This window comes from Paenibacillus polymyxa M1 (genome assembly GCF_000237325.1).
In the GTDB taxonomy this organism is placed as follows: Bacteria; Bacillota; Bacilli; order Paenibacillales; family Paenibacillaceae; genus Paenibacillus; species Paenibacillus polymyxa_C.
In genome coordinates, this window is the sequence record NC_017542.1 from 4595343 (window position 1) to 4653013 (window position 57671).

General features: G+C 46.6%; 55 protein-coding genes and 1 pseudogene (2 of these 56 cut by a window edge). 22 read left to right on the forward strand and 34 right to left on the reverse strand.

The genetic code is table 11. From position 1 onward, the window contains the following. The 4 genes in view from PPM_RS20670 to PPM_RS20685 are tightly spaced (at most 19 nt apart) and all read right to left on the reverse strand, a layout consistent with a single transcriptional unit that may run on beyond the window. Positions 1-493, reverse strand: partial view of a class I SAM-dependent methyltransferase gene (locus tag PPM_RS20670; RefSeq protein WP_013372758.1) — the 5' portion only. It extends 371 nt beyond the left edge of the window; only the first 493 of its 864 coding nucleotides appear in the window; its start codon is at positions 491-493; the stop codon falls past the left edge of the window. Continuing rightward, entirely contained in the window at positions 486-1835 is a 1350-nt protein-coding gene (locus tag PPM_RS20675) for a nucleotide sugar dehydrogenase (protein ID WP_013372759.1), read from the reverse strand. Before PPM_RS20675 ends, PPM_RS20670 begins: the two co-directional genes overlap by 8 nt. Positions 1836-1837: 2 nt before the next feature. Continuing rightward, positions 1838-2818 (reverse strand): polysaccharide biosynthesis protein, encoded by a 981-nt coding sequence (locus tag PPM_RS20680; protein ID WP_013372760.1) that lies wholly within the window; start codon positions 2816-2818, stop codon positions 1838-1840. Between the two features lie 19 nt (positions 2819-2837). Then, complete coding sequence (locus tag PPM_RS20685) at positions 2838-3545, reverse strand: glycosyltransferase (protein WP_013372761.1); 708 nt, start codon at positions 3543-3545, stop codon at positions 2838-2840. 215 nt (positions 3546-3760) lie between these two features. Here PPM_RS20685 and PPM_RS20690 point away from each other — a divergent pair, with 215 nt between their 5' ends. Continuing rightward, positions 3761-4474, forward strand: a complete 714-nt coding sequence (locus PPM_RS20690; RefSeq protein WP_013372762.1) for a GT-D fold domain-containing glycosyltransferase — start codon at positions 3761-3763, stop codon at positions 4472-4474. A gap of 249 nt (positions 4475-4723) precedes the next feature. Then, positions 4724-5851 (forward strand): SGNH/GDSL hydrolase family protein, encoded by a 1128-nt coding sequence (locus PPM_RS20695; RefSeq protein ID WP_013372764.1) that lies wholly within the window; start codon positions 4724-4726, stop codon positions 5849-5851. A 221-nt stretch (positions 5852-6072) separates the two neighbouring features. Here PPM_RS20695 and PPM_RS20700 read toward each other — a convergent pair whose 3' ends face one another. Next, a complete protein-coding gene (locus PPM_RS20700; protein WP_013372765.1) occupies positions 6073-6489 on the reverse strand; it encodes a hypothetical protein in 417 nt (138 codons plus the stop codon). Between the two features lie 164 nt (positions 6490-6653). Between PPM_RS20700 and PPM_RS20705 the strand changes: the two genes are divergently transcribed. From PPM_RS20705 to PPM_RS20715, 4 genes are all read left to right on the forward strand, one after another. Then, positions 6654-8633, forward strand: coding sequence for a methyl-accepting chemotaxis protein (locus tag PPM_RS20705; RefSeq protein WP_013372766.1), 1980 nt, complete (start codon positions 6654-6656; stop codon positions 8631-8633). 57 nt (positions 8634-8690) lie between these two features. After that, on the forward strand, positions 8691-8867 hold the full coding sequence (locus PPM_RS28215) for a YjfB family protein (protein WP_013372767.1): 177 nt from the start codon (positions 8691-8693) through the stop codon (positions 8865-8867). A gap of 188 nt (positions 8868-9055) precedes the next feature. Then, positions 9056-10411 carry a dipeptidase gene (locus PPM_RS20710; RefSeq protein ID WP_013372768.1) on the forward strand — a complete coding sequence of 452 codons (1356 nt, stop codon included), beginning with the start codon at positions 9056-9058 and terminating at the stop codon, positions 10409-10411. Positions 10412-10631: 220 nt separating this feature from the next. Continuing rightward, positions 10632-11519 (forward strand): putative RNA methyltransferase, encoded by an 888-nt coding sequence (locus PPM_RS20715; protein WP_013372769.1) that lies wholly within the window; start codon positions 10632-10634, stop codon positions 11517-11519. Between the two features lie 71 nt (positions 11520-11590). Here PPM_RS20715 and PPM_RS20720 read toward each other — a convergent pair whose 3' ends face one another. The 4 genes from PPM_RS20720 to PPM_RS20735 all read right to left on the reverse strand — a co-directional run bounded on the left by PPM_RS20720 (position 11591) and on the right by PPM_RS20735 (position 13892). Further along, positions 11591-12025, reverse strand: coding sequence for a hypothetical protein (locus tag PPM_RS20720; RefSeq protein WP_173364588.1), 435 nt, complete (start codon positions 12023-12025; stop codon positions 11591-11593). An 80-nt stretch (positions 12026-12105) separates the two neighbouring features. Next, complete coding sequence (locus PPM_RS20725; protein WP_013372771.1) at positions 12106-12597, reverse strand: hypothetical protein; 492 nt, start codon at positions 12595-12597, stop codon at positions 12106-12108. A 165-nt stretch (positions 12598-12762) separates the two neighbouring features. Further along, on the reverse strand, positions 12763-13245 hold the full coding sequence (locus PPM_RS20730; protein WP_013372772.1) for a hypothetical protein: 483 nt from the start codon (positions 13243-13245) through the stop codon (positions 12763-12765). Positions 13246-13664: 419 nt separating this feature from the next. After that, positions 13665-13892, reverse strand: coding sequence for a helix-turn-helix domain-containing protein (locus PPM_RS20735; protein ID WP_013372773.1), 228 nt, complete (start codon positions 13890-13892; stop codon positions 13665-13667). Between the two features lie 308 nt (positions 13893-14200). Here PPM_RS20735 and efeO point away from each other — a divergent pair, with 308 nt between their 5' ends. The 3 genes from efeO to PPM_RS20750 are packed head-to-tail and all read left to right on the forward strand — an operon-like array spanning position 14201 to position 18302. Then, positions 14201-15079, forward strand: a complete 879-nt coding sequence (efeO, locus tag PPM_RS20740) for an iron uptake system protein EfeO (RefSeq protein ID WP_013372774.1) — start codon at positions 14201-14203, stop codon at positions 15077-15079. 4 nt (positions 15080-15083) lie between these two features. Beyond that, positions 15084-16448 (forward strand): iron uptake transporter deferrochelatase/peroxidase subunit, encoded by a 1365-nt coding sequence (efeB, locus tag PPM_RS20745; RefSeq protein WP_013372775.1) that lies wholly within the window; start codon positions 15084-15086, stop codon positions 16446-16448. Between the two features lie 24 nt (positions 16449-16472). Next, a complete protein-coding gene (locus PPM_RS20750; protein WP_013372776.1) occupies positions 16473-18302 on the forward strand; it encodes an FTR1 family iron permease in 1830 nt (609 codons plus the stop codon). 87 nt (positions 18303-18389) lie between these two features. Here the strand turns inward: PPM_RS20750 and PPM_RS20755 are convergent, their stop codons facing one another. From PPM_RS20755 to PPM_RS20810, 12 genes are all read right to left on the reverse strand, one after another. Further along, positions 18390-19667 (reverse strand): type III PLP-dependent enzyme, encoded by a 1278-nt coding sequence (locus PPM_RS20755; RefSeq protein WP_013372777.1) that lies wholly within the window; start codon positions 19665-19667, stop codon positions 18390-18392. A gap of 82 nt (positions 19668-19749) precedes the next feature. Further along, positions 19750-20838 carry a Gfo/Idh/MocA family protein gene (locus PPM_RS20760; RefSeq protein WP_013372778.1) on the reverse strand — a complete coding sequence of 363 codons (1089 nt, stop codon included), beginning with the start codon at positions 20836-20838 and terminating at the stop codon, positions 19750-19752. Beyond that, positions 20835-21986: a hypothetical protein gene (locus tag PPM_RS20765; RefSeq protein ID WP_013372779.1), complete on the reverse strand. Its 1152-nt coding sequence runs from the start codon at positions 21984-21986 to the stop codon at positions 20835-20837. The genes PPM_RS20760 and PPM_RS20765 overlap by 4 nt, the downstream gene beginning before the upstream one ends. Positions 21987-22003: 17 nt before the next feature. Then, a complete protein-coding gene (locus PPM_RS20770; RefSeq protein ID WP_013372780.1) occupies positions 22004-23536 on the reverse strand; it encodes a hypothetical protein in 1533 nt (510 codons plus the stop codon). 49 nt (positions 23537-23585) lie between these two features. Further along, the gene (locus PPM_RS20775; protein WP_013372781.1) at positions 23586-24398 is read right to left on the reverse strand and encodes an ABC transporter permease; all 813 of its coding nucleotides are present in this window, start codon (positions 24396-24398) and stop codon (positions 23586-23588) included. 1 nt (position 24399) lies between these two features. Then, complete coding sequence (locus PPM_RS20780; RefSeq protein WP_013372782.1) at positions 24400-25206, reverse strand: ABC transporter permease; 807 nt, start codon at positions 25204-25206, stop codon at positions 24400-24402. Then, positions 25196-26188, reverse strand: a complete 993-nt coding sequence (locus PPM_RS20785; protein ID WP_013372783.1) for an ABC transporter ATP-binding protein — start codon at positions 26186-26188, stop codon at positions 25196-25198. The genes PPM_RS20780 and PPM_RS20785 overlap by 11 nt, the downstream gene beginning before the upstream one ends. Positions 26189-26258: 70 nt before the next feature. Then, on the reverse strand, positions 26259-27335 hold the full coding sequence (locus tag PPM_RS20790) for a hypothetical protein (RefSeq protein WP_173364589.1): 1077 nt from the start codon (positions 27333-27335) through the stop codon (positions 26259-26261). After that, positions 27328-27573: an acyl carrier protein gene (locus tag PPM_RS20795; protein ID WP_013372785.1), complete on the reverse strand. Its 246-nt coding sequence runs from the start codon at positions 27571-27573 to the stop codon at positions 27328-27330. Before PPM_RS20795 ends, PPM_RS20790 begins: the two co-directional genes overlap by 8 nt. Positions 27574-27590: 17 nt before the next feature. Beyond that, on the reverse strand, positions 27591-28967 hold the full coding sequence (locus tag PPM_RS20800) for a peptide ligase PGM1-related protein (RefSeq protein WP_013372786.1): 1377 nt from the start codon (positions 28965-28967) through the stop codon (positions 27591-27593). Between the two features lie 67 nt (positions 28968-29034). Next, a complete protein-coding gene (locus tag PPM_RS20805; RefSeq protein ID WP_013372787.1) occupies positions 29035-30228 on the reverse strand; it encodes a radical SAM/SPASM domain-containing protein in 1194 nt (397 codons plus the stop codon). 46 nt (positions 30229-30274) lie between these two features. Continuing rightward, complete coding sequence (locus PPM_RS20810) at positions 30275-30553, reverse strand: acyl carrier protein (protein WP_013372788.1); 279 nt, start codon at positions 30551-30553, stop codon at positions 30275-30277. 363 nt (positions 30554-30916) lie between these two features. Between PPM_RS20810 and PPM_RS20815 the strand changes: the two genes are divergently transcribed. The 3 genes from PPM_RS20815 to nagA are packed head-to-tail and all read left to right on the forward strand — an operon-like array spanning position 30917 to position 33737. Further along, positions 30917-31783, forward strand: coding sequence for a MurR/RpiR family transcriptional regulator (locus PPM_RS20815; RefSeq protein ID WP_013372789.1), 867 nt, complete (start codon positions 30917-30919; stop codon positions 31781-31783). Between the two features lie 2 nt (positions 31784-31785). Beyond that, complete coding sequence (nagB, locus tag PPM_RS20820) at positions 31786-32514, forward strand: glucosamine-6-phosphate deaminase (protein WP_013372790.1); 729 nt, start codon at positions 31786-31788, stop codon at positions 32512-32514. Next, positions 32511-33737 carry an N-acetylglucosamine-6-phosphate deacetylase gene (gene nagA, locus PPM_RS20825; RefSeq protein ID WP_013372791.1) on the forward strand — a complete coding sequence of 409 codons (1227 nt, stop codon included), beginning with the start codon at positions 32511-32513 and terminating at the stop codon, positions 33735-33737. Before nagB ends, nagA begins: the two co-directional genes overlap by 4 nt. Positions 33738-33832: 95 nt before the next feature. Here the strand turns inward: nagA and PPM_RS20830 are convergent, their stop codons facing one another. Beyond that, positions 33833-34816 (reverse strand): YhcN/YlaJ family sporulation lipoprotein, encoded by a 984-nt coding sequence (locus PPM_RS20830; protein WP_013372792.1) that lies wholly within the window; start codon positions 34814-34816, stop codon positions 33833-33835. A gap of 194 nt (positions 34817-35010) precedes the next feature. Between PPM_RS20830 and PPM_RS20835 the strand changes: the two genes are divergently transcribed. Next, entirely contained in the window at positions 35011-36591 is a 1581-nt protein-coding gene (locus PPM_RS20835) for an esterase/lipase family protein (RefSeq protein WP_013372793.1), read from the forward strand. A 117-nt stretch (positions 36592-36708) separates the two neighbouring features. Here the strand turns inward: PPM_RS20835 and PPM_RS20840 are convergent, their stop codons facing one another. From PPM_RS20840 to PPM_RS20845, 3 genes are all read right to left on the reverse strand, one after another. Continuing rightward, a complete protein-coding gene (locus PPM_RS20840) occupies positions 36709-37374 on the reverse strand; it encodes a hypothetical protein (protein ID WP_013372794.1) in 666 nt (221 codons plus the stop codon). A 71-nt stretch (positions 37375-37445) separates the two neighbouring features. Beyond that, positions 37446-37586 (reverse strand): hypothetical protein, encoded by a 141-nt coding sequence (locus tag PPM_RS30255; RefSeq protein ID WP_230493740.1) that lies wholly within the window; start codon positions 37584-37586, stop codon positions 37446-37448. 23 nt (positions 37587-37609) lie between these two features. After that, the gene (locus PPM_RS20845; RefSeq protein ID WP_016324672.1) at positions 37610-37972 is read right to left on the reverse strand and encodes a hypothetical protein; all 363 of its coding nucleotides are present in this window, start codon (positions 37970-37972) and stop codon (positions 37610-37612) included. Between the two features lie 187 nt (positions 37973-38159). Between PPM_RS20845 and PPM_RS20850 the strand changes: the two genes are divergently transcribed. After that, the gene (locus PPM_RS20850) at positions 38160-38363 is read left to right on the forward strand and encodes a hypothetical protein (RefSeq protein WP_013372797.1); all 204 of its coding nucleotides are present in this window, start codon (positions 38160-38162) and stop codon (positions 38361-38363) included. A 75-nt stretch (positions 38364-38438) separates the two neighbouring features. Here PPM_RS20850 and PPM_RS20855 read toward each other — a convergent pair whose 3' ends face one another. Genes PPM_RS20855 through PPM_RS20870 form a run of 4 tightly spaced genes read right to left on the reverse strand, consistent with a single transcriptional unit; the run spans position 38439 to position 42602 of the window. Then, complete coding sequence (locus PPM_RS20855) at positions 38439-39377, reverse strand: DUF4340 domain-containing protein (RefSeq protein ID WP_013372798.1); 939 nt, start codon at positions 39375-39377, stop codon at positions 38439-38441. Continuing rightward, complete coding sequence (locus tag PPM_RS20860; protein WP_013372799.1) at positions 39374-40765, reverse strand: GldG family protein; 1392 nt, start codon at positions 40763-40765, stop codon at positions 39374-39376. The genes PPM_RS20855 and PPM_RS20860 overlap by 4 nt, the downstream gene beginning before the upstream one ends. 5 nt (positions 40766-40770) lie before the next feature. Further along, positions 40771-41493, reverse strand: a complete 723-nt coding sequence (locus PPM_RS20865; protein WP_013372800.1) for an ABC transporter permease — start codon at positions 41491-41493, stop codon at positions 40771-40773. Then, positions 41490-42602: an ABC transporter ATP-binding protein gene (locus PPM_RS20870; RefSeq protein WP_016324674.1), complete on the reverse strand. Its 1113-nt coding sequence runs from the start codon at positions 42600-42602 to the stop codon at positions 41490-41492. The genes PPM_RS20865 and PPM_RS20870 overlap by 4 nt, the downstream gene beginning before the upstream one ends. 655 nt (positions 42603-43257) lie before the next feature. Between PPM_RS20870 and PPM_RS20880 the strand changes: the two genes are divergently transcribed. Further along, positions 43258-44352, forward strand: a complete 1095-nt coding sequence (locus tag PPM_RS20880) for a glycosyltransferase family 4 protein (protein WP_013372803.1) — start codon at positions 43258-43260, stop codon at positions 44350-44352. 123 nt (positions 44353-44475) lie between these two features. Here PPM_RS20880 and PPM_RS20885 read toward each other — a convergent pair. Further along, positions 44476-46328, reverse strand: a pseudogene (locus PPM_RS20885) (beta-glucoside-specific PTS transporter subunit IIABC). Between the two features lie 75 nt (positions 46329-46403). Then, entirely contained in the window at positions 46404-47684 is a 1281-nt protein-coding gene (locus PPM_RS20890) for a DUF4038 domain-containing protein (protein WP_013372807.1), read from the reverse strand. Positions 47685-47899: 215 nt separating this feature from the next. On the opposite strand from PPM_RS20890, the gene PPM_RS20895 reads away from it, so the two are divergent. Continuing rightward, on the forward strand, positions 47900-48931 hold the full coding sequence (locus tag PPM_RS20895; protein ID WP_016324680.1) for a LacI family DNA-binding transcriptional regulator: 1032 nt from the start codon (positions 47900-47902) through the stop codon (positions 48929-48931). A 74-nt stretch (positions 48932-49005) separates the two neighbouring features. Here the strand turns inward: PPM_RS20895 and PPM_RS20900 are convergent, their stop codons facing one another. Next, a complete protein-coding gene (locus PPM_RS20900) occupies positions 49006-49914 on the reverse strand; it encodes an NAD(P)/FAD-dependent oxidoreductase (RefSeq protein WP_013372809.1) in 909 nt (302 codons plus the stop codon). A gap of 110 nt (positions 49915-50024) precedes the next feature. Further along, complete coding sequence (locus PPM_RS20905; RefSeq protein ID WP_013372810.1) at positions 50025-50423, reverse strand: Rrf2 family transcriptional regulator; 399 nt, start codon at positions 50421-50423, stop codon at positions 50025-50027. A gap of 158 nt (positions 50424-50581) precedes the next feature. On the opposite strand from PPM_RS20905, the gene PPM_RS20910 reads away from it, so the two are divergent. From PPM_RS20910 to PPM_RS20930, 5 genes are all read left to right on the forward strand, one after another. Further along, on the forward strand, positions 50582-52507 hold the full coding sequence (locus PPM_RS20910) for a BglG family transcription antiterminator (RefSeq protein WP_013372811.1): 1926 nt from the start codon (positions 50582-50584) through the stop codon (positions 52505-52507). A 199-nt stretch (positions 52508-52706) separates the two neighbouring features. After that, positions 52707-53075, forward strand: a complete 369-nt coding sequence (locus PPM_RS20915; RefSeq protein ID WP_013372812.1) for a PTS lactose/cellobiose transporter subunit IIA — start codon at positions 52707-52709, stop codon at positions 53073-53075. A 16-nt stretch (positions 53076-53091) separates the two neighbouring features. Beyond that, positions 53092-54387, forward strand: coding sequence for a PTS sugar transporter subunit IIC (locus PPM_RS20920; protein ID WP_013372813.1), 1296 nt, complete (start codon positions 53092-53094; stop codon positions 54385-54387). A gap of 72 nt (positions 54388-54459) precedes the next feature. Beyond that, on the forward strand, positions 54460-55896 hold the full coding sequence (locus PPM_RS20925) for a glycoside hydrolase family 1 protein (RefSeq protein ID WP_013372814.1): 1437 nt from the start codon (positions 54460-54462) through the stop codon (positions 55894-55896). Positions 55897-55926: 30 nt separating this feature from the next. Next, positions 55927-56253, forward strand: coding sequence for a PTS sugar transporter subunit IIB (locus PPM_RS20930; protein WP_013372815.1), 327 nt, complete (start codon positions 55927-55929; stop codon positions 56251-56253). A gap of 70 nt (positions 56254-56323) precedes the next feature. Here the strand turns inward: PPM_RS20930 and PPM_RS20935 are convergent, their stop codons facing one another. After that, positions 56324-57253 carry an NAD-dependent epimerase/dehydratase family protein gene (locus tag PPM_RS20935; RefSeq protein WP_013372816.1) on the reverse strand — a complete coding sequence of 310 codons (930 nt, stop codon included), beginning with the start codon at positions 57251-57253 and terminating at the stop codon, positions 56324-56326. Between the two features lie 362 nt (positions 57254-57615). Between PPM_RS20935 and PPM_RS20940 the strand changes: the two genes are divergently transcribed. Continuing rightward, positions 57616-57671 carry the beginning of a glycosyltransferase family 4 protein gene (locus PPM_RS20940; RefSeq protein WP_016324682.1) on the forward strand. 1147 nt of this gene lie beyond the right edge of the window, so 56 of the gene's 1203 nt are visible here — the first part of the coding sequence; the start codon lies at positions 57616-57618; its stop codon lies off the right edge, out of view.

A 57671-nucleotide genomic window follows, 5' to 3' on the forward strand; every position in this document is an offset into this window, starting at 1 on the left:
GCACACGGGAGAGACTTCCGGCATAGTAAGTCCGTTTGTGATCGTGAAATGGATGATATCCATAAGGTACAGACAGGACGAGCGTCCCCTTTTTATTCAACAAGCGGTAAGCATGGGCCAGCAGGGTGTCGGGATGCGCAAAATGTTCCAAAATCTCTCCTAAAATAATAGTGTCAAAACCACCGGGAGGACGTTCAAATTGTGAAATGTCCTTTAACTGAAAGTGGACTCGTCCCCTGACGGGTGCAGATTCCTGACGAAGTTCTTTTTTTGCATAAGAAATACTGTCTTCTTCCAAATCAATGGCCGTTACCTCAAAGCCTTCCCGCGCAAGCAAAATGGACGTTATCCCCTGACTGCATCCAACATCCAGCACGGTACGCCCCTGTACATGGCGACAAATCCAGTGAATTCTATTGCGGGTGGCTTCATGGGATTCCTCTGAATTAATCTGCCCGTAATAACGTTCGTTTACCTGATCATGGTTAGCCAACAGCGGCGCCCCCTCCGTCACCAGGATGTCCCAAAATCACGACATGTCCACCTGTGCAATGTGCAGTCGCATTACGTGTATCGAAGACCAGCCGAGCATGGTCAACCAACTGTTGGTAGTTCACCACAGAATGGTCTGTCGTGATGACCACAATATCTGCACTTTCCCACAGCTGGGCATTTGCCGTCCGAGATGGGATTTCTTCACCGTTCAGCTTAAAACTCGATACATACGGGTCGGTGAAGCTAACCGAAGCACCCATTTTTGTTAGATGCTCGAACAGGACAAGAGCCGGGGATTCCCGAACATCATCAATGTCCTTTTTGTAGGCTACACCTGCCAGAATGATGTTGGCCTTGTTTATGGCTTTCCCTTCCTGAGCGAGCATGGATTCGATTCGCTCCGCGATATACAGTGGCATACGCCGATTCATGCGGTCTGCCAGATCCACGAATTCCAGCGGAAAACCGTGCTGCTCCGATTTCCACGACAGGTATAGCGGATCAACCGGGATACAGTGTCCTCCAATGCCTGGTCCCGGATAAAAAGGCATGTAGCCGAACGGCTTGGTTGCCGCTGCATCCAGTACCTCCCATATATTGATGCCAATTTTCTCACAGGCCGCTGTCAGCTCATTGACCATTCCAATGTTGACACTGCGAAACGTATTCTCAAACAGCTTGGCGGCTTCAGCCACGGTTGTTGAGCTAACCGGAACAATCTGATCCAAAAAAGACCCGTAAAAACCAGCTCCCGCTGCCAGACAATCCGGTGTGCAACCGCCGATCACCTTAGGGGTGTTGCGAATGTTAAAATGGACGCTGCCCGGATCGACACGTTCCGGTGAAAAGCACACATAAAAATCCTTACCCACTGTCCATCCCCTGCGCTGCTCTATCACTGGCCGAATCAGTTCTTCGGTCGTTCCAGGATAGGTGGTGCTTTCCAGGATCAACAGCGTTTGTCTACGCAAATGAGGTATGGCCTGATCAATAGCCGTCTCAATATAGGACGTATCCGGTTGATGTCCATCCGTCAGCGGCGTAGGCACACAAATCACGACGATATCCGCATGCTCTAGCACCTTGATATCCGTAACTGGATGCAATTGCTGTCCGATCAGACCTTCCAATGCATCATCGCCAATGTCTATGATGTACGACTTTCCTTGAAGCAGCTTGGCTACTTTGACAGGATCGGAATCCACACCATATACGTCATAACCAGCCTGTGCCATTTCCACTGCCATGGGCAGCCCTACATAACCGAGGCCGATCACAGCCACCTTTACAGTTCCTTTTGTGATTTTTCCCATAAGCTGCAAAATACCCACCTCTTTCATCGTTACTCCATACCTTGCAGTAACTCAGCAATTCCAGCGCGATCCATTAACTCATCGTCCGAGCGATATTGTTCGAAGCTCACCCGCTCCAATCCACCATATTGACTCAACAAACGCTTGTCTGCTTGCTGGGGAAGAATAACAAAATAACGATCATCATAGCGATACGTGTGCGGCACCTCATAGGGCGAGATCAGCACCTCATGCAGCTTTTCTCCACCACGTATACCAATTTCTTTCACTTTTAACTTAGTCTGTCCCGCCTGTTCTTTCATCACCTCTGCCAAATCCGCAATATTGCAACCCTTCATTTTCATGACTAGCGTCTCTCCACCAATCGCCGTAACAGAAGCCTTCAGCAGCAAGCCAATTGCCTCTCCGAGCGTGAGGAAGAAACGTGTCATATCTGGACTCGTCAGCGTTAAATCCTGACCTTCCGCGATCTGGCGTTTGAACAGGGGCACGACACTTCCACTTGTCCCTAGCACATTGCCGCCGCGAATACACACAAAGCGAGTACGCTCACTTAAGGCGTTGGCGCGGATCATCAATCTTTCGCCAATCGCCTTCGTCATCCCATATACATTCACCGGGTCCACCGCCTTGTCTGTAGAAACATCAATGACCTTGGCGACTCCCTGCTCTATGCTGGCCCGAATCACATTTTCCGTACCATGTACGTTCGTCTTGAAAGCCTCTTCCGGCTGTTTCTCACACACAGGGACATGCTTTAATGCCGCCAAATGGAACACATAATCTACCCCGTGACAAGCCTCCTGCAATGCCTGAAGGTCCCTGATATCTCCAATCATGAAATTCAATCGGGGATCAGACTGAAATTGCCGCTGCATGGCAATCTGTGCAAATTCGCCGCGTGAGAAAATACGAATTTCCGTCGGTCCCTCCTTCAGCAATTCAGCCGTTAGGCGTTGCCCCCAAGACCCCGTTCCTCCGGTCACCAGCAGTTTTTTTCCTTTGAACAATATAATCTCCTCCTGACCGTTACGAATTGGCAATGCCTGTGCCCAAAAATTCAGCCAGCACCGCGTTCATTTCATTTTCTGAGAGTCGATCCTTTGCCGGCACCTTTTTCACCGAAGTATTGGCGGCATGAATGACATTCACATAGTTGCGAAGTGGAATCACCTCATGTGGCAGCTCCGTTACATATCCGTGTGTGCCTTTCCCAGGAATAACGACACGGTAATCATTCAGAAATTCCTCTACTTGATAGCGAAACACATAAAAGGAAGGCGAGCGGTGAAACACCGGTGCCATCTGTCCCTCAACCGCATCCCATAAGTACCCCATTTGATTTACCAGTGCAACTGTATCCGGTTGAAACTTGTAATCATGCAACTGCTGTACAAATGACTGGTGGTACAAATCGTCGGAATCAATTCTAGCAATGAGCAGTTCGTCCGCGCCTTCGATATACGCATTGATACGACGTTTACTTTCAATGCTCGTACCAAAACGGATGTGCTCGGGAATGGGTTCACGTTGGGCCAGTTCCTCTTCCACAATGTCGCTGCATCCACCCGCCAACTTGACGACAGATAAAAAATCCGCATTCGTCTGATTGAGCAGACTCCGCAGTGTAAAGGTTCTGAATATATCCAATCGCTCGCTAATCCACTCACGTGTCAGGCGGTTGGGATTCATCCCATAGTTATTAAAGTTAATTTCAATCACAATCTTGCGATTCATTGAACTTCCTCCCTTTCATCCGTCTTCTCTCAAGTTATGAAGACGCTCCTGAAACGGCACGTACAGATGCAACAACTCTTGCAAAAATAGGTAGAATCGAAAAAGAATAGCCGTTCATACAAAAACCTTTTTACTTTCGACATATGATAGAATACGAAGTTTTTGGCTCTATTTGAAAAGTCGAACAAGCAGGACTGACAGGGAGGAAACAAGATATGACGGATCCAAAATATCTGGAGATTGACGAGGTATTGAAACGTTTGAAGCTAGCACTCGATCAGCACCAGCCCTTCTCACTCATACGTATTGGAGATGGCGAAAATTTGGTATTGGCTCAAGACACCGTCTGGCCGATGGAAAAGGTGTTACAGGAACGCTGGGCAGTCAAAGCCAATCTCGGCCAAAAGGGACTATTTCTGCCCAATACGGAACTACGAGACGCAGTGGCAGAGGCAGTGAGCAAAGCCAGCATAGCTGGCATTTTGCCTTATGATGACGAATCTATTAAAGCACCATCCTATATGAAGCGGGAGCTGACCGATCAGGTCTTTGCACACTATGATCTTTCTCCCGCGCTGACTTGCCATGCCTGCCTGAATCGATATTTGGCGGAGACACCTGCTTTCTGGAACATCCTGGAAAATCGACGCATTCTACTGGTAACCCGGACAGCCGCTGAAGTAAAGCCTGTTCTTGAAGCCGAGCCGTACGGGCTGCATATCGCGCACACGATCGCATTTCATCAATATGAACAGATGCCGGAAACACTCGGGTGGATCGCAGCACACAAAGATGACTTTGATATTGCGCTGTTCTCTTGTGGTGTCAACGCAGTGGTATTGGCGCAAAAAACAGCAGAATTAACTGGCAAAGTAGGTATAGACTTCGGCAAGGCGATTAATATCGTCATGTTCGGCAAAGCTAATTAAAGAATGAAAGTAATATCTGAAAAAAAAATCAAATTCGGTAACTGTGCTCTGAATATCAAAAAAGCATCAGCAAAATGAAACCTGCTGGTGCTTTTTGCTATCCATTGCTGCCATAAAGTTCGTATTTGCTCAAAATCATTCATATAAAGCCTTAGTGACTTCTTAAATAGAATTTGAGATTCCCTGTCACTTCTTTTACAATATTACAGAAACTAGCATTCATTCGAGATCATGAGGAGGATGTTGAGTATGTCGCATAACAAGAGATTAAAGACATATCCACTTGCAAAAGCAAAGTATGTAAAGGTTCATGGCCGAACTACGCCAACACTTACACCTCTCACTCTATTTTGGACAGGCAGCGGCATTGAATTGAATATGAAAGGCTCAGAGCTATGGATTGAAATCGAAGCCGATTATCAGATCTATGAGTCTTGGATCAGTATTGTCGTCAATGGTGTCCCGATGAGTCGGCTGATGGTGACTGCTGGTCGGCATTGGATCTGTCTTTTGAGAGGTTTGAACTCTGACACGGTCAAAAATGTTCGTATCGTCAAGGATGTCCAGCCTATGAGTTCGGACTCACGCTGCTTGTTGCAAATTCATGCCCTGAAGGTTGACGGAGAATTGCTGCCGGTCCCGGATAAACCTCTTAAGATAGAATTTATCGGTGACAGCATTACTTCAGGAGAAGGAACAATTGGAGCAAAGGAAGAGACAGACTGGGTTCCTATGCTGTTCACGGCCCTACGCAATTATACAGCCATAACAGCCGAGGCACTGAATGCGGATTACCGAGTGTTCTCACAAAGCGGATGGGGTGTGCTAACAAGCTGGGATAACAATCCACATGGGAATATACCGGCATATTATGAGCAGATATGTGGTGTACTCACCGGCGAGAGAAATGAAGCATTAGGGGCCTTTGCCGATCATGATTTTACCTCTTGGCAGCCGGACGTGGTCGTAGTGAATTTGGCGACTAATGACGGTGGGGCCTTTTATTCTCCAGCATGGACAGACCCGGTAAGTGGGAAAGTGTATAAGCAACGTTTGAATGAGGATGGCACGTTCAATGAAGAAGATTTACAAGCTTTTGAAAACGCTACCGAACATTTCCTTGTCAAGCTTCGGAGCTGCAATCCTACTGCCCATATTGTGTGGGCTTATGGAATGCTTGGTACTCCAATGATGCCAGCGATCTACCGGGCGGTAGACGCGTACAAGAAAAGAACGAAGGATCGGAAGGTGTCGGTATTCCAACTGCCTAACACGACAGAAGAAACGATAGGGTCTCGCAGCCATCCCGGACTTTCCGCCCATACTAAAGCAGCAGAAGAGTTGGCTGGGTATTTGCAAGAAATTTTAAAGAATTAAAAGCCGGGAAACACAATCAAACTTTATAGAATACACTTCGAGAGAAATCACAACAATCAGATCATTTGTGTTCTGAGTGTTGTGGTTAAAGATCATAGCCACAGCCTGCGGCAAATATCTGCCTCAGGCTGTGGCTGGTAGGCTTGAAGCGCAGCCCCCTAATCCAGGAAAACCATGAATAGGTAGCAAACCTGAACCAGGGAATACTTGTCTGATATATTTTACAAAAACGGAGTTGAAGCGATGCCCGTGAATACCTCAGGACCATTACGAACAGTGGTCGATACACCCGAAATATAAGAAGAATATACCGTCTGTATTGCCCAAGGAGCGGACAAATCCTGTGCATTAAAAGCTTGCGTTTCATTTGATCCTGTCACGCCCAGCACCCCCTCGGCGCGGTAGACTACCTCGCTCGGATCATAGTCGGCTCCACGCACGATTTCAACCGCATACGTATCACCAAGCTCACCGATCAGACCAATCGAACCACTAAAAGACACAATCGGATTCGGCACAAGAAAGGTTCGCAGCGTAATCATACCGAATCGCTCTGGTACAGGACCCAATTGAATATCGGGACCCTCCCCTGTTTTTGATGAATTGGTGAAGCTTCTCATATCTAGAAAAAAACCCATACCTTATCCCTCCAATTGCAAGATACTCCATGCTATGCAAGCAATTTCTTAGACGTATTGGACAAATTAGCAATAAATCTATCAATTCAGCTCGAAAAAACCGATAGTAAATACATATGGTGTAAGCTTTTGAAATGAATATATAGATAGAAAGCAGGGGTTTGATGAAACAACTGAAACGACTGAAAACATTAACACTACGCAAGAAATTGACAGCAGCATTCCTGCTGGTCATGCTTGTTCCTAGTATTATTGTGGGCTCTTTCTCTTATCAGGCAGCATATAACCAGACTGATCGCCAATTACAGGACAGTGCGACATCTAGCGTTACCGCATCTGATCGTGCAGTTACTCAAACGATTCAAGCCAAACTCGCCGATCTGGAATATTACTCTACAACGTTGACGGCTAGTGATGACAGCGCTGAGGCAGATGATGCCATTCTAAAAAGATTACAAGTGTATTTGAAAATGCATACGGAAGTTGTTGATATGTTTGTAGGAACTCCCGAAGGTAAACTTATCATTGGCAAAGCTGTAGGCTCCACAAACGATCCTCGAGAGCGTCCGTGGTATAAACAGGCCATGGAGAAACCCGGTCAAACCGTAATCAGCCCTGTCGGGCTCAATACGGCCAAGGTCCCCGTTGTGTACATTTCACGTACACTTCCCGACAACAGCGGCGTTCTCGGTCTTTCTCTGAATTTGAATAATTTAAAAGAAATCACAAAGCTAAGAATCGGACAAAATGGATATATTGTGATATTTGATAGTACCAAACGTATCGTTACCCACCCGACAGAAGTCAGTGGGAGTACCGAAATGGGAGAAAAAACGCCTGAATTGTTTGCCTCCAAGGAAGGCAGCTTCGATCACAATGATGCTGGCGTAGCTAAACATCTGATCTTCAAAACCAATGAGCTGACAGGCTGGAAAATTGCCGGAACGATGGACAAATCAGAAACCCGTGCCTCCGCCCAACCGATTCTTCTCACGACAATCGTAGTGTTGGTCATTGCAGCCATCATCATTGGTGTGCTCGCAATGTGGCTAATCAGCAGCATCCTTAAACCTATCCATAGATTGCGTAACTCTATGGATGCCATCAGCCAAGGTAATCTATCGATTAACGTGGCTACGAACAGCACAGATGAAATTGGTGAACTATCGAGATACTTCCAGCAAATGGTGGATAATCTGCGTAACATGATTAGAGAAATTCAGGCAATGACAGGCAATTTGTCAGCATCCTCGCAAGAGCTTGCCGCAGGTGCAGAACAAACGACCCGTGCCATCGAGCATGTGACCATAGCCATTCAGGATGTCGCTGCCGGCAGCGAACGTCAGGTGGACAGTGCTAAAGATAATCAGGAACGAGTTAGCGGCATGTCTGCTGACATTACAGCTATGACCGACACCATGGCAGAAATGACCACTTATTCCGCACAAGCTATTCAGGCGTCGGATGCAGGCAGTGAGCATATCGGCAATAGTGTCATCTCCATCGATGGTATTCGCACTACCGTGGAAGAGCTCGATACGATTATCAGCGCTTTGAGTGACCGGTCCGGGCGAATCGGAACGATTGTCACCGTCATTACGGAAATTGCTAGCCAGACTAATCTGCTCGCACTGAACGCTTCTATTGAAGCAGCACGCGCAGGGGAGCATGGCAAAGGTTTTGCTGTCGTAGCAACAGAGGTTCGCAAGCTGGCTGAAAACTCAGCTTATTCCGCACAGCAAATTCGTGAACAAATTCAAGGGATACAGAGCGGTGTATCTGAAGCTCTAATCGCTATGGAATCTGCCAAGGAACGTGTAACTGAAGGCATCAATTCCATTGATCTATCCGGTCGCTCCTTCTCGCGCATCCGTAGAGCGGTAGCCAAATCAGCGAAGCAGCTCGATAACGTGGCCGCTTCTACCGCCGGAGTTGCTAATGGAACGAATGCAGTCGTTAGCAGCATGGAGGAAATTACACGCATCGCTGAAGAAGCAGCCTCTCATACAGAGACTGTGTCCGCAGCCGCAGAGGAACAGCTCGCCTCCATGGAAGAGATCGGCTCGTCTGCCGCAGATTTGACCCGTCTGGCAGAGCAGCTTCAAGATTTGCTGACACAATTCCAATTGGATGAAACAAAATAACCATTCCTACCGATAAATACAGAGAAAGCGAATTATCAAAATGAAGGAGGATGGAACATGGATATCGCAGCATTATCCACAGGTATGAGTCAGGCCAGCTTGGCTCAAGCCGTAAGTGTGAAGGTATTGGGTATGGCTAAGGATCAGGCTAGTGAACAAGGACAGGCTTTGGTACAGATGATGGAAAAAAGCGTACAACCACATCTTGGGGGTCAACTGGACATCCGGGCATAAGTACATCCTATTCATGATGAAAGGCGATTCTACTCAGGTCTGTACAGACCCGGGCAGAATCGTTTTTTTATCTCCCTATTTTTCGTTCAGCATAAAACGTAGTAAACTAGACATATCGTCCACGACCTCGGTTCGGAGGATAGCGCAATATAAACACAATTTACATTTAAAAGGAGGATACATAGTTTATGAGGTATACTGAATATTTTGAAAAAGCCAGAGAACAACAACTGGGCGAACTACAGGAATGGCTATCCATTCCCAGTATCTCCGCATTATCGGAGCACAAAAAAGACATTAACCAAGCAGCCGAATGGCTAGCAGCCAAACTGACTGCTGCAGGCTTGGAAAACGTTGAAATTATTCCGACCAAAGGCCACCCGCTGGTGTACGCCGACCATTTGCATGCACCTGGCAAGCCAACCATCCTCGTGTATGGACACTATGATGTACAACCTGTAGACCCGCTTCACCTGTGGGAAACGCCACCGTTTGAGCCATCTATTCGCGATGGAAAATTGTATGCGCGCGGAGCGACAGACGATAAGGGGCAAGTTTTCTTGCACATTAAGGCGGTTGAGGCCATTTTGAAGCAGGAAGGCAAATTGCCGCTGAACATCAAATTCTGCATTGAAGGCGAGGAGGAAGTGTCCAGTCCGAACCTGCTTGAGTTTTTGCACACTGGCGCTGAACGTCTGGCAGCCGACGCTGTACTGGTGTCTGACACCTCTCTAATCGAAAAAGGGAAGCCTGCGATTTGCACTGGTTTGCGTGGACTGTGCTCACTGGAAGTCGCCATTCACACGGCGAACACGGATCTGCATTCCGGCTCCTTCGGTGGCGGTGTGCCGAATGCCCTGCATGCTCTGGTGTCCCTGCTGGCAACCCTGCATGACGATAAAGGCCGCGTTAGCGTCGAAGGATTCTACGACGATGTTGCTCCATTATCGGCAGACATGAAAGAAGAATTCGTGAAGCAAGGCTTCAATGAGAGCAAACTGCAACAAGATCTTGCACTTGATTCCCTCTATGGCGAAGAAGGATTCAGCTTCGTCGAGCGTGTTGGGGCTCGTCCTACACTGGAGCTGAACGGCGTATATGGCGGCTTCCAGGGTGAAGGTACGAAAACCGTCATTCCGAAGGAAGCTCATGCTAAGATCACCTGTCGCCTGGTAGCTAACCAGAATCCACAAGATATTCTGGACAAAATCGAGCGCCATTTACGCGCCCACGTTCAGGCAGGAGCTACTCTGGATATTCAACAAGGTGAGAAAGCGAACGCCTTTAACATCGACCCGTCACATGCGTTTTTACAAGCAGCAGCGGATGCCTTTGAGAAGGTATACGGTGTACGTGCCCTATTTACCAAGGATGGAGGCTCCATTCCGATCGTGGAAACCTTCTCCCGTGTACTGAGTGCTCCAGTTGTATTGATGGGCTTCGGCTTGCCAGATGAAAACCTGCATGCACCAAACGAGCATTTTAATTTGGAGAATTTCGATAAGGGTATGCTGACGATTGTGGAGTTTTTGAAATCTGTGTAAGCATATGACAACTTCTAATAGCTAAGTTACAATAGAGAGGGCGAAAGCCCTTTCTATTTTTTTAGAGGAGCGCTGCACAATATGATTATCCAGTTCATTCGTTTACGGTAATGTGAGGTACAGTTCATGAAAACTCAACCATTTTTTTCGAGGATGGGTTGGGTTTATTTGGCTGTGCCTTTTTTCATTCACCCAATACGAATGAACGAGGTGCTTTTCTATGTCCAAATGGAATAAACACGAGATGAAGGCCAGCCTGATCGGGAAGCATCAACATCTTTTTAGTTGTCCTGTATGCTCTCAACCCATGCGTATGGTGGAAGGCAAAAGCCTCCTATGTACGAATCAGCATTGCTATGATCTTTCAAAACACGGGTATTTACATTTATCCGCCCGATCCCATAAAACCAAGTATGATAAACAACTATTTAACTCCAGAAGAATGATGTGCAATAACGGATTTTTCGATCCTTTAAATGAAGCCATAAGCTGCACGATGATGAAGTTGATGAAGCCACTGTTCGATCAAAAATCACATCTGTACTTGCTGGATGCAGGTTGCGGGGAAGGCTCCCATTCAACCCACATTCAGGACAAGCTTACCGGGAAGGGAATCACCGAGCTTACAAGCGTAGGTATGGATTTGTCTAAAGAAGGTATTGTGGCCGCAGCCAAAGCATATCCTGATGCCCTCTGGTGTGTTGCTGATCTGGCTCATTGCCCATTTGCAAATCAACAATTTGACAGTATACTCAATATTCTGTCCCCTTCTAATTATGCTGAATTTAAAAGGATTCTTTCGGAGGATGGCTGCATCCTAAAGGTCATTCCCGAACAATATTACCTTCAGGAATTGAGATGCTTGTATGAACAGAAAAAGCCAGCTTATTCAAATGACAATATAGTAAGCCGATTTAAAGATCAATTTAATCTTCTATCCGCCGAACGAGTAACCTATCGCTTTATGCTAAATGCCGACCTCGTGGAGCCTTTGCTCCATATGACTCCCTTATCGTGGAGAGCTACGAAAGCAGACTGGCAGCGAATGCAGGCAATAGATTTACCGTATGTCACAGTAGATTTGCTCATCTTATGCGGTAAAAAATAACATACTAAAAAGCATTCACGGCATGTGATTATACATGCATCATGAATGCTTTTTTTCGTTAATGCTGTCGCTTAAGAAAAACGAGTGTAGCGCAACAGGTGAACCAGCCGATTCAGCCGTTCTATCTCCCGATCCAACTCATGCAGCGGCTGTCCGGCCAAAGCAGCGTTCGCTCTCTGATCACGTAGCGGGTTTATTTTCCGACCCATGAGTTTCAGCACCGTGGCCTTTCCCATGTTATTGACCACCACATATTGCGTTAGCGGATCAAGCTCAAGCCACAATACATGATGCTCTTGAAAAAATGACAGTAATTGCTTTTTTAACTTCTCCAGCTCAAGAGGCTCACCTACAATATGTGGATGATGATGAAAAGCCACATAGCCCATCACGCGCAGGTCACTTATGATTTGTTCCAAATGAAGCGTTTCGTTTATGTACACATTATTCGTGCTAACGCGATTTCTTGCACCATTCGTATGATTTTCCCGGATGACGTTCACCACCTGACTATCGTTTATTTTAAGGTTTATCTTTCCCCTTGTTCACTATAGCGCAATCGGCTTTGAACAAAAAAACAACCGGCTTATACGCCAGTTGTTTCCCGTTCCACAAAATACTTATTGGTCATATAATGAGCCTTGCCTCTGGAAGTATCAACCATTCCCTTTTTGTTGTCGAGAAAAACAATCTCCCGGCATTTGGTACAGTACCACTTGGTCCGCTTAAAGGGGGATTCTGTTACATACGATGTACCACATTTGCAATCTACTTTAATTAAGGTTTCTGTTGATTTGTAAGCTTGAGACAGCTCTCTTAAGCCAGTATCCGGCTGTTGAATCGGGATAATGACCTCCTGATAGCTTGAATACTGATTGTGCACTTTAAAGTCAGCCACCAGTTCCGCATGCAGTCCAAAGTACTCTTTGCCAATCTCGGTTACAAATTTCTTGCCGATTCTGTAACACTCAAGCCATTCCTGTATCTGTTGATTAGACAAAGGCACCGTGCCCTTGATACCACTATTTAATGTGTAAGTCATGATGTATAAAGTATCATCTTGTCTATGTCCGTACATGAGAAGCCTCCTTATAATACACTTGATAATGTACTACAAAGCGTACAAAACATCAATTTTATTATTTGGCAAAAGATATAGTAGCATTTCCAGGTATGGATTTAATATATCGTGAAATGCACCAAAGACACGTGCGAGTCTGTTAGAAAAGCAACTGACAATCCGTCAGTTGCTTTGTCTTTCTACATAGTATTTGTTGGTCATGTACCAGGCCTTGCCTGTATTCGTATCCACCATGCCCTTTTTACGATCCAGGAACACAATATTATTGCATTCCTTGCATGACCACTTGGTTCTCTTATGAGGTGATTCTTCTATATAGGAAGCACCACATTTACATTCTACCTGAATTAATGTTTTATACTGACTATACGCTTCTATCAGTGGGTCCAGATCTACAGCTTTGTGTTCCATTACAGGCTGTATCATGGATATGTGCTCTCTCTGCTCCGAGTATTCATTATGTACCTTGAAATCTGCTACCAACTCAGGGTTTAAACCAAAATATTGTTTGCCCACAACCGTTACAAATTTGCTGCCAATTCGATATGCTTTAATCCATTCCTGCACCTGTTTACTGGTCAGGTCGACAGTCCCCTTTATACCGCTGTTCAGCGTATAAGTCATCAAGTGTTGGTTGGGTGTCATGTGTCTTATTGTTCACCTCCGATCAAGAATATACCACAGGTAGGCTCTAGGCAAAAACCTGATTCATCTTCCATCCTGTCGCCATGCTGAGTACTGCTTTTGTAGGGATTTATATTCTTAGACTATCACTAGATGCATTTCTATCTAAACATAACTTTGTGGTACAGCTTTCCACCTCAATTATTCATATAATTTATTGGCAAACACATGGTATTTTCTTCCTTATCTATATAGTACACCACTTACACACAAATTCCCATATATTTCAGCGGTTTAATCGCTTTTTTCGTTATATATTCACCTTTGCTAGTTTAGATATATTGTGTCAGCTAACTTATCACAAAACAAAAGCCTTCCCGACCATCCTTCATTGTTGAAGGATCATTGAGAAGACTTTGTACCCCGCAAGGAACGAGAGGTCAGATTTTTAATTCGCCAAGCCTGATTAATTCTACGACCGCCTGTGAACGACCTTTTACGTTCAGTTTCTGCATTACGTTGGAAATATGGTTACGCACCGTCTTCTCACTAATAAATAGTTGTCCGGCGATGTCACGCGTCGTTTTGTCCTGCACGAGCAGTTCAAATACTTCACGTTCACGGTGAGTTAACAAAAACTTGTTTTTCTGGTCGTTACCCTTCGTCAATTTCACCCCTCCTTGCTCGGGTTTTGTGTGGTGTAACAAGGTTAAGGGATACAGTCAACACATTTTATGTCATGTGCTCAGGTATGGTTCAATGTGCGGATAAAAATGGGCATAGGCACCTTACTTGCAGCTTTAATGACGAGTTGGACTTTGTGTCTAAAATATGTATTGACAGGCATATAGGGCAGCCTTATGATAAGAAAAAATGCGACTGATAATCATTATCAAAAAAATGATAATTCGATATAGAGATCGCGCTATAGACTATGGTTCAGGGCCAGTTTGGCCAGAAAGGGTGTTCATTGATTATGAAACTACGTTATGCCGTGCCGGCCGGAGTGCTGGTCTCTTCTATTCTGTTTGCAGGTTGCGGACAAGCCGGAACTGCGGATCAGCAACCCGCTGCAACACCCAAAGATACAGGAGCAACAACACAGACCACGACTCCTGCGGCGACTGCTCCCAATTTTGATCAAGCGGTTGCGGCTTATCGTACCTATGCAACCGAGCAGTGCGATACGTTTGTGAAAAAGACAGAAGAATTCACGAACGCAGTCAAAGCTGGCGAGCTGGACAAAGCCAAGGCTTTGTATGCTCCAGCACGTATGTACTATGAACGAATTGAACCGATTGCGGAAGCACTAGGCGATCTGGATCCGAATATTGACGCTCGTGACGGTGATGTGGAGACAGCGGATTGGCGTGGCTTTCACCGTATTGAGAAAACATTATGGGAAGAAAACACCACCAAAGGGTTGGACGAGTTTTCCGACCGCCTGCTGAGTGATGCCAAGCTGCTGCGTGCCAAAGTAGAAACAGTTAATATTGATGCCAGCTTGATGGTAACAGGTGCAGTCGAGTTGCTGAATGAAGTATCTACCTCAAAGGTAACGGGTGAAGAGGAGCGTTATTCTCATACAGACTTGTACGACTTTGCGGCCAATGTAGAAGGTGCTCAAAAGATTTATGACATTTTGAAAACAGATCTGAACCAAAAAGACGCGGCGTTGGAAAAACAAATTGGTGAGCGCTTTACAGCCTTACAGCAGGAGCTGGCTCCTTTCAAAGACGGCGAAGGCTATGTATCGTATACCAAACTGAAACCGGAAGAAATTAAAAAACTGAGCCAGAACCTCGATGCTTTGGCAGAACCGTTGTCCCAAATGGGGAAATTGTTAGGAGTGTAATGATATGAAAGGCTTTAAGCGGCAAAAAGGACAAGAAAAGCCGCAGTATGCGGAATCCCGTAATGAAGAGTCTGATCTGACAGAAAAGGATGCTCAGTCCGCAGATGATGAGCGATCAGGAAAAAGTAAATCCGTATCCCGTCGTGATCTATTGAAGCTGGCCGGGGTAGGTGGATTAGGTCTACTGCTTGGCGGCGGTAGCGTGGGCGCTGTGCTGTCAGCCAGTCAACGCCTCGAAAGCATGATGACGGAGGCAGATACCAAGGATGTGGTTCCTTTTTACGGCAAACATCAGGCGGGCATTGTAACTCCAGCACAGGATTTTATCTGTTTCGCTGCTTTCGATCTAACGACCCGCGACAAGGAACAGGTGCGAAATCTCTTCAAGGCCTGGACGGAAGCAAGCGCTACAATGACTTCTGGTGTGCTGCTTGGCACTGATAATGAAAATCTCAACCTCCCTCCTTCCGATACGGGCGAGGCAGCAGGATTGTCTCCGTCCCGGACGACGATCACCTTTGGTGTGGGTCCATCCTTTTTTGATGGACGGTACGACCTGGCAAGTCTCAAGCCTGCCGGGTTCCGTGAGCTGCCTCGTTTTCAAGGAGACGCCTTGGATGAACAATGGTGCGGCGGTGATATCGGAGTGCAGGTATGTGCCAATGACTTGCAGGTAGCTTTCCATGCCCTGCGTAATTTGGCGCGTATCGCCAGAGGAACGGCGGTACTTCGTTGGACGCAGGAAGGCTTCCAGCGGACGGCACAAGCTGATCCTGCGGGAAGCACCCCGCGCAATTTGCTTGGCTTCAAGGACGGCACGGGAAACCCGGACACGTCCAAGGCAGACGAAATGAACCGGTTGGTGTGGACACAGACCAATGACGGACCGGCATGGATGGGCAACGGTAGCTATATGGCTGTACGCCGTATTCGTATGCGGGTAGAGGTATGGGATCGTTCAACATTAGGTGACCAGGAGGATACCTTTGGACGCCATCGCAGCAGCGGTGCCCCACTGGGCAAAAGCAAAGAGTTTGATAAGCTGGATCTGGCGGCTACAAGTCCGGAAGGCAAGCCGCTTACGCCCCCTACCTCTCATGTGGCATTGGCTCATGGGAACGGGAGTATTAATATTTTGCGGAGGTCTTATTCCTATTCAAGCGGATTAGACAAGCAAACAGGACAGCTCGATGCCGGACTGCTGTTCATCAGCTACCAGCGTGATCTGTTCAAGCAGTTCGTCCACATTCAGGAGAAGCTTGCACGCAATGACAAGCTGAACGAATATATTGTTCACAAAGGCAGTGCGGTGTTCGCCTGCTTCCCAGGTGTATCGCAAGGCGGATATATCGGGGATACGTTATTTTAGCAGCAGGCAAGGAAGGGGATTTATATGAATCGGCGCAATAAAAGCTTGGGGTGGATGTTTGTACTGGTAGCAGCTCTGCTGCTGACAGTAACTCCCTTCATATCCGGCTCCGGGTCGGCCGCTTTCGCACAGTCAAATGCTAAAGCTGTCTCTAATGATCAGCTAATGCCTGTGGTCGGCGGAGCACTGGTGGAGGCGGGACAAGACCAATGGACGGAAGCCTCCAAGGACCTAAAGGAATTCCGTGGTTTGTGGGAAGCCGCCAAAGCAAACGGCGGAGATTCAGCCCATATCGCGGCCGTAGATCAAGCTCTGACCGATGCGGAAGAGGCTCTTTCCCATGGCGGCGGGGATTCAGCGAAAGCTGCGTTATCCGTGCTGGCGCGCTCGGTCAATGAGTTCGTGACTGCTGCCGAAGGAGATAAACCGGCTCCAGCCGGAGCCAAAGCAGCGGAAAAGCTGCTTCCTATGGCGAAGGGCAGTCTGGCTGCCATGCAAAAAGGCGATTGGGCTGCTGCGCGGGTGGATTACGACCGAATCGTTAAAGCATGGTATCAGGTGGAGACACCGATTCGACTGGATCATTTTTCAGTATACAGTTCGCTTGAAACGAAAATCAGCCTCATCCGCATCTCTATGCAAGCAGAGCCCATACGTCAAGCACAGGCTCTCAAGGAAATGCAGGAGTTAACGACACTGCTGTCTGATTATAGTCAGGGCAAACTTGCGAACACAGATCAAGGAGCAGATGCAGGCAATGCCGCTGCCGGAGCGGCGAATGGTTCAACAGCTTCCCTGGGCGATGCAGTCACCCTGCTCGAATCCGCACGCCAAGATGTTGTAGCTAGTCAGCCAGAGCAGGCCGCAGACAAGGTAGGGCAGTTTATCGCTCTATGGCCTTCCGTCGAAGGACATGTACAAATTTCCGATCCGGTGTCTTACACTGCAATTGAAAATCAAATGACAGAGACTTCCGGATATCTGCTGTCTTCTCCACCGAATAGGGATAAAGCCCTGCAGACTCTTGATCAGATGCTGGACAGGCTCCATCCGTTGACCGAGGAACGTTCTTATACTGCATGGGATGCCACACTGATTTTGCTGCGCGAGGGCCTGGAGGCCATTCTCGTGCTCGCAGCTCTGCTGGCGTATGCCAAAAAAAGCGGCGAAGCCGTGGCTGGACGCTGGATATGGGCAGGAGCTGGTACAGGACTGGTGCTAAGCGGAATACTGGCGGTGCTGTTCACCTCGCTGGTGGCAGCTGCTGCATCGGGCAGCATGCGTGAGCTGCTGGAAGGTGTCACCGGGCTGGTGGCTGTTGTGCTGATGCTAACTGTCGGTAACTGGCTGCATAGCAAATCCAATGCTGCTGCGTGGAACCGCTTTGTGGAAAACAGCGTAGGCAATGCGCTGGCACGGGGTAGCCTATGGTCGCTCTTTGCGGTTTCTGCGCTCGCGATTCTACGTGAAGGGGCCGAGACAGCTATCTTTTATATCGGTATGGCTCCAGCCATCGAAACCTCGCAATTGCTGATCGGCATTGGCTCGGCAACGGTTATACTGGTCGTTCTTGCATTTGCAATCATCAAGTTCAGTGTACGGTTACCAATTCGCGCCTTTTTCCTGACCGCCACTGTACTGATTTACTATCTCGTATTTCGTTTTCTGGGTGAAAGTATTCATTCGCTTCAGGTGGCTGGCAAGCTTCCGGGACACACCGCGTCCTCGCTTCCATCCATTAGCTGGTTGGGAATGTATCCAACCTGGGAAACATTTACCCCACAAGCCCTTGTGCTGATCTTTATGGTATGGCAGCTTGTTCGTCAGGAGATACGCAGTTCCAAATCACGTTAAATCGATACTACAATACTGAAAATGAAAAAACGCCAAATCACAGGTCCGTTTGGTACCGGATCCCATGATTTTGGCGTTTTTTCATACTTACATTACATCCTCAGGCAACGCAATCATACGCTGATGATGCAGAAGGTCCGTGCGATCACCGTGTTCACGAATGATATGCACTTTCCCGCGATAATCGAGCAGTTCCGCCGGAGTAGCATGTCCCAAAAAATATAATGGGCTGTAGCTCAATCCATAGGCTCCTGCATTCGGAAAAGCAATATAATCGCCCTCTTGAATCGGGGGCAACTCCGCTTTTTTCACTATACAATCCTCGGGTGTACACAGCGGACCAACAATGCTTACCGTCTCCAGCTCCGTAGAAACCTCTGCTGATTGTCTGCGCATAATTCGCACAGGGTAATTGTCCCTTAAACGGCGTCCCCGAAAGGTAGCTGCGACATAGTGGTTCATGCCGCCATCAGCTACGACAAACTTCTCTCCCTTGGATTTCTTGGTATACAACGCCCGGCAGACATACATGCCTGATTGAGCGACCAGATACCTGCCGCTTTCGATGATCAGCCTAACCCCCGGCATGCGGGATCGGGTCTGCTCCGCGAGTGCATTAAGTCCATCAATGACGTGATCCATATCAAGCGGCTGCTCATGGGCAAAATAAGGTACACCAAACCCGCCGCCCAAATTGATCGTATGCATCGCCACACTATACTGAGCCTGCACCCGTTCTGCCAACTGCAAGGTATTCGCAAATGAAGCTAAAATCTGATCCGCTTTCAGCATTTGCGTACCTGTATATACTTGAATGCCTTGAAAATATACGTGCGGGCAATCTTCCAGCACCTTAAAAAAGTGATCCAGTTGCCCTTCATCGACTCCAAAAGGGCGCGGAACACCGCCCATTTTAATGGTTGCGCCCGACAGGTCATTATCGGGATTGATTCGAACCGCAGCCCTGACAAACACGCCCGTTTGGGCGGCAATGTCCTCCAGTAGACGCAGCTCTCTCACCGATTCGACATGAATGCAGCCGATCCCACAGGTTATCGCCTCACGCAGCTCAGCTATTGTTTTCCCCGGTCCAGCGTACAGTACGTCCTCCGCAGCATACCCGGCCTCCATGGCGACGAACATTTCTCCAGCCGAAGCAATCTCGACACCGCAACCTAACGAGCGCAGCAACCCAGCCAAGGGCACGTTACCATTAGCCTTGAGCGCGTAATGTACACGCACGGCCGGGTGTAGCCGGGCCAGCAACGAGCTGACGTGAGCATGCAGCGCGTCTCCATCATAATAATAAAAGGGTGTCGGATGCTCGCCGAATCGCTCCAGTAAAACTTCGTCCTTTTGATCCATCTGCTGAATCCCCTCCTCTCTTTGCTTGAATATTCCGTATTTTGCATTATTCGAATCTCACCGATTGAAAACCACGACCAACTTATACTGCATAGATCGCCTCGCCTGAGCGCGCTGCTTTATGAATAGCTGCCAGCAGTCTGACGCGTTCAGCAGCCTCATGAAATGGAATAGGCTCCGTTTCACCCCGGATGATGCTGCAGAAGGCATCCAACTGATTGACATAATAGTTCATAGGCTCAAAAACTGTTTTAGTAGGCAAAGATGACTGTGATAACGCGGACCGTGCTTCCACATCCGATATATTCACCGCGATATCCTTCTTTATTTCCGTCTTGAGTGTCATTTTATAGAAACCCAAATTCGCTCGAAAGCAATCCTTTAAGGTGACTACTGCCGAATCAAAGGTCAGTACATGAGCACAGCGATAAGGACGCTCAAATGAGAAGAGGGCAGATGCCTCTAGTCCGCTCGGGTAACGGGCTTGCGCGTGAAATGTCCAGTCACAGCCATGAGGGCCAGCGAAATCCGATTGACTGTGGAATTCCGCCTGCTCCAATCCAACAACGGCCTGAAGAAACTGGAGCCAGTACACACCCAAATCCCAAAAGCATCCCCCACCCTGCTCCGGACGGGATCGGTAATTGTCCGCATGCCCTTCTTTTGCCGGAATGCATAGACTCGTTTCTATGGAGCATAAGCGACCATAACGACCTGATTCTATGATTCTTCGCAGTTCACGCTGCCAAGGGTGATGCTGCACCATGACTCCCTCCAGCAGATAAGCGTTGCTCTGTTCGACGATAGCCGCCAAGGGAGCCAGATCAGCTGTATTCAGGCATAACGGTTTTTCCACCAGCACGTGCTTGTGAGCTTGTAAGGCTCTGCCGATCCACTCAGCATGTAAATCGTTGCTGAGCGCAATATATACAGCGTCGATGTCCGGGTCTTTAAGCATATCCTCAGCATGACCATAAACGACATTGACTTCATAACGCTCTGCCATTTCTTGGGCCTTGGTAACCGTACGATTCGCAAGCGCGGTCACGCGTGCTCCTGCAACATGTCGGATCGGTTCCAGCAACGCACGAGGGGCAATGGCAGAACAACCAATGATCCCGAAGCGAATATCTTGCATCGCAGGTTCTTGCGCAGCCGCGGCAGCGTTCATGATCCCTGCTCCATTCCTGATGGCACTTGAATGCTCTTCATATAGGATTCTATATAACGTGGCGTCCGACTGCGCAGCTCTACGATTCTCCGATGCATTTCCTCCAGGATCTGGGCACTGGCGCCATAGGTTTCTATCCATGTCTCGTAGCGCATGCCTAACCCCAGACGTTCCCATAGATCCGCATTATGCTTCTCATGCACGCCAAACGGCTCCAGCATAATCAGAGGAGTAGCTGTAGCGAACGAATCGGTCAGGCTGCCGCCACCGGGCTTGCTGACAATGGCCTGGGCATGACATGCTCGGTCCAGCATGCAATGGTAATCCGGTCCGACCTGATACACCGTTTCATCACCTATTTTCACCTCTCCGAAAGGTGGAAATGTATGCTCCCCGGCTTCATTTCGCTGCCATGTTCTCCACTGCGGGTCCATCCGAAAATAGCGTATACTGTCCCGCTCTTCATCTGGTTGATCCTGATCATACAACAACAGATCCAGTTCCCAGCCCGCTTCTTCTAACCGTCCAACCTTCTCACGGTAGGTGCCCATCCCCCAACCGCCGCCATGTACGAATAAACGGGCTTGCCGTGCTTCAAAAGGGATATGCTCCACTGCCGGGATGTCAATATAGTGGTTGACTCTATTTTTATCATTTTCAAACAGGGTCGTTTCTCCACAGCCATCAGCAAAATGCGGGTTATGCTTGGCTAGATTTTTCCAGGAAGGAGAAGGTGTCGAATCCATATACACAATGTCCACATGCACCGACTCCGACTCTCTGCGCTTGCGATACTCCTCCAGTACATACATCCAATGACCGGATAAGCATATAAAATACCGCCGATCCTCTTCTATCCATTGGTTCAGCAGTACTTCCATCGCTGCGGGGTCCAGTGAATTACGCATATCCTGCGGAACCTTCTGCGACATTAAGGCCACTGCAAAATTGTCATGGTAAGCTTTCCGGCTTTTGTCGACCTTGAGTCGGGCCGATTCCGGCAGTACATTTTCAAATACATGGATCGCCGTATCCATGCCCAGCCTGCGAAGACCCGCTTGCAGCAGCAAGCCAGGGGTATAAAAGCCCAATCCGAAACCGGAACACAAAATCGTTACCTTCATAAGCTTCTCCGTACTCTTACGCATGCTTATACGCCTCCCGTTTAATTCAGCACTGTAAAATGTCGCTCTGCCAAAAAACGCTCCAGCTTTGTAGTCAATCGCATTTTTTCCTCATCATTCGCAGCAACCAGTTCCAAATAAAGCCGTCCTTTGCCTCGTGCCCGTTCATTTCCATCAGCTTCTTTTGTACCACTCAAGTCAGGCTGACCCATGCCGTTCCCTTCTGATCCGCCATCGCCGGCTCCAATCCCACTTATACGAACCTGCTTGGCAGATGATCTGCCTCCGCGCCCGGTTGCATTTCTGCTTGGCACAGGGGTATGGCCTACAATCCTGTTCTCACCGTCACGTCCACCTGTGTTTACATATAACGTATTGGCTCCCAAAGGCATGACACCTTCTTCACATTCACCTGTAAACAGCAATCCCTCGCCTTCTAGCCCTAACAGCAGTTCTTCATAAGATAGACTGCCATCATGGGAAAGCGAATAATTCGTCAACGTGCCACGCATATTTTTCCCGGCCAGATAGGTATCGAGCTGATGCTTAATCAAACTCATCGACTTTCTGGCATTAATTTCGATAATGGGCTCCAGCTTTCCACCACGAAGTGTCATGGAGTCTATGCATACATCGCCGTAATATCCATCCCGATACAATTGCTGTCCCACATCCTGCATTAAGCTAAAATAGCCGTCACGCTCCAGACGCTCCATAAAAGCCCTGTCCGGCGATAGGGATTCCCGATAGGCGAATTGAGTATTGGCCAGCCATTGCACAGATACGATGTCGACACGCCCATCATCGCCAATCGTAAATTGGCATGAAAAATCCTGCTCTTTCTCCAGAAAAGGCTCCAGCAAGAACAGTACCCGTTTGCCTTTGCGCTCCTGTCCACGCAAATACGATACGACCCGGTCCAGCATTTGTGTCGAAGTGATGTGCAGATTACCTTTACCCGATACGCCAAAATCATCCTTGATTAAAAAGCTTCCATCCCGCAGCAGTTTACGCCCTGCTTCAGCGACATCCGCAAACGAAGTCACAATATGACCAGGGTTGCGCAGACCAAGACTGCGTTTCAGCTCAGAGGAATAGGTTTTGGCATTTACCTTGCGAATCGTTTCCAGCGGCGGCTGATGCAATGTAATTCCCCAAGCACGCGCGGCCTCTTCCACATGCGGCAACCCCGCAAACGGGCTAAGCACACAGCCTTCCAGTTGAGGAAAACCTTCTCCAGTATCACTCTTGCGACTACTCAGCAGCTCGAAAACGGAAGCGGCCGACACATTGCCCGCCTGTTCCATTCCGTCGGTCAAATCCCGTTCGTTTACAGCCGGATGAAAGCCCAGCTGCGCAATATACTGACGATGTACGGGCGAAATGGCAAAACGTGTCAATAAGGCATCTCCCGGCTGACAAAAGCTAAATAGCAATTCATCCATAGCCGCTACAATGGCAGAAGAAGCCCGGTCAGGCAGGGCGGGCAGGGAAGCTAGCTCGCTATCTCGCCAGTAAGCCTCCGCTTCGAACGTTCCCATATATAAATGACGCTGGTTAGGTATCGCATTCATATGATTCGCTTCCTTTCCTGCTTCATTATGAACCTAGTACACGGTAGCGCTACTGGCTCGCGCTCGTATAATCACGTAGAGCAAACTGCCATATCAAGCGAATAATCGCCAGCAGCCAGAGAGGTGCAAGAAATGCCCATAGCATCAAACCGGGTTCCATTTTGCCGAGAATGAACATGGGCGGAAAATTACAGATGACAAACACCGGGAGCACAAACAAGCCAATACGCTGAATCAGGTTACTGTACACGGCCATCGGCACATAGTTTGTCTCGAAAATGCTGTTGGATAGCTCTGTAACACCGTTCGTGCGAATAATCCAGAAGGCCAGCAGTTGGGGCAGCAAAAATACGGAGTATGCCGTAAGCACTCCGCATCCGAGCAGCACGGAGAACCCTCCTACGGTTTCCAAATTAAACGGCAATCCGAGTCGATGCCAGCCGACCCCCGTCATAATTCCGCCGCCAATTACATTCGGCAAGGTATAGCCCAGCTCAAATTGACGCAGTGTCACCATAAATTGCAGCGATACGGGTTTGGTCATGAGCACGTCCAGTGAGCCGGTACGAATTTTGTCAGGCAGGCTTGTAAAATTACTGTAGAACAATCCACTATAAAAGCCGCTCATCATCGTAAACACGCCGATATATAACAACATAGCGTCAGGAGACCAGCCGTTAATGTCTGTCCCAGCGCGGTATGGAAGCGATGCGTACAGCAGCTTGATAAACAAATAAGCTGTTTCAACCAGACATGCACTTATAAAGTTAGTGCGATATTCCATTTGCGACATGACGGAAAACTGGACAAATTTCCAGTACAGTCTGATGTAGCGCCTAATGTTTTGGAAAACATTTTTCATGTTAACCCCCCACTGAGACAAAGCGTTTGACCCCGGCTTGCCACACCCAGCGTGATACGGCCGCCAGCACTACAATCCAGAGCCATTGCACGCCAATGCCTTTAGCGGCTTCCAGCACAGTCAGCTTGCCCGTCAACGCATTCACCGGAAAAAATACAGTGTAGCTGAAAGGTAGCAGACTGAACAGACGGGCCAAAGCATCTCCAAAAATCGTCAGCGGAAACACGGTACCACTAGCTACATAAATAACAAGCGACAACGTATAAAAAAGTCCCGCCGATTCCGTCACCCAAAAGGCTATGCCGCTGAGCGCGTAATAGACCACAAAATTAAGCACAAGTGCTCCCGGCAACGCCAATATGTAAAGCAGGATGTACGATAGCTCGAAGCTGATTTGTCCTTCCAGGCTAAGACATAACAGCAAAATAGCAGCCGCCAGCAGCACAACTGCGGACTGTATGACTTTGCCTCCAATAAACCGGCAAAAACGGTAAGCAAAATAATGCACAGGCTGTACCATGAATTTTGCCAGTCCACCTTCCTTGATATCTGTAGCAATTTCATATTCAAAGCCCGTCGCAATCAGTTTTCCAGTTACTCCTGCCATGACCACATACACCAGCATTTCCGGCAGAGAATAGTCCACCACTCTTGCTTGTCCCGAAGAACCAAATACAGCTAGCCAGAGAAAAATTTGCGTCATGATGGGCAGCATAAATCCCGCCATTTGGAGCCAATAATTAGCCCGATACTCCATTTCGTTTTGCATGCCAAGCTGGAGTACTTTCACATATTTGTTATTTCGCATCAGCCAGCCTGCCCCCATCGTACAAATTGGCTATCCCCTCTTCCAGCGGGACGTCCTCAATCGTAAAATCAACGACAGGCAGTGCGTCCAAAATCTTTTTGGACCAAGCCAACGTATCTTCTGCATCCAGCTCAAATACCGCCTCCAGCTCCGAGTTGGAGCGAAGTTTGCCGAGGCTCGCCAATGTTAGGTTGGATACGGGGTTCTCCAGTCGAACCTTAAGTAATTTACGGGCACCGATGACCTCATTTACCTTGTGCAAGTCTCCGTCATACACCAGTCTGCCCCCACTGATAATGATGGACCTAGTGCATAGATCCTCAATGTCCTTCATGTAGTGGCTTGTCAGCAAAATGGTCGTCCGGTGGGTGCGGTTATAGGCTTTGAAAAACTCTCGAATTCGCCGCTGAGAAACAAGGTCCAGTCCGATGGTCGGCTCATCCAGTAAAATGACCCGTGGACGATGCAGCAGCGCGGCGATCAGTTCCATTTTCATACGCTCGCCGAGCGATAGCCGCCGAACCTGCACATGAAGCTGCTCCTCCACCCCAAGCAAAGTGACCAGTTCATCCAGCGCTTCTTTATAACGATTATCATCGATTTCGTAGATAAGCTTGTTCAGCTCGAACGACTCGCTTGCGGGCAAATCCCACCAAAGCTGGTTTTTCTGTCCCATCACGATGGAAAACTGACGTTTAAACTCTTTTTGTCGCTTCCAGGGAGTAAAGCCGAGTACCGATGCCTCCCCTTCCGTGGGATGGAGAATGCCGGACAGCATTTTGAGCGTTGTTGTTTTGCCCGCCCCGTTGGGACCAAGAAATCCGACAATTTCTCCTTCCTCAATGCTAAAGCTAACGTTTTGCACAGCCTTCTTGGTCAGCTGTTCACGCTTAAACAAATTTTGTAGTGATTTGCGCACGCCCGGCTCCTTTTTGTAGTACGTAAACGTTTTCGACAATTGGTTTAATGTAATGGACGGCAATGAATTCCCCTCCTCTTTCCTCTATGCGTGATACCTGGATGAACGCGCCTGATATTACCGAGTGCTTTGGCTACTCAGCTGCTTGCTCTGTCAAAATCATCAGTTCTTCCAGCATATGACGCTGTCTTTCAATCAAATGCAGAGCCCGTTCTGTAATCTCAGGCATCCGATGCTTACGCAATTGGAGTCCTGTTTTGTAAATATGCAGATTAAGCTTGTGCCAATCCGCGTACAACGCCTGTGCCAATTCAATGATATGCTGTGCTTGCGGCCCCAGCGTAGCTTGATGCAGCAGGCAATAATCAGCTGTATAATCCGCCAAATGAAGAGCGCTGCCCAAGCGCAGATTGTAATAAATTTCATGGCAGTACGTCCGAAACTCCTGATCCTCCATGTCTTCTAACAGATGGAAGTCACCGACAAATGCCCGGTAACCCGCATCTCCCCGCTTGACATGCTGGTCTGTTGTAACTTTTTCACCCGTCACATACTGACGAATATGGTAAGCACACGCAGCATGCATCTCCCTTGGCGAAAGCGGGACAGGCTGCTCCACCAGCCATGCATACTCAATAATGCCCTGCATGAGGTCGTCGAGCCGGGCTGAGCCTACATAAGTCATCGCATGTCCCGAGGAATCGAGCAGGAAGCTATCATTCACCTGTGCCATACGTTCTTGCAAGTCCAGTCCGTACAACTCAATCACATGACCCCTTGGGTAATTTTTCACATATACATCGTGATAGGTTAAAGCGGTGCTCGACGTATGCAGCATCGTACCATAGCCGGATGTGAGCACCTGCAACAGATCGGTTTCATTGCTGACTCCTTCGATCCACGGTTCTACCCGAATAACCGGTCCGCCACTGGCGGCCATTTCTTGAAGCTGCTCCGGATATTTCTCCGGCCCGAAGCGCTTCAAATCTCCACCGTACTCCGCGCACATACTCCCACACAGCATGAACAGCTCGGCTTCGGCCATGTTCACCCCATACCTCTGCAATGAAGTACGCAGGGAAGAATATACACAATGCTTTCCTGGGAGAGCATTTGCGATTTCTTCTGCACTATGATCAACCATGGAATTATGACGGGTCACCATATCGGACTGCAGCATAGGTCTTGTCTGTTCAGCGCCCTTATGCATATTTGTTCAGCAGACGCTCAATGCCTTGCAGTGTAGATAGATGCTCCAGCACCAAATCGTCGTCCTCCATCGTAATATCAAGCTCATTTTCCAATTCTACAATTAATTCAACAGCGGATAAGGAATTCAGGCCCAAGGTTCGCAGGTCCTGATCCGGAGTCAACTGTTCCAACTCGCCGGGAGCCAGCTTCAAAACCTTTTCCAGCAAAGGTACTACATGGTATACGTCTGTTTTCATTCTCAATTCCCTCCTATTTATGAGCATCCTAATCCAGCAATGATGCCTTCCAATTTGTGTGCATAAGCATCCGCTTCCTGCCAACTGTCTGCCAAAATAAGTGTGAAAATCCGGTTCACATAGCCCCGCTTTACAGGAATGCCAGACAAGGTACCCGCCGTATAAACAAACACCCCTTCAGGCCGTTCGGGTGTATAGAGCAAGCCTTCCTCCGCCAGCAACCCGCACAAACGGCTGTAGGTGAGAGGTGTAGCGGTCACGTTGCGGTAATAACGGGACAAGGTCTTATGCCGTTCTCCCAAGACAGAGGACAGGAACGAGATGTAAGTAGACAGGGTAAATCTGCCATTAATCTCGATCACCGGAATCAGCAAACCATCTTCGTCAACAAAACCGTCAATGGAAGCCATTCCCGTATACCCGATGGAATAGAGATACGTTCCCAACTGATAAGCACATCGTCTCACTTCTTCCTCCAGCGTCTCGCCAATATCAGCGGGAACCTGGGAGCCGATATAGACTGTACCGTCTACGTTTTGCCTTTTTAGCGAAAACATCGTCACCCCACCGCCCTCGTCAATGCAGAGCTGGTAGTTCAGATCCATTTGCTTATTGTGCCAGCGCTCCACCAGCCAGCCGCCAGAAGACGATGACGAGCCGCCGAAGCGTCTCATCACACTCAGCAGTGTGTCCAGCTTGGACAGCTCGTCCAGCATATACATGCCTTGTCCCGAGGCCCCGTGTGGCTGCTTGATAATCAGCTTCACAGGCTCGTCCGATAAGCCAGCCAGTCTCTCACATTCTCTGCGAATTGCCGCTTCGTCTACACATACAGCGCCTTCGCTGACAGCAAAACCAAGCTTTTGTGCGGTCAGACGGCTAAATATTTTATCATTCACCTGGGCGCATACCGCAGATGGAGCACCGATCAACTCCAGCCCACAACGCTCCGCAATCGCTTCCTCCTGCGGTGTGACCGCATAGGGTACGAGCCACGCTTTGGCTCCGCCGCTGCTATGGCCTGCATCCGCAACCGCACGTAGTCGTGCCAAAAGTGCGTCATCCGCCAGTACTAACTCTGAAATCGGCGTTAGCGGATCAGAAGGCTCTGGCACCTCAATACGCGGCAGGCTGAAACCTAACCGCTGAAGCATGTCCAGAAATGCCTCATCCGGCTGTTCACGGAGTACAATGACATCCTGACTTCGGCATAGCAGGAGATTCATTTCCTCCATCCGGTTTACGACCTGCTGTTCATCCCGGTCTACCATGCCCCCCTTCCGGGGGGATGGATGCCACACTTGCTCTGCGCCGATATTAAACAGCCAAATCAGGACCCCATGATCCCGTTCATGAGCAAGTGCTTCCACAAGGTTAATCGTTTTAGTCGTCACGTCTTGTCATCATCCCTCTCTCTTCCATCTAGTAGCAAACAATATTCCATAGGAGATTCATAGGAAACTAAATGTATTTCAGAGAGCCTGCCCCATGCAGATACAGCACACTGCATTTGGAGCACACCGGCGTCAATCCTTCATGATTAATCTTTTGACGGGTTTTTTCATACGCATCCGAATTCCATATTTCCTTCAGACTGTGCTCACGCAAACTTCCAATCGTGAACTCACTGAAAAATTTGCAAGGCATAACCTTTCCGTCTGGTAAAATATCTGTTCTGGAGGTGAGCGCCAAACAATGATTGGAACAACGGCTGACCATTTCCTCGCCATGTATAAATTTATCAATTTCCTCATAATCCAAGCCGGGCTGATAACGCACGCGAATGTTCCATACCCGCTCATTGATCCGCTGTAATTCCTGCATCAGAGGGTCGATGTTAGCCGGGTTGATTTTATATTTAAAAGCATGCCAGCTACTAATATTTTTTTCTTCAAGTTGTCGGAGCCAGGAGAAATTACGTGTAAAATATTCATCCATTTTAAAGGAGGTTTCTTTGGAAATGTACCAGGGGAACGTTAGCAGCACCAGATCCAGCCTCTTATCCTCCAGCATTTGCAGAAATTCGTACATCCGTCCGATCATGTTATCGTTAATGACCGCATGGACAGTTACCCGTCCCTTGTACAATCCCTGATCGCGAAGTTCAATCAGCTTATCCATCTGCCGCATTGTTTTCTGAAAGGTGCCTTTACCGCGTATTAAATCGTGTTCTTTTTCAAAACCCTCAATCGCTATTAACAACTCCAGATTTTCGGACAAATCCAAAATCCGGTCCAAATATTTATCAATGAGTAGTCCATTTGTACAAAAGGTCATCTCACGCCGATCTTCCGCCAGCACGTCCAAAATTTCATCAAAGCGCCGGTGAAACATCGGTTCACCACCCCACATGTACAGTCTGGACTTCACTTCCTTCGTTTCGCTCAAAATCTGCCGAAGCATATCCGGGGCAAGATCCATATTCTGTTCTTCTTTATCCATTTGGTGATGATAGCCTTCCTCGTTCCATTCAAAGCAGTGCGTACATCTTAAATTACAACGGTTGGTCAGCTTAATACCGATCGTCTGGGGCATGTCCGTTTTGAAAGCCGGATCCTGTGTTGCGTTACGATAAGACACGGAAGCGTTTTTCAGGTTACGCTTGATGAGCTTGAAAGCCTTCTCATCAATCAGCACATTGCTTTTGGGCTGCATGCTAACACCTCGTTTAATGGATTTTCAGGCAAAGTCTACCCTGCGTTCAGACTGTCTCCATACCTTCCGGGTGCGACACTTGCTCCGCATCGCTAATTCCTTGAATGTAACTGCAAAACGCATCTACTGAACGGAGATGTTCCAACTCAAAGGAATCAAAATCAATCTCCACATCAAATGCATCCTCCACTTGCAGCATGAAATGAACCAACTGCAATGAATCCAGTCCCGCATCATGAATAATGTCCGAATGTCCATTCAGCTTAGCGACCAATTCAGGATCTTCCTTGACCGCGCTGATCATTTCAATCACTTGGCTTTGCATAGCAAACTCCTCCTTGTGAATGAGATCCTACTCTTCCGTCCAACGATGCCCTTTGAAAAGCTCCTAGTAAAATTCCTTGATTGGAACTATATTCAATTATACTCCTCCATTGAAGAGACAAGTCAATAGGTTGTTTTGTAAGTAAAAGTCGCAAAATGTAAATTAATGTATGATAAATTCTACAAATTTTTCTGCATTTATTATTCATTTATAGAAGCTACACTTGAAAGTGATCAGCCTCTTCCCTCTTGTATGAAGTGCGTAATTATTTTACAATATAAACGAAAATATTTTTCTTAATTACATTTAATTAAATGATACTTTTTTTCACAAAAGCATTATATAGCTAAAGGAGCACAGCTCATGTCCCCCATTCTTCATACATTATCCCATCGACTGGAGCAGTTGCCTGTACAAGAGCGTAAGCTGGCGGAATCTATCCTGCAAGCCCCGGAGGATGTGCTACATCTGGGTATTCGGGAACTGTCAGAGCGTTGCGGTGTGAGTGCCGCAACCGTTACACGGTTTTGCAAATCACTACATTTTAAAGGGTATCCCGATTTCAAAATGAAGCTGGCCGCCGAGTTGTCCCATTCCAACCTTACAGGTGAAGAATCCTATCAGGACATTGTGGCTGGAAATTCACTTTCCCGTATCGTGCAGGCTATTCAGGCAAACCATACCGCCTCCATTGCAGACACGACCCGGTTGCTGGATTTGGGCAAGCTGGAGCAGGCCATTGCATGGCTGTCAGCCACAAGCCGTATTGATCTCTATGGGATGGCAACATCCTCGATTGTGGCACAGGATTTTTACCAGAAGCTGATCCGTATTGGCAAGAATAGCACTGCCTTCGCAGATTCTCACATGCAGATTACCTCTGCCTCCTCGCTCGGAGCGGAGGATGTGGCCTTTGCCGTCTCTTATTCAGGAGAAACCCAGGAGACCATTGCGGCTCTACGCTGTGCAAAGGAACAGGGTGCCAAAACTTTATCCCTGACCTCCTTCGGAAACAATACGCTGGCAAGCCTTGCGGATATTGCGCTATTTTCCTCCTCATTGGAGGAAGGAATGCGACGTGGAGACATGGCCTCCCGCATCGCCCAGCTTCATATTATAGATATCCTATTTACAGGTATGGTGAGCACGAATTTTGACAAATATATTCCGAGATTGGAAGGTTCATATCAACAAGTGAGTAAGCTTAAAAAACAACCAGGGGGGCACTAAAGATGAACATTCGCATTTTGAACAGCCGTGAAAACCTGAACGCTACTGCTGCCACTGTGATCGTCAGCTTGCTGCTGTCCAAACCACAAGCTATGCTGGGCTTGGCCACCGGTAGTACGCCGATTGGCATTTACCGACATCTTGCGGATATGTACTGCAAGGGTCAGGTGAGCTTTGCTCGCGCCTACTCCGTGAATCTTGATGAATATGTTGGTCTCTCCCCAGAACATCCGCAGAGCTACCGAAGCTTTATGAATGAGCACTTGTTTCAGCATATCGACATTCCCATATCTCATACACGCGTCCCTAACGGGAATGCCCTAAATCTCACAGCAGAATGTGCAGCGCACGAGCAGGCCATTCTGGATCATGGACCTGTGGATCTCCAATTGCTTGGCATTGGTCATAACGGCCATATCGGCTTTAACGAACCCGGTCACAGCTTGACCGGAGCCACACATGTTGTAGATTTGAAAGAAAGAACGCGCTCAGCGAACGCCCGATTTTTTGGCGATATCAATGCAGTGCCCAGACAAGCAGTGACGATGGGGGTTGGCACCATTCTTAAGGCGAAGCAAATTATGCTGGTGGCCTTTGGCGCAGAGAAGGCCGACATTATAAGGCAGGCTTTAACTGGACCCGTCACAACGGAGTGTCCGGCTTCCCTGCTGCAATGCCACCCCAACGTGCTTATTTTACTGGATCAGGAAGCAGGAGGATGGTTCAAATGAAGTCAGATGAAATGAACAGTAACATACCGCAGCTATTGTATGGTCAAGTCGTCGTTGGGAATGACATCATTCCCAACGGAGTTGTCATCATTGAGGGGCAATCCATTGTATACGCTGGTTCAGAGGAGGATATGCCCGTGGACTGGACCTCATTGGTCTTAGGCAATCCTGAAGAAGTTGCCACACAAGCGGCGAATGTTGTTCGTCAGGAGGAGGGGTACCTGCTGCCAGGCTTTATTGATATTCATATTCACGGCGGTAACGGTGAGGACTTTATGGACTCTGATCCGAGGGTGCTGGATGCAATCACCTCTTTTCACAGTTCGCAAGGAACGACGGCTATGCTGGCTACTACTATGACCGCGCCCAAGGAACGAATTGAACGGGTATTAAAAGAAGTTCACACATACATGGCATATCCCATGCCCCATGCGCAGTTGGAGGGGGTGCATCTGGAAGGACCTTTCATTAGTCCGAACTGGGCAGGAGCACAAAACCCGGAACATATCGTGCCTCCGAACCTCGCTTGGATGGCAGAATGGGAGCAGCGCTATCCGGGCCTTGTTCGCCAGGTCACACTTGCGCCTGAACAAAATGGTGCCCTTGAACTCATCGCATGGCTGCGTAGCCACGGCATTACTGCGGCACTCGGTCATACGGATGCTACGTATGAAGAGGTTGAACAAGCAGCATCGTCGGGCCTGAACCATGCCGTGCACACCTTTAATGCCATGACTCCACTGCATCACCGCAAGCCAGGAGCTGCGGGAGCCGTACTCGCTGATCCGCGCATTGAAGCAGAAATCATCGCAGATGGCATTCATGTGCATCCTGCTGCTATTTCCCTGCTTGCCAAGTTAAAGCAGGACCATAATCTCATCCTCATCACCGATGCCATGTCAGCCACCGGGCTGGAAGATGGTCATTATAAACTCGGTGATTTGCCAGTGATTGTACAGGACGGTGTTGCACGACTGGAGGATGGCGTCACTTTGGCAGGAAGCACACTAACGATGATTGAGGGCTTCCGTTATCTAGTTCAACATGTAGGCTTGAGTATCCCCGAGGCATCACAAATGGCCAGCCTGAATCCGGCTCGATCCCTGAACATAGCTGATCGAACAGGTTCACTTGAAGCAGGTAAACAAGCAGACGTCTTGTTGCTGAATGCCGACTTAAATCTGCAAGGTGTATGGATTAAAGGAGTGCGCAAATCGTTATAGTTATATAATCCCCGCAAAAGAAAGAGCTATTCCATCAGCGTAACTCGCCGAGATGGGATAGCTCTTTTTGGGATATTCTCAATTAAGGGTTTGAATTAGCGATGATTCATCGGTGCGGGCGTATTATTTTGTGGACGTGTTGGTGTTGTATTTTCCATTGGACGGTTTGTATCAGCCGCCGAAGTCGGGAATACACGTTCAATCACATCCACCATTTCATTGCTCAAGCCTCTGATCGGATGACCATTTTGTACACTGCGTGTAAAGTCAGAGGTTTGTCTAACAAAGTCCGGGTTAGCCGATACATGCACCTGTTCAATGGAAGGTGCAAATTGCTTAATCTTGTTAGCAATACGGCTCTTGACTGCATCAGTTGGTTCATATGCAGTTCTTGCTCCCTCGATGGTGTTGTTGCCGTTATCTGTGCGATTGTTGTTGTCCGTCAAGCCACGCAACATACCGTACGAGCCTGTACCCATCGTACCGAACAAACCGTCATCACGACGTGCAGGTGTTCCATTCCCGGTAACTCCATTGTCTGTCATTCCAGGCGTTGTAGTACCTGTAGTTCGATTTCCTCTGGTGCCATTAACGCCATTCACACTCGGTACATTCCCGTTACGCCCAATATTATTAGCACTCGGAGTACCGTCAATGCTTGGAGCACCGACACCCGTTCCGTTAGCTTGGTCTTTCAAGGAAACGGCTACATAGGCATGTCGTTCACCAACCAATACTGTCGCAGACTTTACATCCGGCATCTCGGATATACGTTTAGACAAGTTGCGATCGACTTGCAGATTACGGATTGGATGTCCGGTTCTGTTGCCATTTTCATTCAATGACATCCCGTCCATACCGTTGGATTTAACCCCATAACGATTCACACCATCCATACGGTTTACACCATCTAAACCATAACGATTCACACCATCCATATGCTGTGTGCTTTGCGCGTTATAGCGTGTACTGTTCGTACGAACGTTATGATCAGCATTTCCACACCCGGTTAAAGCAGCCATGCTGGCAAGTAAAGCAGCTGAAATCGTAAAACTGATGACTTTTTTAGTTCCTGGCATGAACTCATCCTCCATACATATAAAATGTGTGACGAGATTAGCATGCGCCATCAATCTTAGGGATATCCTGACTAAAAAATGACTGAAAAAATAAAATTTTAATGTAAATATGAAATACAATTGATGATTTACCACAAGATGGCATGTATAATAAGTTTGAAATACTTAATTTTACAAAAAGGAGGATTTACAGTTTGAAGAAGCTCACCGTTTTGATGCTCATTTTTTTGTTATCCGTCACTCTTATCCCCGCCGGTGCTTTTGCAGGCTCCACTACACCTGAAGCACCGAAAGCTCCCGCCGGAAGCTGGACAGAAGGCCCACCACCTAATCGCGTTGATCCTACCAAACCCGCACTATTGTTTGTACATGGTTTGAACAGTAGCGCCGAAGTGTGGACCAAGAATAATAATGATATGCTTCAGCAAGCACGTGACGCTGGGTACCAGACGGCCACCATTAATTTGTACGATGCGAATGGCACATCCCAGGATATGTGGGACAATGGCAAGCTTCTAGCCGACAAAATCAAAGTCATTAGTAATCATTTCGGAAAAAAACTCATCATCATCGCCCACAGCAAAGGTGGAGTGGATACTCAAACCGCTCTCGTGTATAACGGAGCAGCTCCTTATGTACAACGTGTCATCACCCTCAGCAGTCCCCATCATGGTTCACAACTTGCAGATCTCGCCTACAGCAGCTGGGCCGGATGGCTGGCAGATATCGTCGGCTCACAAAATCCCGGCACCTCTACATTACAAACATCTTATATGAAGTATTTCCGAACCAAAACGGATGCACTCAGTAACGCGACTACAATTCCATTCTTCACGTTTGCTGGTGATAACTGGTCTGGCGGCACTGCTTCCTACATACTGGGTGGAATGTATCTCTCATCCTTCGGCAAAAATGATGGAGTGGTCACAGTCGACAATGCTAAGCTTCCCGGCGGACGTGTAGTTAAAATCGGTTCCTGGGATCATGCCAAGGTTCGTACCGGTTCTTACGTCTTCTCCCTGATCCTACCTTACCTCCAAGCGAACACTCCAGCATTGAATCAGGAAACTGAGGCATTTTCAGCAGCGTCTTCCCTGACTGCTTCTGCTGTACAATCCACCTATAACGAGATCGATAATTCATATTTTATTCGAGGCGGCGATTATAATGGAAAAGCCTCCGAAACCCTCACGGTTGAAAATGGTGTCCAATCCATTGATCTGGACTGGATCAGCGATAAACGTGTAAGTCAGCTTGAGCTGACCAAACCTGACGGTACTAGCGAATTGCTTAATGTGAAAGCAGGTCGTGATGAAGAAATCTTTGCTGGTGCCTGGCATCATAGTGCAGTAGTTACCAATCCCCAACCAGGCATCTATAAGTTGAATGCCGTAATTCCTGATCATGGTGCATATCTCCTGATTGCACGCTATCATGCCGCTCAGGTCCCTGAGCTCAAATACAATCTAAATGCAGTGGGCCCGAGACTAAATCTGAAGTCCCAGGATTCCCCAACCAGCGTTACACAAGTCACTTACCAAGTTCAATACTATGGTGATCCGCAACAAGGAATGACTACAGCGTTCAAAGGTCTGACATTGCAGCAAAAAACCGTTACTCCTACTGGGCAAATTGAGCTTTCCAAAGCGGACAAGCCAGGCATCTATTCCGTAACCTATGAAATTAACGGCACCACAGCAGCAGGATATCCTTACCGCCGTACAGCAGTTCAATCCATTTATATTGACGCTGACGGCAACAAGTATGTTGACTAAATAAATCTACAACCTAAAAAGCCTGCAAACACCTATCATAGTGTAGGCGTTCGCAGGCTTATTTATTATTCCAAACATCTTTTATAGAGAAATTACAGTGTAATCCATGTATTGTGTTCAATCCGCTGTCTGATTCCTCAATTTATGAAGCCAATAATAGCGGTGCAGCTCCATAATAAAATGAAAAAGAACAAATGCAAGCATGGAGTATACACACATCAATACTGTAGCAACGAATTGTTGTGTAGCAAATCCGAGGGAAAGATTGGCTATCAAATAACCAGCCCCGGTAAATGTGGTCATTGTTACTACAGCTTCTCGCTTGTGTTTTTTCTTCACTTTTGGTTCTTTCTTATAAGTTGAAGGATTTTTGAATTTCGCCAGATGATATTTGATATAGCAGTACAAGGCGATTCCATAAGCGGCAAAAGAGCTTATAAAATACCATGGAGTATCCAGACCCAACATACCATAAGCAAACTTTTGTGTCATAATCATGAAGCCAATAGAGCATACCAAACCAAATACACCACGGAATAAAATATAATTCAACTGCAATTTGCGTGGCATTATGACCAGTACAAGCGCCCAAATATTAATCAGAACAATCGGTGGCATCAGCACATAAACATAAACTGCAATGTAGGGATTTCCTATTAAGGGAATAGTCAAAAACAGATCTAACAGCAATAAAACAAGAATGATAACATTGGAGCGAATACGGTTAACTGGATACAACTTCATATTTTTTTCGAATAAAGCCCTGCTATCACTCATAAACATATAAGCCCTCCGTCACATAAGTTAAACCTACCGATAAGGATAGACAAGGCTACATCCATTGTCCACTTTTTCTATATCTCTGTCTTCAGCTCTTGACGTAGTTCTTCAATAAAATCAACCACGATACTTTGAACAGCATCTTCACGGGACATACGTATATACCGACTCGTCCTCTGAATGTCTTCCTCGAACAAATAAAGTATCCTGCTCATGGCCTCCTGATCCCCACTTTGTGCTAATTTGAGCCATTGGACGAACTCAGCATCCGAAATAACTCTTTGAGCATTTTCTTTTTCCATTTATTCACCGCCTGTTGGGATAGCTTTAACTCTTTTGCAATCTGTGCTTCGGTTTTGTCTAGTATGTAAAGGTCAAAGATGATCATTTTTCCGATCTCAGAAGATAGAGAGTTGATAAGCTGTAGTGTGTACATATTAGAGTTTGCAAATTCTGTAAAAGATGGAGCGATGACAGTTTCGTTCTTTTCCATTACAAATTCATGATTGGTTTGTACCCGAGCACGATACTGGATTCTCCAAGCAATGCGGTACAACTTCTTTCGGTATTGTTCGACCAATGTTAGCTGAGATTTTTCCAATATAAATCACCCTTTCTCTTTGGATTTGACTTTTTCTAAATCCTCATATTATAGGGTAATTTGCAATCCTATTTTACAACCAAAACAGAACACTTGTTCTTATTTATTATACTATTTTTACAATCAGTTGTATATGGTTCTTTTAATTTACCTTCCTTTATATATGGCTAAAAAGGAGGGAAATACATTGCAGATGGATGATGCTCTTTCTCTGGTTACCAACGTAGGCTTTCCGGCTGGACTTTGTTTTATTTTATTGCGGCACATCCTGCACACGATGGAGGAAAAGTTGGATAAGCTGGATCTCTCACTTCATGAGCTGATTCAGGTCATCCAAGATTTAAATGACAATAACAGCCCTTCTTCCAAAAGCAGCAAGCCTGATGAATAACGAACACAAAGAAGCTCCACACGACGATTATTCGCCGTTGGAGCCTCTTTGTTCAGCTTATTATAAATGTAATGATTATTGGCTAGCCTTAGCCTGGTCATGACCACTCTGTTCAGCACGGTTCACATCAGAAGCGGACAGGCCATAAGCCCAGTTGCTTTGTGGCGGTACAACCCACACGGTATCTGGATCATCGTTAAGTGTCCAGCCCTGATAGACCAGCTGGGAATCTTCCTTGCCCAGCGATATGCTCAGCGTAAAGCGGTGAACAGGCTTGTTCAGCTCGGAGGCTTTGCGCAAGGCCTGACTGCTAGCCAGGTTTTTGATTTGCTGTGAAAGGGAAGTTGCCGTATCACCGGCTACTGACTTGCCGTTTAGCGTCCAAGATGCGGAAGCACTATCTCCAGTTCCACTGCTACCGGAGGATCGGAGCATCCATGAGGCATTCTGGCCTTCCCACTCTATTCCGCTCAGCTTGGTATCATCCCAATCAAACGGCGTTGTATCTGTAAAATCATCAGCACCCAGCAACAAACCCGAAAGTGTATCTATAGGTACGGAAGCTATCTCTTTTTGGTCTGATAGTACATAGACAGCATCTCCGGAAGGCAGCGTTTCACCGAAGGCAAAGGTGCGAACGTCACCCTTCTTGGTCTTAATCTCAATCTGGTCATTGGTAGCGCTAATTCCATATTTGGCTACGTCTGTGGGGGATGATTCCACGACATCACCCAACTTTACATTTTGAATCGCAGCTAGCCAATTGTCTATTGTATATTGATTTAACGGGTAAGATCGTGGCTTACTCATGCTCCATTTGCCATCACGTTGATTAAGTTCCACTGACTTGCCGTCCTTTCCAGTGATCGCAAAAGACGTAATATCTCCTTGCGTAAGCTGAATGAGCTGGCGAGCCGCCGGGGCTTGTTCACGAAAGAAGTTTTGGCTCTTGGCATAGATTATACCCGCTCCCAATACAACTAGCAGCAGCACTGTGGGTATCCATTTTCTCATGCACTTTTTCGCCTCCACCATAATAAGATTCCGATCACCGCGAACAGCAGCGGCAATCCGACGACAGATATGGCCAATACCGTTTTCGCTTGTGCAGCAGTTAAATAAGCTACCTTAAAATCCTGCTCCTGACGAGGTCGAATAGTGAGTCCATCCGAGTGTTCCTGCACATAATTCAAGCTATTCAGCACAAAGTCTCGATTCCCTCCTGTGCTGATCTCCGTGTCGCTTAGAAGGGCTGACGTTCCGAGAATAACCGCTTTGGGCTTGCCGTCTTTCCCTTCTACCGCGTAACCGAGATCAAGCGGCCCCTGTGGGTCCTTGTCATCCTTCTGCGTTTCATTGTTCAGCAGTCCCTGGATATTCGTTTCGCCATAGCTTGCTGCAGAAGATTTCATCAATAGTGTCGTCTTCCAATCCTTCTGCTCTCCTGCCTGCAAAGCAATAGACAGCGAAAGAACAGGATATAGATTAGAAGCCGCCAGTTTATCAGTAATCGCATGACTGCCAAAGGTAGGAACCGTCCATAGAGGGCCCAGCGTATTCGTCTGTTCCTGATCCACCACGATAGCATGAGTATCTTTCACTCCATAATCAGCCGCTAATGCGTCAAGATTTTTCCAGTTGGCCCCCATGTTCGGGTGAAATCCTAGCGCCATAAAAAGCTTTCCACCATCATTCAGATACGTACGAATACTTTTCAATTCCGTCGCGCTAATATCCCGCTCTGGTCCAACAATAGCCAGTACAGACGCATCTTTGGGCACACTACCCGCTTGATTAAGCTGAACTTCCTCTGTTTTCACATTATCTTGCGCCAATGAGCTGCTTAATTCGGTCATTTGGGACAAAGGAATTTCCTCATGCCCTGTCAGAAAAACCATTTTTCCTTGACGGGTAGATGACAATGCCAGCAGTCCACTAGTCAGCTTTTCTTCCCCTGTAAATTGGTATGCCCCTTCACCACTCCCCTGGGCTTGCGTAAATAGGCTTCCAATATCTATAACCCGCTTTTTCTCTCCCTGCACCAGCACAATGGAGGCTGCAGTAACACTATACTGCTTAGCCAGTATCGGTTCCTGATTCAAATCGTATTGCTCGACTTTGAGCTTCTTGTTACGCTTGGCATATTCATTCAGCATATCCGTAACATCCCGGTTCAGCTTCTGATTCTGCGAAGTGGATACGGTAAAGGCAATTAATCGTACGTCTTCCTTTACACCCTGAATGGTCGTCAACGTCTGATCAGACAGCGTATACTGCTTGCCTGCCGTCAGATCCAGTTGAAAGCCTCCTAGCGAGCGCAGAAATAACGTCAATAGAATAAAAATACCTACAGCAGCAATTGATAGTACCATACTATTGGTATGACCCAGCCATTTTTTCATATTCATTACCTCCACCGTTTCCGTTCAACCACTTGGATGCTAAATAGCAAAAAGAGCGCCGCCACCGTCACGTAGTACAATACATCGGCTCCATTCAGCAATCCTTTGGTGAAACTATCAAACCGTGCAGTTAGTGAAAAAGGTTCCAGCCACTGCTGCAGCGCCGCAGATGCGCCCGTTTGTCCACCAAACGAATCCAGCATCCAGAAAACGAGTAAAAGAATAAAACTGACGACCGCTGACATCATCTGATGCTGTGAAAGCGTTGATGCGAATAAGCCGATTGCCATCATGGCTGCGCCAAGCATAAACAGGCCGATCACGGATGTAAATACCAGCGTCCAATCCAGCGTCCCATAAAAGGACATCACGACCGGATACGCCAGGCTGCACAATACTAATATGAGCAACATGCCTAACGATGCCAAAAATTTACCCATCATGATTTCCGTTACACTCACAGGTGAGGTAAGCAGCAGTTCATCCGTACCCTGCCTGAATTCCTCTGCAACCAGCCGCATCGTGAGTAATGGGACAACAAACACCAGCATGGACAATGTATCACCGAGTACCAGCCGATAGTCCAAAATACTAGGCTGATACATCACAAAGTTCGTGTAAAATAGTAACCCCGTCAGCAGCATGTACACCGCAAGCGCAAAATACGTCGTTGGGGTCCATAGATAGGCTTGCAGCTCCTTTTGACAGACTGCGAACAAACGCCTCATGACCGATTACCTCCTGTATCCTTGTCTTCTTCAACCTTGTTATCGCTGGCCGAGGCTTCTCCATGATCCGCCGTGATGACCGTTGCTTCATTCTTAGAGGTATGTAGATCATGAACCGCTGGATCGCCGCCCTGACCTTCTTCCGTCTCGCGAGTCGTTAACTGCTGGAAGATATTTTCCAAGCTTAGGTTTTCTTTTTTCATTTCCAAAATCGGAAGCTTCGCATCTGACAGCACAAAAAACAGCTCTTCGCGAAAATCCTCATCGGAAGCTCCTGTAAGCAACAATTCGGTCAAATCCTGCTCTGTGGCAGTCAGCTTCGTATTCACTGATGGCAGAGTAGGCGCCAAAGATTCAACTTGTACTTTTCCCCAAGCTCGTATAACATCCATTACCTGCTCATGCTTGCCTTTGACCTCCAGTTTCACCTTGAATCCGTCTTCCATCGAACCGCCGAGCGCGTCAGGACGCCCGTCCATGACCAGTTTCCCTTCGTGAATGATCAGCACCCGATTGCACAAAGCATCCACCTCGGGCAAAATATGCGTGCTGAGCAATACTGTATGATTTTCACCAATCTCCTGAATGAGCTGACGAATCTCTAAAATCTGATTGGGGTCTAAACCCGAGGTCGGTTCATCCAACACTAATAAATCCGGATTATGAATAATTGCACCTGCCAGCCCCAGACGCTGTTTGTACCCTTTGGACAAGCTACGGACCAATTGTTTTTCACGTCCATTCAGGCCCAGCCGGGAAATCATCTCCGAAATACGCAGCTTCTGCTCTCTCACAGGCACGTCCCGAATACTAGCTACAAACTTTAAGTAGGACCTTACAGACATATCCCCATACAAAGGGGGCGTCTCCGGCAGATAACCGATTTTGGAACGAGCCTGTCTGCCTTTATCCTGAATCGGGATACCATCAATCGTAATTACTCCCTCGTTTGGCTGAAGATATCCTGTAATCATGCGCATCGTGGTCGTTTTACCCGCACCATTTGGCCCCAAGAAACCAACAATTTCACCGCGCTGCATTTCAAAATCCAACTTATGTACGCCCCGGTTGCCCTCATACCACTTGCTCACCTGCTGCACTTTGAGCACATGTTTCACCCTTTCTTTGTTCGTAATCTTCTCCCTGCTGTTCCTCTCCCCCAAAATGTTGCATGAGAAGCAGTCAGTAGCGAAGCGAGAGATTTGAAGCTGGAGAAGCGCCAGCGTTCGGAAGCTCAAAGCCTTCGCGAAGCGGTCTCCTCGCACTTCATGCTACACTTTTAAATTCTAATGATAATCCCCCACATATAGCTTCAGCTTAACATCACTTAAATAGAAGCTTAAAATATTGTGTCTAAAATATGAACATAAAACACCACATCTACTATCATTACGTCTACCGTTGGGTACGCCCGGTTCATAAGGTATTGAATATTTTGTGGAAGGTGAAGAACACAGCATCCGATTAGACCAGCTCCGCTTGTATCATGCCCGTTGGGACGAGTGCATCGCTACGCTGCAACAGCATCTTGCCATGCCGCAGGCGCGCTGGGCCGATAAACGCAGTGCACTATATGGTCTTGGAGCCCTCGCTTGCTACGAGTTGGGTCTAATGCACAAAGCATGTGAGTTTGCGAAAGAAGCAACAGAGCGCTCCCCGGAAGATTCTCGCCTCAGCCATAATTATGCGCTGATTCGAGCCAGGCTTCCGTAGAAACCCACACCCCGTCCTGTAGGTTGAATAACTTGGTATAAGAGCTTGTGGTTGGCAAAGGAGGTTTTTGATATCAAAGTTCTATTTACTTTTTATATACCGAGCGGTGGCGTGGAAACCTTGAACCGTCAACGCTGTAGAGCGCTCATTCAGGACGGGATTGAATGTCATCTTCTCTATTATCGGCAGGGTACAGGGATGCAAAACCTGCACGGCGATATTCCGGTGTTCATGACTTCCTCTGAAGAAGAAATTCGAAATCTGGTGGAATCTCATCGGTACGATGCAATTATTGTCTCTTCGGACTATCCTATGCTCCCCAGACTGCGAATGTTGGGCTACCAAGGGATACTAATCTATGAATCACAGGGCTTTGGCACTCACGAAGAAGCAGCAAGGATTGTCGCAGATGCCGTTCCGTATCTTCATAACCATGCCAATGCGGTACTTCTACCGGAGACAACTCACCTCGTACAGCTATTTTCCAGCATATGTCCATGGCTTAATCGTTTTGTATTCCCAAATGTTCTGGATACTAACGTATTTAATTATGTACCTAACACTCCTCCGGCTAATCCGGTCATTGCATGGGTTGGGCGATTGGAGCCCAATAAAAATTGGAGGCATTTTGTCGACATCTCTTACTGGATGCTAAAAAATCGTGCCGATCTTCGGATTTGGATGTTCTATGATGACACCTTGTCTCAGCCAGAGGATAAAATACAATTCGAGGTCATGCTTGCTCAGCTTGGTATGTCTACGATTATCGAGCGTCTTAAAAGCGTACCTCATGCTAAAATGCCTTTGTATTATTCCATGATTGGCGACTCAGGCGGGTATCTGCTCTCGACTTCGCTGGTGGAAGGATTCGGCTATGCGGTAGCTGAGGCGATGGCCTGTCGTTGTCCGGTGTTAAGCTCTGATTCAGACGGGGTACGAGCATTCATTGATCACAATGAAACCGGTAAATTTTATCAGCAGGGAGACACTTTACAGGCGGTACTGCAAGGACTGGAACTGATGAACAATGTACCTCATCGCGAATCTATCCGCCAGAAGGGGCGTACACAGATCGTTAACCTGTTGGCGCCGGATAAATATGTGCGCTCCTTCCGACAGATGATGAACTCGTTGGGGGTATGGTAACCTGTTATTGTAGTACATGCTGCAAAATCTGTTTCCATATTCAAAAAAGCTGACGACAACCCTATTTTTACACAGGGTTATCGTCAGCTTGATGAGTTATCTCTCTATTATTGTATTGGGATTCTATCTGATCCTCAATAAGCGATCTCCTACATGAATATCCTTAGATTCTTCAGCTAAGATATCTGTGTACACCGCAGTATTGGTTACAATAACAGAGGTGGTGAGATCATATCCTTCATCCACTATAGCTTTTGGATCAAATTCAACCAGCTTGTCCCCTTTTTGAATCGTATCTCCTTCAGACACAAAAGAAGTGAAATGTTTTCCTTTCAAGCTGACCGTATTAATTCCAATGTGAATGAGCAGTTCAACTCCATCCTCAGAGATCAGTCCAATCGCATGTTTTGTTTTGAAAACGGTAACAACAGTTCCGTTAAAAGGTGCGTAAGCTACTCCTTCTAGGGGGATAATCGCGGCTCCCTGACCCATCGAACCACTGGAGAAAGCCTCATCTTTCATTGCGGTCAAACGAATCAATTCACCGTTTAAAGGACTGAATACCGTTTTTTCTTCCTCTTTGCTTTCATTGCCATTTTAATATCAGGCGAATGTTTTGCATTTTTATAGCCGAAAAGATAGGTCAGTATAAATCCGACTACAAAAGCTACAACCAAAGATATGATAAAGCCTATGAAGCCTGTATCTATCCCCTTTGGATTAATGAATAAAGGTATACCAAAAATCCCGCCTGAAGCAAATCCATATGCTGTTGAGCCGAGTAAGCCCGCTACAGCTCCTCCTATACCCCCAGCGATCGAGGCTAAAATAAACGGTTTTTTGGTAGGTAGCGTAACTCCGTAAATAGCTGGTTCCGTAACCCCCATCAAACCCGCGATTGTGGCAGAAGTGGCAATGGGTTTTAATTTGGGGTCCCGTGATTTCAAAGCAATGGCAAAAGCCGCACCTGTTTGCGCAAACGTAGTACAGAACAGCATACCGTTAATCGGATCAAACCCGTTCGTAACTACATTATTCAGGAGAATCGGAATGAACGCCCAATGCAAGCCGAAGATAATAATGCCCTGCCAGAACCCGGCCAGAATGAGACCAGCTATAGCCGGACTTAACTGGTAAATCCACATGGAGCCTTTGGCTAACCCATCGCTGATTATAGTTGCTATCGGCCCGACAACCAGAAAAACAATCGGTGATATAATGACCAAGGTCAGAAAAGGCACAATGAACATTTTAATGGAAGCAGGTGCATACTTACTTATAAATTTTTCAACCTTAGCTGCCAAGAACGCCCCAATAATGATAGGTATAACAGAAGAAGTATAATTAATCAGAACGACAGGTATTGTCAAAAAGGACAGTGCCGTTTTATCCGTAAAGGCGGAAGTCATGGTTGGGTACACCAAGGCGGCCCCTAAAACAGCAGACAGATACGGGTTTCCTCCGAATTTTTTACCTGCTGAAAACCCTAGAATAACCGGAAAGAAATAAAACATAGCGTCTGCTGTTGCATATAAAATTTTATACGTACCCATCTGATCAGTCATCCAGCCCAGAGATGTGCATAAGGCCAACAGTCCTTTTAAAATCCCGACAGCGGCGAGCACGCCAACAACGGGCATAAACACACCTGAGATTACATCGACAAATCGACTGAACAGGCTCGCTTTTTCATTCTTTTGATCGTCTTCAGCAGCCTGGTCTTCAGGCTTTACTCCCATCGTATCCAAAAGAGCCTCGTATACTTTGGGAACCTCATTCCCGATCACCACCTAGAATTGGCCGCCACTTTCCACGACGGTAATAACACCGTCAATCTGTTTGATTTTTTCTTTATCTGGCAATTGATTATCCTTCAGTTTGAATCTCAAACGAGTGACACAGTGAATGACACTGTTCACATTTTCGTTTCCCCCCACCGATCTAAGCACTTCTTTGGCTGTCTTTTGGTAATCCATCATGATCACTCCTACTTGGATGCGTTATCTACTTTTCTACTCCACCTGTTGCCTTACTCCTATTCTTCTCCTGTTTTATTTCGTTCCGATGATCACAACATCACTTTCAAAACCATGCATATCAATGACAGATTGATCAGCCTGGGCATCTACCTCCGTTTGGGCAAATCGTCTCTCCGCTAAATCAATGGTTATAAACTTGTAGTCCTGTAAATTCATACTTAGCCGCACCTTCGTGTTAACCGGGATATACAAGACGATGGTATTCTCGTTCCCCGCAGCTCTGATCTCCTCTGTCTTGTTTAAAACAATATCCAGCGGCTTTATGCCGATCAGATTGTACATTTCAAATAAATATTTAATAAAGGAATAATCCCATGCGCCCTCAAAACGCAGTGCCGTTCTCCAATCATAGGGACTATCAAAGCCCTCTCCTTCTACAATTCCGAACTTCTTGCCTTTTTTATGCCAGCTCCAAATGCCATGCGCTCCATAGGTAATTCCCGCTCCCCCGCCTGCGAGTAGACTTTGCCATGCTGCTTTTCTGGCATCCAGTGCGGTGTATCTACCATACACATTGCGGCTGTAACTGATCTGTTCATAGCAAGGTTCTCCATTGATGACGGGACGGATCTCTGGCTTGTGGTAAAAATGCTGGGCAATCTCGTGGGCGACATGCTGAAACTGAGAATTATGTCCTGATTGATACATATAAAATCCAAGACCCTTGTGTTGCTCAAAAGCTTCAGGAATTCCCCTCAATCTTCCTTGGATATGCAGTGCAGTTAGGCTTGCCGGGCTTAATTGCTGTACCGTTTCCAGCGCCTTCAAATAGTATGCATTAGCACGTTCTGTAGGAAAATCAGTATCCCCGCTGATCAAATAAACAGGCTCGAAGCGGGAATAACGGTTTACAACATAAGTTACATAGCTTTCAACGCAATCCAGCGGCATTTTATTGCCCTTCTGGAACATTTCAGCCCATGTATCCGGTACATAATTACACCACAGAAGTACCAAGGCTGGAATAAAGCCGCGCTCTACAGCCATCTGGATCATGACTTCTGCCCGGTCAAAATAGGCCGCGTTTAATGTGTGATAGTCGAAATCTCCATTTTCCAATAATGCAAACGGTTGTAGATTCAGGTCTGATTCGCTGGCATCCCATTGCCGGAGCATGTTGATTTGCAAAACGTTGAATCCCTGCATCTTTCGATAGTCCAGGTAATCGCTCCACTCTTCAATCGTGGCGTTGGTAAATACGCTCCAGACGGTATCTGCCAAGTAAAAGAAAGGCTTGTCCTTTTCCACAAAACTTCTTTGATTTTTAGCAATACTTAAACTCAAACAAATCACCCTCTCACTCATAAACAAAACTAAACTAATGTATAATTTCATACGATATTGAATAAAATAAACTAAATAAAGCGTTCACAATTGAATATTAACATTATGTATCTGAAAAGGTCAACTCATTTTATGCGGCATTTGTTTAGTTTAATTTATAAACTAAACTTTATTATATAATCATGATATAATTTATATAGTTTAGTCCAATGGGAGGTTCCATGTTGAAAATAGATGATATTGCAAAGCTTGCCGGTGTTTCAAAATCAGCCGTCTCTTTAGCATTTAATAACAAACCCGGTGTTAGCGAAGAAACCAAAGAGCATATTTTAAGAATTGCCCACGAGCATGGATATAGACCACGTACCATGAAGTCAAATAAGGAATTTACGAAGAGTCACCATGTCATTCGTTTTGTTGCATGCAAAAATACAGGCATCGTGACCGAGCAATACGAATCACTTCCATTTTTCAATGAATTGATCCATCATATTACCAATCAAGTGAGAGAACATGGCAATACTTTGATTTTTTCATCATTTGATAGCCATAGCCTGGAGGCAGAGTTGTCTGCTCTGGAAAAGGACCAGCCTTCTTCAGGTATACTTCTGCTGGGCACCAATCTAACTGCCGAGATTATTCATTCCTTACAATCTATTCATTCCAATATCGTAGTTTTAGATACTTGCTTTGAACACGTTGATGCCAGCTTTGTATCTATTAATAACTATCTTGGAGGGTACCAGGCAGGCCAATATTTAATCCAGTCCGGTCACAGAAATATAGGATACGTACAATCCAGTACCAGAATTCTTAACTTTACAAAACGAAAAGAGGGGTTCATGGCTGCTTTAGAGGAGCACAATCTTGCCATAGATCACGGGCTTACATTCGATATGCATCCGATGCTTGTAATGTCACAGGAATCATTTAAAACAGCTATTCATGAACTGAATGAGCTGCCTTCAGCCCTATTTTGTGAGAATGATTACATGGCAATCAGTGCTATTAAAACGTTTCAGGAAATGAACATTCGAGTGCCTGAACAAATTTCTGTCATGGGGTTTGATAATATTCATGAAGCCAAGGTCATTAGCCCGGAACTCACAACCATTCATGTGAAAAAGGATATTTTGGCCCGAACGGCTGTAAATTTGCTGATGGAAAGACTTAATCACAATCAGGAGCATCATACTCAGGTTCTCGTGAATACAGAGGTTATTGAAAGAAGGTCTTGTATAGACGCAGAATTATAATCAAGTGAATAGAAAAAGGCCGCCTATATGGCGGCCTTTTCCAGCATCCGATTCACATCGAACATTTCAAATGCTCAACACTCGTTGAAATCTTCCTCTGTCAAATCCAAATTTACGCTCGCAGCAGTTCGACTGCCGTCGGCCGCAGCAAAAATCAACTGAGAAGGCATGAAGTACGAAGAATCCCCGGCAGCATATACACCAGGTATGGAGGTTCTCCCCGCTCCATCCGTTTGGATCCCGCCCGACTCTGTCCTTTCACAGCCCAAATCTCCTCCAAACGGTGTACTTTGTACAAATCGGGGGGTCACAAAGCCGCCGACTCTCGGGACTTGAGTGCCGTCCGTAAAGGACGCATACTCCAGCTGCCCGTGGTGACCGATGAACGCTGCAACAGGCTGCTCCATGACCACGACTCCTTTAGATTGAAGTCGTTCTTTTTGCTCGTCCGACAAGAATGCCTGACCGTTCGTGCAGACAAGCAAATCCTTACTCCAGTTCAGGAGCAGTTTGGCTGTATGATATATAGCTGGCGACTCAGAGACGAGGACAAGCGGTTGATCCCGTAGCTCCCAGCCATCGCAATAAGGGCAATTAAACAAACTTTTCCCGTAAAACGTATAAAAACCTTCGATCTCAGGGAATACCTCCTTTACGCCCGTCGCCAGTATCAATTTTCGCGCTTGAATACGAAGGCCTGAAGAATCAAACACCTCGAATATGGATTCTTTTTTCGTAACCGAAATAACCTCGGTTGGCAGATGATGGACAGACGGATAACGTAGTACTTCCTCATAAGCTACACGGCGGAACTCGGCCGGCGTTACGCCGTCTCTCGTAATGAAACCGTGCGACGCATGCGTAACCGCATTTCTGGGTCGGTTATTATCGATCAAAGCCACACTTCTCCTTGCCCTGCCAAGCACAAGGGCTGCATTCAATCCGGCGGGCCCTCCGCCAATAATAGCGCAATCGTACAACATACATTCAGCTCCTTTTCAAGGATATTAAAGACTCTTTATATCTATAATAAAAACAAAAAAACACTTCATATCACTGACAACCACCCTCTTTCTATATCTAGCCGTTACCTTTATATTTGCGCTTGCTTTTGCGCCAAATCGACCAATTTTGTATTTTTAAGATGGCTCTCCATTTTCTCCTCCGCTTCCCTCATTACAGCTTGAATCAGACATTCTGATCCATGGACAAAATCACATTCAAACAAAGAATTCGTCCCTTCAATCGCATGAATGATATCCAAAAAGGTAATATCGTCTTTATTGCGGGATAAGCGATAGCCTCCATTGGCTCCAGAGACCGATTCGATCATCCCCGCCTTCACAAGCCTCGTCAAAATTTTTGAAAGATACGTAGGTGAGACTTGTTGCGCTTCGGCCAATTGCTGAACACCTATAGGCTTCACCGACGAATCCGTAACAAGCATAAGCATGGTATGCAGAGCATAATTGGTTGCTTTGGTAAATTTCATAACTACACCTCAATCACAGACTTATTGTATCTATAATATCTTTGAATATACTGGGGTGTCAAGATCATAGGTGATTTGTGCTGTGGTTAGTTCTTCTTTTGGTTACGCTCTAAGCATTGTATACTGTTCATCAGAACAGCTCAGAAAGGGGGTTCGTTTTGCGTATTTTTGATATTCTACGTATATTGGTTGCTGAACAGATGATCAAGGGTGAACATTTGGCGAATGCATTGAAGGTATCTTCTCGAACCATACGAACAGATGTAAAGGAATTGAATGCACTGTTGTCACGGCATGGAGCGGCTGTCAAACCCCTTAAAGGAACAGGCTACAGGCTAGAGATTCAGGACGAACAAGCATTTCATCATCTGCTAAAGCAATTAAAGGACTATGAAAACAATGTGCCCCATCTATTAGCGAGTTCTTCTGAAGCCAGACATCGTTTTTTAATAAAAAAACTGCTGCTTACTCATGCATACGTCAAACTTGATGATTTAGCTGAGATGCTGTATGTTAGCCGATCTACTTTACAGAATGACCTCAAAGAAGTGCGGAAATTACTGTCAACTTATGGACTATCGCTGGAGAACAGACCGTATCATGGTATTCGAATTAAGGGGAATGAGGCCAAGCTGCGTTATTGCATTTCCGACTATATATTTAACAGGACAGATGAAATAGGCGGGCAACAGATGCCCCACCCTTCTTTGATCTCTAACGAAGAGCTGGAATTCATAAGAGAAGTGATTCTGGAGCGGATTGAGTATCATGATATTCAGTTGTCAGACATTGCCCTGAACAATCTGGTCATTCATATCGCTATAGCATGTAAGCGTATTCGTGAAGAGAGGTATGTATCGTATTATCCTCAAGAGATGAAAAAAATCGAAGCGCAAAAAGAGTTTAGGGTCGCGACTGAGATCGTATCTGCTCTGGAACAGAACATGAAACACTCCTTTCCACTTGTTGAAATTGCGTACATTGCTGTGCACTTGCTGGGTGTAAGGACCGTTGTCAGGGTCCATATGGATGAAGTAGAGATTAAAAAAATTATTGATAAAAATATTTACGAACTGACGATCGAAATATTAGACCGAATCGATCAGCAGTTGAACATGAACATTCAAAACGATCAAGAATTGCTGATTGCATTTTGCCTTCATCTCAAACCAGTCCTGAATCGTTATCAATACGGAATGAATTTGCGCAACCCCATGCTGGATGAAATCAAAGCCCACTACCCGCTTGCTTTTGAAGCAGGCATCATTGCTGCGGAAGTTATCAAACAGCGACTTCATATACACATCGAGGACAATGAAATTGGGTATTTAGCCATTCATATCGGAGTCGCAATGGAGAGAAAGAAAATGGAGGGCACACCCAAAAGATGTATGATCGTATGTGCTTCCGGACTCGGCAGCGCAAAGCTGCTGTACTACAAGCTTCAATCTGTTTTCGGTTCCAGGCTGGAGATCGTAGGAACCACTGAATTTTATAAGTTGAAGCAAACGCCGTTGGATGGCCTGGACTTTATTATTAGTACGATCCCCATATCAGAACCGCTTTCTATCCCCATGATCCATGTGAATACATTTTTGGGCAGTTCGGATATTACCAAAATTGAACAAACCATCTCAGAGTCAAAACTTCCTGCTGTACAATATGTACGAAAAAAATTGGTCTTTCTTCAGCAGAAGTTTGATAACAAACGGCAAGCACTTGAATTCATGGCCGAAAAAATACAAGAAGCAGGTCTTGTAAAAGGTCCATTGTTGCAATCTGTGATAGAGCGTGAAGCTGTTTCCCCCACTTCATTTGGCAACTTTGTCGCGATTCCGCATCCGCTGGAACCTTTTGCTGATTCGACGTTTTGGGCCATTTGTACATTACAAAAAGCTATCGACTGGGATGGCAAGCCCGTACAGTTTATTTGCATGCTCTGCATACAGCGCACCAAATCAGAAGATTTACAAAGTATGTATCATATTTTGCTTAACATTTTAAATCATGAAAAGCTAGTCCAGCAGCTTATTCGCTGCAAAACGTACACGGAATTCGTAGAGGTACTGCATAAAAATAGTTGAAGATTAACTGGGTGTAACAAAGGAGAAATCTGAAGCCTATATGACAGGGATTTCTATCTTTTTATGTTTAGTGATAGAGATAACAGCTAGAAAGAACAATTGATTTCCGTTAAGAAGAGGAAATAATATGCGTTATGTTGAAAGCGATTCCAAATTATAATGGCGATACGAGCAAATGAATGAAAGGAGTCAAGAACATATGAATAATGATGAATCAGTAGAACACGCTGTGAACATGGAGGACATGGATGATACAGAGATCGTATTCCAAATTATATTATACGCTGGGAATGCGCGCAGCTCGGCGATGGAAGCGATTGAGCTTGCAAAGGCGGGCAAATTTCGGGAATCCAAAGAAGAACTGGCCTCAGCTAAAAAAGAACTAGTGTCTTCCCACAAAATTCAAACCAGAATCATTCGTAAGGAAGCAGCCGGTGAAAAAACAGAGATGTCCGTCATGATGGTGCATGCCCAAGATCATTTGATGAATGCCATCACCATTCACGATATGGCCTCAGAATTTATAGACCTGTATGAACGCATTGATCAGCTCGGATTAAAATCGTAGAGGGAGGGCGCTAGCCATGGCTTTCAAAGACAAACTGATCGATGGTCTCACCTCGGTGGCAAATGCAATTAACAATTTTAAATATATAATAGCAATCAAATCGGCTTTTATCACCTTAATGCCTGTTATTATTGTGGGTGCCTTTGCTGTACTGATCTCCAATGTGGTCATGGACCCAGTCAATGGTCTAGCCCATTTTAAGTCATTCTCATTCCTGGCAGAGTACAAACCGATTTTCTCAAGCATTAACTATGCCAGCTTGAATATCCTCACCATTCTAGCTATTTTTATGATTGGTCTGGAGCTAGGAAAAATTAATGGAGAGAAAAATCTTTTTCCTGGTTTACTTGCCCTCATCTGTTTTATCTCTGTGACACCAACCACAATCGAGCTGATGGTTAACGGAGAAATGCAAAAAGTAACGGACGTCATCGCCCGTCAATTCACAGACACCAAAAGCTTGTTTTTGGGTATTTTCATAAGTATCCTATCCGTTGAGCTATACAACAAACTGGGCAAGTCCGATAAGCTAAAGATTAAAATGCCTGAAAGTGTTCCTAGCAATGTAGCCGTTTCTTTCTCCGCACTCATCCCTTCCATTATTACGGTAACTGTTTTCTCGATGCTTGGATTCTTTTTTCATAAATTTACGGGGCTCTACCTGTACGATGCTGTCTATAATGTGGTGCAACAACCTCTGGAGACCATAGTCCAAGGGCTGCCAGGTATACTGGTACTCATGCTGGTTGCGCAAACCTTCTGGGTGATCGGTATTCACGGAAACCAAATGGTAAAGCCCATCCGTGAACCTCTGCTGCTTGGAGCGATTACGGTCAACATGACTGCATATGATCAAGGGCTCCCCATTCCGAACATTATTACGATGCCTTTCTGGGATGTATACATGAGTATTGGAGGTTCAGGAGTTACGCTGGCCCTTTTGATCAGTATTATGATCGCTTCCAAGCGTGAGGATATGAAGGAAATTACCAAGCTTTCACTTGGGCCAGGTCTGTTTAATATTAATGAGCCTGTCATTTTCGGACTTCCAATTATGCTGAATCCATTGATGGCGATTCCTTTCATTATAACTCCACTCATCACAGGAACAATTGGTTACTTCTCGACGTTGCTTGGATTCGCAGGTAAAGCTGTCGTTATGGTTCCGTGGACTACACCGCCTATTATTAATGCCTACCTGTCTACAGGTGGAAGCATTGGCGCCGTTGTAACGCAGATTATTTGTATTATGGTAGCCATTATCATTTATTTTCCGTTCGTCAAAATTGCCAACAAGCGAACGACTGAATAATGCGCTACTGTAGAGATACACCCGTAGAGGATCGCCTTGGGGAATCTATAGAATGAAAAGGAGAAGCATGTCATGGCTAAACACACAATACAAATTCCGCCGAATTTTATTATGGGAGCAGCGGCTTCCGCCTGGCAGACAGAGGGTTGGAGCGGTAAACAGGAAGGTCAAGACTCGTATCTGGACTTATGGTACAAAAATGACCGCTATGTCTGGCACAATGGATATGGACCCGCAGGTGCAACCGATTTTTATAATCGTTATGCCGAGGATATTGCCCTGATGAAGCAGATTGGGCTAACTCATTATCGCACTTCTATTAACTGGTCCCGCTTCTTAACGGATTATGAGAATATTGTGGTGGATGAAACCTATGCGGATTATATGGGCAGGGTCATTGACGAGTTGATTGCAAGCGGAGTCGAGCCGATGATTTGTCTGGAACACTATGAATTACCTGCTTATTTGCTCGACAAATATGAGGGCTGGTCTTCCAAGCATGTGGTAGAGCTGTTTGTGAAATATGCGGAAAAGGTGTTTGAACGGTACGGGGATCGGGTCAAGCACTGGTTTACGTTTAATGAGCCCATTGTTGTACAGACTCGCGTCTATCTGGATGCGCTTCGCTATCCCTATGAACAAAATACGCGGAAGTGGATGCAATGGAACTATAACAAAACGCTGGCTACCGCGAAGTGTGTACAGCTTTTCAAAGCCAAAAATTATAGTGAGAACGGGGCTAAAATAGGGGTTATTCTGAATCCCGAAGTGACCTATGCCCGATCCAGTGCCCCTCATGACCAGTATGCAGCACATGTGTATGATCTATTTTACAATCGAGTATTTCTGGACCCGCTTATTAAAGGCGAATACCCGCAAGAATTGTTCGAGCTCATGAGCAAGCATGATATTGCCTTTGAAGCTACGGCGGAGGAACTGGCCTTGATTAAGGAAAATACCGTTGACATCGTTGGAATCAATCTCTATTATCCCCACCGGGTCAAAGCGCAGAGTAAAGCGTGGAACGAAAACATTCCTTTTCACCCCTCTTACTACTACGAGCATTTCGACCTTCCGGGTAAAAGAATGAACAAGTCACGGGGCTGGGAAATTTATCCTAAAATCGTTTACGATATGGGAATGCGTATCAAGAACGAATATAACAATATCGAGTGGTTTGTTGCGGAAAATGGCATGGGGATTGAAAATGAAGCTGTTTTTAAAAATGAGGAACACATCATTCAGGACGACTATCGCATTGACTTTATAACTGAGCATTTATACTACACGTTACAAGCCGTAGCAGCAGGCTCCAACTGTACAGGTTATATGCTGTGGGCCTTCACAGACAATGTTTCTCCTATGAATGCTTTTAAAAATCGCTATGGACTGGTGGAAATTAACCTGGAAAATGATCGAAGTCGGCATTTGAAGAAATCCGGCTACTGGTATCAAGCTGTTATCAAGGAACGCTTGTTTGTTGCTAATCTGGATGAAGAGTATAAGTAGTTAAAATAAATTTCTGGAGGCGCTCTTGATATGAAAAAAATCATTCTAGCATGCTCTGCGGGGATGTCGACATCCATTCTGGTTTCCAAGATGAAAAAAGAAGCCGCAGCAAGATCCATAGAATTGAACATCGAAGCGATCCCCGAAAGCACTATTAAGGAAGAGCTGGAAGGCATGACAGAGCCAGTGATTGCTATTTTACTCGGACCTCAGGTGCGAATGCGTAAAAAGCCAGTAACTGAAATTGCAGCTCCCTATGGCATCCCTGTAGATGTTATTGACACGTTGGCTTACGGTAGAGGAAACGGTGCGGCTGTCCTCGATCAAGCCTTCAAGCTGGCTGGCGAGAACCTATAATTTCTGTTCAAACTGAAAAGAGGCTGAGAGTTCCCTCAGTCTCTTTTTTTGATCCTCGCGCTCGTTAGCCCTAGATGCCTTCTTTGTCTGTGCCCATACTGCTCACGTACGTTTCCTTTAGACCGGCAGAGATTCCGTATAGCGGTTCCCAATGAAGCCAATGTCTGGCGACTGCGTTGCTCAGACAGCTATGGTGAATGTCTCCCGTCCGCGCCGGTGAATACACAGGCCGCACAGACGAACCGTGCAGCTTTAGTAAATCATAGGCCAGCCGATTGATGGACGTCGTTCGTCCCGTACTTACATGCACTGTGCGTTGATCCGCTGCATGTATAGCCGCCATATTGGCTCGGACTACATCCTTGACGTACACAAAGTCACGGGTTTGCGTCCCGTCGCCGTGAATGAGCAAGGGGCTGCCTTTTTTCAGCCGGTCCATAAAAATAGCGACTACACCGCCCTCTCCCTTCGCGGCCTGGCCGGGGCCATACACATTTCCGTAACGCAAAATCGTGTAGTTTAAGCCATACAAGCGATAAAAAAGCCGAATATACGATTCTGCGGTCAGCTTGGACAGCCCGTAGCCTGAAATAGGCTCCACGGGATCGTCTTCCTGAATACATTGCTTTTGCAGCTCTCCGTATACGCCGGATGTGGAGGCAAATATGATTTTCGATACACCCGCTTCACGACAAGCCTGCAACAAATGAATCGTCCCCAGCACATTCACATCCGCATCCTCATCAGGATGATGAATGGAATGCTGCACATCAGCCTGTGCAGCCAAATGAAACACAATGTCCGGGCTTTCCCGAATCAGCAGCGTCCTGGCTTCAGAGCTGCGAATATCTGCAATATGCATGACCGCGCGCGGATCTACATTTGCAGCATTCCCGGTCGTCAGATTATCCAGCACATGTACTCTGATGCCCGAGTCAGCAAGCGCACGTACCAGCTGGGAACCAATAAACCCTGCTCCCCCGGTGACCAAAGCCTTCACTAGTGCCCCTCCTTTCAAACCTGAACGGGTCGGCGCTTGGGCCTTACCAGCAACTACGGAGACAGATGCATCCCTCACGTTGTTATGACAGCATGACAGGCCCATATGTGCTCCCCTCTTCACATTATTTTATGCGTTGCTCCATAGCTTGGCGCAGGCGCAAGCACACACAGGCACCAAAAACGATCATTTCACACGCATGAGTGCTCACATAAAAATTCAAACTGTTATATATGACTACCTTGCAATGAATAATACATGGGTGGATGGTCGTGTCGACAGATCGACATTGCTCATATAGTAAATTACCTATCCAAAGGAGGTGACAATCATACCCGAGAAGTGCATAGGGTATGTAGCCCGTGAGCGTAAAGTCTAAGGTTATGTTATTCTCACATATTTGCCATCCGGCTCGAAT

Coding starts and splice junctions, on each gene's coding strand:
- PPM_RS20675 (WP_013372759.1), bottom strand. CDS start 1,835: ATGAAAGAGGTGGGTATTTTGCAGCTTATGGGAAAAATCACAAAAGGA.
- PPM_RS20685 (WP_013372761.1), bottom strand. CDS start 3,545: ATGAATCGCAAGATTGTGATTGAAATTAACTTTAATAACTATGGGATG.
- PPM_RS20690 (WP_013372762.1), top strand. CDS start 3,761: ATGACGGATCCAAAATATCTGGAGATTGACGAGGTATTGAAACGTTTG.
- PPM_RS20695 (WP_013372764.1), top strand. CDS start 4,724: ATGTCGCATAACAAGAGATTAAAGACATATCCACTTGCAAAAGCAAAG.
- PPM_RS20700 (WP_013372765.1), bottom strand. CDS start 6,489: ATGGGTTTTTTTCTAGATATGAGAAGCTTCACCAATTCATCAAAAACA.
- PPM_RS20705 (WP_013372766.1), top strand. CDS start 6,654: ATGAAACAACTGAAACGACTGAAAACATTAACACTACGCAAGAAATTG.
- PPM_RS28215 (WP_013372767.1), top strand. CDS start 8,691: ATGGATATCGCAGCATTATCCACAGGTATGAGTCAGGCCAGCTTGGCT.
- PPM_RS20710 (WP_013372768.1), top strand. CDS start 9,056: ATGAGGTATACTGAATATTTTGAAAAAGCCAGAGAACAACAACTGGGC.
- PPM_RS20715 (WP_013372769.1), top strand. CDS start 10,632: ATGTCCAAATGGAATAAACACGAGATGAAGGCCAGCCTGATCGGGAAG.
- PPM_RS20725 (WP_013372771.1), bottom strand. CDS start 12,597: ATGTACGGACATAGACAAGATGATACTTTATACATCATGACTTACACA.
- PPM_RS20730 (WP_013372772.1), bottom strand. CDS start 13,245: ATGACACCCAACCAACACTTGATGACTTATACGCTGAACAGCGGTATA.
- efeO (WP_013372774.1), top strand. CDS start 14,201: ATGAAACTACGTTATGCCGTGCCGGCCGGAGTGCTGGTCTCTTCTATT.
- efeB (WP_013372775.1), top strand. CDS start 15,084: ATGAAAGGCTTTAAGCGGCAAAAAGGACAAGAAAAGCCGCAGTATGCG.
- PPM_RS20750 (WP_013372776.1), top strand. CDS start 16,473: ATGAATCGGCGCAATAAAAGCTTGGGGTGGATGTTTGTACTGGTAGCA.
- PPM_RS20755 (WP_013372777.1), bottom strand. CDS start 19,667: ATGGATCAAAAGGACGAAGTTTTACTGGAGCGATTCGGCGAGCATCCG.
- PPM_RS20760 (WP_013372778.1), bottom strand. CDS start 20,838: ATGAACGCTGCCGCGGCTGCGCAAGAACCTGCGATGCAAGATATTCGC.
- PPM_RS20765 (WP_013372779.1), bottom strand. CDS start 21,986: ATGCGTAAGAGTACGGAGAAGCTTATGAAGGTAACGATTTTGTGTTCC.
- PPM_RS20770 (WP_013372780.1), bottom strand. CDS start 23,536: ATGAATGCGATACCTAACCAGCGTCATTTATATATGGGAACGTTCGAA.
- PPM_RS20775 (WP_013372781.1), bottom strand. CDS start 24,398: ATGAAAAATGTTTTCCAAAACATTAGGCGCTACATCAGACTGTACTGG.
- PPM_RS20780 (WP_013372782.1), bottom strand. CDS start 25,206: ATGCGAAATAACAAATATGTGAAAGTACTCCAGCTTGGCATGCAAAAC.
- PPM_RS20790 (WP_173364589.1), bottom strand. CDS start 27,335: ATGCATAAGGGCGCTGAACAGACAAGACCTATGCTGCAGTCCGATATG.
- PPM_RS20795 (WP_013372785.1), bottom strand. CDS start 27,573: ATGAAAACAGACGTATACCATGTAGTACCTTTGCTGGAAAAGGTTTTG.
- PPM_RS20805 (WP_013372787.1), bottom strand. CDS start 30,228: ATGCAGCCCAAAAGCAATGTGCTGATTGATGAGAAGGCTTTCAAGCTC.
- PPM_RS20810 (WP_013372788.1), bottom strand. CDS start 30,553: ATGCAAAGCCAAGTGATTGAAATGATCAGCGCGGTCAAGGAAGATCCT.
- PPM_RS20815 (WP_013372789.1), top strand. CDS start 30,917: ATGTCCCCCATTCTTCATACATTATCCCATCGACTGGAGCAGTTGCCT.
- nagB (WP_013372790.1), top strand. CDS start 31,786: ATGAACATTCGCATTTTGAACAGCCGTGAAAACCTGAACGCTACTGCT.
- nagA (WP_013372791.1), top strand. CDS start 32,511: ATGAAGTCAGATGAAATGAACAGTAACATACCGCAGCTATTGTATGGT.
- PPM_RS20830 (WP_013372792.1), bottom strand. CDS start 34,816: ATGCCAGGAACTAAAAAAGTCATCAGTTTTACGATTTCAGCTGCTTTA.
- PPM_RS20840 (WP_013372794.1), bottom strand. CDS start 37,374: ATGTTTATGAGTGATAGCAGGGCTTTATTCGAAAAAAATATGAAGTTG.
- PPM_RS30255 (WP_230493740.1), bottom strand. CDS start 37,586: ATGAGCAGGATACTTTATTTGTTCGAGGAAGACATTCAGAGGACGAGT.
- PPM_RS20855 (WP_013372798.1), bottom strand. CDS start 39,377: ATGAGAAAATGGATACCCACAGTGCTGCTGCTAGTTGTATTGGGAGCG.
- PPM_RS20860 (WP_013372799.1), bottom strand. CDS start 40,765: ATGAAAAAATGGCTGGGTCATACCAATAGTATGGTACTATCAATTGCT.
- PPM_RS20865 (WP_013372800.1), bottom strand. CDS start 41,493: ATGAGGCGTTTGTTCGCAGTCTGTCAAAAGGAGCTGCAAGCCTATCTA.
- PPM_RS20900 (WP_013372809.1), bottom strand. CDS start 49,914: ATGTTGTACGATTGCGCTATTATTGGCGGAGGGCCCGCCGGATTGAAT.
- PPM_RS20905 (WP_013372810.1), bottom strand. CDS start 50,423: ATGAAATTTACCAAAGCAACCAATTATGCTCTGCATACCATGCTTATG.
- PPM_RS20915 (WP_013372812.1), top strand. CDS start 52,707: ATGAATAATGATGAATCAGTAGAACACGCTGTGAACATGGAGGACATG.
- PPM_RS20920 (WP_013372813.1), top strand. CDS start 53,092: ATGGCTTTCAAAGACAAACTGATCGATGGTCTCACCTCGGTGGCAAAT.
- PPM_RS20925 (WP_013372814.1), top strand. CDS start 54,460: ATGGCTAAACACACAATACAAATTCCGCCGAATTTTATTATGGGAGCA.
- PPM_RS20930 (WP_013372815.1), top strand. CDS start 55,927: ATGAAAAAAATCATTCTAGCATGCTCTGCGGGGATGTCGACATCCATT.